Raw genomic sequence first — 57,671 nt, 5'->3', positions numbered from 1 at the left:
TCTGACCCTTGATTTTGCATCAACAGTCACAATCCTGCTATCAACGAGAGTTCCATCGACGTAGAGGCCGGCGGTGTATGTGTCAGGTAGATCACCGTAGTTAACAATGTCAGCAGTCACGTTAACCCGGAGGGGCTCTGTGCCGGCACGTGGTAGCACTGTAAGATTTTCAGGGATTATGAGGGGGCCGCTGAATGCCCTGACAGTGAATGGCTGGAAGTTGTTCACGGTAACAGAATATGTCCTGCTGTTCCTGAGAAGGTATTCGAAGCTGAAGTCCCTTGTTGTTTTTGATTCCACCTCTATCCACTGCCATAAGACCTCGTATCCGTTGACGTAGAGCCCCAGGCGGTACCATCCGCTGGCATCCCCCCAGTTGGTGATTTTACCATTCACCGTAATTGATAGGGGTGCTGTTCCATTCACCGGCATTATACTCATATTGCTTATGAAGAATGGTGTGAACCTTGTGAGGAAACCATCTGATAGTCCCGTGAGCTTCGCTTTCCTGGCATCTGATGTTACAGGGAAATTGTTTGACCAGGTCTTTCCGGCAACATAGATGTTCTGGTAGGGGTCAACAGCAACAGCATAACCCTGATCAGCTTCTATTCCACCTAGATAGGAGCTGTAGAGGACGCTTCGGGGGATGCTGAATTTTGTGATGAAGGCATCCACACCGTTAAGTGACCTGTCAAGTGCCCCCTCTGTGAGTGGGAAGTCAGATGAGGATGTTGTACCTGTCAGGTAAAGATTTCCATACCTGTCTGCTGCAATTCCATATACTGCATCATCACCGCTTCCACCGAGGTAGGTTGAGTATGTCACATTCTCACCATCGAATGCCAGGATGAATCCATCAGAAAGGCCCTTCTTTGTCCTCTGGTATGCTGTCACAGGGTTTATGGGGAAATCCGTGGAGTTGGTTTTACCCGCAATGTAGATGAGGCCACCATAGGATGTAATGGCGTGGCACATATCCTGTAATAAGCCTCCAAGGTAGGTTGAGTAGTCAAAGCTCATCTGTGGGGTGAATCTTGATATGAAGATATCATTCGTACCCTGCTTGTACTGTGAGACTGCATCGAAGGTTACCGGGAAATCATCAGAGTAGGTGTACCCTGCAATGTAGATGTTCCCGTTGTTATCAAGGGCAATTCCCTGACAGTAGTCGTCCCAGGACCCTCCAAGATAGCTCAGGTAAGTAACGGTGAGGTTCTTGTCAAGTTTGGCAATGAACGCATCATAACCGCCGTGATTGATTTTCTGGCAGGCGTCATCTGTCACCTGAAGGTTCTCTGAGATGGTGTATCCACTCACATAGAGGTTTCCCGATCCATCCATTACAAGACCCTTTGCAACGTCATATTTGGATCCACCAATATATGTGATCCTTTCGATTTTGCCTAGGGGGTCTATCCGTGCCACGAATGCATCCTTACCCTCAACACCAGCTCCACTTATTTCGCCTGCAACATAGGCGTATCCATCTGCATCTGCGATTACTCTGTGTCCCCAGTCGTCTCCAGCTCCGCCGAAGGTTGTGTTGTATATGACTTGTCTTGATGTGTTGAATTTTACCACGAAGACGTTCTTGGACCCGTTGACGTGCGTTGAACCGGTCACATAGATGTAGCCGGATTCATCAACGTAAACGTCACGTGCTTCATCAACCACATCACCACCAAGATAGGTTGAGTAGTCCATGGTGTAATTTGATTCAGCAAAGGCTGAGCCCTGAAGGACGACCATGAGAAGTAGTCCACAGATCAGAGCAGAAAACTTTTTATACGGATCAATGATCATCACCTCCCGAAAACATTACAGTTTATATTATAATTACAATGAATATACTTTACGATTTAATTTTAAAACTGAAAAAAGAGTTCTATATTGAAATACATTTATTCAGAACTGTTAGAATGTATTAAACATTGAAATAGGAGTTTAAAGGTGAGATTTTTGTTAAAAAATATTTAAATGTATCATCCGATTTAATCGTGAATAAAGAGGAATTCCTCTGTTTTTTTCAAGAATTTCAACTATACTATTGACCTTTAACTAGATTCATGACTGAAATCTGAATAAAATAGAGTTAGGTGTGATCTGACCTGCTGGAGTAACAGGGGGTGGATAGGGATCTAAACTGTGGCCCGCAGTTACAGTTATCCATGATCAGTAAGTTCAGAAATGGGGTCATTCTACACCAGTATCAGTGTTTATCAGCCAGCATCAGTTCATTAAAAACATGAAGCTTCAGTGTAGTTTTATCAGCTTAACATGGGAGAAATCCATCGGGCCCTTCAGAATACAACAATGACTGACATGTAACTGAATTCAGATACCACCAGTTCCCTGAGTTTCAGTTCAACAACCCTCTCATCAGGGTAGCTGAGCCTTTCACAGACAGCAACACATCTTTCCGGATCCATACCACTTTCAATAAGGAACCTGGCGGTCTCAGACGGAGTCCTTGATGGGAGAATTATTGTTGGTCTCCCGTTATCAAGGATATCCAGTATATTCTCCTCACCGCGGCCATGAAATGTGACCATGTCAGCATCATCCCAGGGAATAAGTAGCCTCGCAGCGCAGAGCTGGACGGAACTCACACCGGGTATAACCTGGATTTCAACATCAAGCTTATTTTTTGATATTATCCTCTTAACTGGTTTCAGAACACCTGAAAACCCCGGGTCACCTGTCGAGAGCACCGAAACCTTACCTGAAACTGCAAGCTCGACTGCCATTTCAAGCTTTTCATCCATATCCCCAGCACCCAGCACGACAGCTTCAGTCACATCAGGAAACAGTTCAAGGGCCCTTCGGCTCCCAAATACAGTATCAGAATCCCCCACAGCCACAGCTGCGGCAGGGGTTATGTAATCAGATGAACCGGGACCTATCCCCACTATATAGAGCACCATGACCATCCACAACCAGTGCATTCAGTTCAACGGAATCTTATTCAAGACAACATATATAATTGTTTCATGACCATTTATTAATGTGGTAACAATGATTCAGATTGCAGTCACAGGAAAACCCAACGTTGGAAAATCATCCTTCTTCAACGCAGCCACACTCTCCGAGGCAGAGGTGGCATCATACCCATTCACCACCATCGATGCCAATCATGCAGTTGCCTATGCATCCTGCAGTTGTCCATGTCAGGAGCTCGGGGTTCAGTGCAATCCCAAAAACTCAAGATGCATTGATGGAACCAGACTGATCCCTGTGGAACTCATCGATGTGGCTGGTCTTGTTCCGGGGGCCCATGAGGGCAGGGGTCTTGGAAATAAGTTCCTGGATGATCTCAGACAGGCCAGGGCATTCCTGCATGTCATAGATGCATCAGGTTCAACAGACGAGGAGGGGAGGCCTGTTGAGCCAGGGAGCCATGACCCTCTGGAGGATGTGCAGTTCCTTGAGGACGAAATAACCATGTGGCTCTACGGAATCCTTGAGAAGAACTGGGACCGCCTTTTAAGGAAGGCATCCTCAGAGAAACTTGACATGAATAGCATAATCCATGAACAGCTCTCAGGTACAGGTATAACCCCCGAGGATATCATCGAGGCATCAAGGAAGGTGGATGCAGATGTCTACTCATGGGGTAAGGATGAACTCCTGGAATTTCTCGAGGAACTCCTCAGGATAGCGAAGCCAATGCTGATAGTTGCAAACAAGGCCGACATTCCAGAAGCACGGAAAAACATTGAACGCCTCATGGATTCCTACCCACACGTGGTACCGGCATCTGCAGAGGCTGAACTTGCCCTCAGAAGGGCATCAGAGGCCGGGCTTATTAATTACACTCCTGGGGAAGGGGACTTTGAGATCATCGATGGCGCAGGGCTTACCGACAGGCAGATGTCAGCCCTTGAGTATATCCGTGAAAACGTCCTTGAGGTCTATGGAAGCACCGGTGTCCAGGAGGCGATCAACAGGGCGGTATTTGATCTTCTTGACATGATAGTTGTCTTCCCGGTTGAGGATGAACACCACTTCACGGATCAGAGGGGCAACGTTCTTCCTGATGCACTCCTGGTGCCCCGTGGTTCCGGTCCAAGGGACCTTGCCTACCTGATACACACTGAGATTGGAGACTCCTTCATGCACGCGGTGGATGCAAGGAGGGGAATGAGGGTTGCGGCGGACCATGAACTTGAGGACGGGGACATAATAAGCATAATATGTGGCAGATAGTATTAAATAAAGTTAATAACATGGGTGGTCAGTTTCAAGTGTAACCCTGTGGTCCATATGGGATGATATGCTGCAGGAAAATCATGATATTACTGAAAGCTGTTAAATTGAGTGGTACATTTCAAGTGTATTGATGGTGAGGGCAATGGGGAGTATACACGAGCTTCATGAGGAAGAGGTTTTCAGGAGGCTTGGGACTTCACCCTCTGGCCTTGACCCTCTGGAGGCTGAAAGACGCCTTAAGGAATATGGCCCCAATGAACTTGAGGAGGTCAGGGGTAAACCACACATACTTCTCTTTCTCTCCAACCTTTACAATGTCCTGGCGATCCTCCTCTGGGTATCAGCTGCACTGTCACTCCTCACAGGCAACAGTCAGCTTGCCGTTGCAATTATACTTGTAATAATCATAAATGCGGTTTTCAGTTTCTGGCAGGAATATGAGGCCGAGAAGGCTGCAGAGGCCTTAAGGGATATTCTGCCCATCATGGTCAAGGTTATTAGGGGGTCAGATGAAACTGTGATCCCGGCAGCCGAGGTGGTCCCCGGTGACCTCATCCTTCTGGAGGAGGGTGACACGGTCCCGGCAGACGCAAGACTTGTTGAATCCAGCCAGCTCAAAATTGACGCATCCACGCTCACAGGTGAATCAAAGCCGGTCAGAAAGGTATCCCATCCAGTTAAAAGATTTGATAATTATATAGATATCGATAACATCGTATTTGCAGGTACACAGGTGGTATCAGGGACAGGAAGGGCCATAGTATTCGCAACTGGGGGGGATACAGAATTCAGCAGGATAGCATCCCTAACACAGGAGGTAAGGGAGGAGCCAAGCCCCCTCCAGAGGCAGATATCCCGGGCTGCCAGTATCATAAGCATTCTAGCAGTTTCAATGGGACTTGTTCTCTTTGCAGTCAACCTCTACATTGTTAAACTCCCCCTTGAGACTGCACTGATCTTTGCAATAGGGCTCATGGTTGCAAATGTACCTGAGGGTCTTCTACCAAGTGTAACCCTGGCCCTTGCAGCGTCAGCAAGGAAGATGGCCAGGAAAAACGCCCTTGTGAAGAGACTTTCCAGTGTAGAGACCCTGGGATCCACAACAATAATCTGCACAGATAAGACAGGGACCCTAACGAGGGGTGAGATGACGGTAAGGAAGATATGGATACCCTACAGGGTCGTGGAGGTCACAGGTTCAGGCTACAGGCCAGAGGGTGAATTCCTCTGCAATGGAAAACCGGTAACCCACAGGGAGGTAAGGGAGATAAGGCTCCTCATGAGGGCGGCATCATTCTGCAACGATTCAAAACTTGTTAGAGACGAAAAGGGCTGGCACGTGATTGGAGACACAACAGAGGGCGCACTCCTTGTGGCCGCAGAGAAGATAGGCTTTGACCTTCATGGGGAACTTGAGAGGATGCCCCGGATAATTGAGCTCCCCTTTGATTCAAAACGAAAGTCAATGACCTCAATTCATGAAAAATCTGGTAAAAGGGTGGCCTACGTCAAGGGGGCCCCAAAGAAGATAATAGAGTTATCAGAGAGAATATCAGTGGATGGGAGACCCAGACCACTGGATGATGATGAAAAAAGGAGGATCATAGAGATACATGACAGAATGGCCTCCGAGGGACTCAGGGTACTTGCATTCGCTTACAGAGAACTCCCAGAGGATCTTGAGGATTACACGCCTGAAAATGTTGAAAGGGAACTGACACTGGTTGGAATGGCTGCAATGCATGATCCACCCAGGGAGGGTGTGAGGGAGGCTGTGAGGCAGTGCAGAACTGCAGGTATAAGGATAATAATGATAACCGGCGATTACGGACTCACCGCCGCAGCCATAGCAGGTGAACTTGGAATCATAGAGGGCGACAGCTACAGGGTGATAAAGGGAAAGGAAATGGATGAAATGGAGGACCATGAACTTCTAAGGATCCTGTCTGAGGAGGAGAACATAATATTTGCCAGGGCAGTCCCTGAACACAAGATGAGGATAGCATCGGTCCTTGAGGGTGCCGAGGAGATAGTTGCTATGACAGGGGACGGTGTCAACGACGCCCCAGCCCTCAGGAAGGCTGATATCGGGGTTGCGATGGGGAGCGGCACCGACGTTGCAAAGGAGGCTGCTGACATAGTACTCGCCGATGACAACTTTGCAAGCATTGTAACTGCGGTTAGGGAGGGCAGGACGGTATATGAGAACATAAGGAAATTCATAACCTACATATTTTCACATGAAACCGCAGAGATAGTCCCATTCATTCTCATGGTGATCTTTGGAATACCCCTCCCCATAACAATAATGCAGATACTTGCAATAGACCTTGGTACCGATACGCTGCCGGCCCTTGCCCTGGGAAGATCCCCACCTGAATCTGATGTGATGCAGAGGCCACCAAGATCAGTGAGGGAGAGGCTACTTAATCTTGAGGTTCTCCTGAGGGGGTACCTGTTCACGGGAGCCATTGAGGCATTCCTTGTGATGATGGCGTACTTCCTTGTGCTATCGGCTGGGGGATGGGTGCCAGGTCAGAGCCTCCCCGCAGACGACCCCCTCTACATGAGGGCCACCACGGTGGTCTTTGCAGGTATAGTGATGGCTCAGATTGGCAATCTCCTCTCATCACAGACCACCCGCTCCTCAGCTCTGAAGGTGGGGCTTCTGAGGAACAGATGGATAACCGCTGGTATGATATTCGCCATCACTGTGATGCTGATGGTCATATATCTGCCCCCACTGCAGCCGGTTTTTGGAACACAGCCATTGAAAGCACAGGAATGGCTGATGATCATCCTTTTCGCGCCACTGGTTTTTCTTACAGATGAAGCGCGGAAGTTAATTCAGAGGAGGCTTGGTTGATCAGATGTTTCTTCTCAGAGATGGAAGGAAACTTATCCTGGGCTGGAATATAAGGAATCTTTCAGAAATTTTTTAATAATACAAATTAGAAATGTGTTCCAGAGGAGGTGCCTGAATGAGATGGATTGCACTCATGCTTTTCATGGTATTTCTTGCCGGCGCCCTTGAAGCATGCGCTGCACACGACTCAGATGCCTTGAAACCCACAATCAAGGCTAAGGGCGGATTCAGCGGATTTAAGGGTTCATCAAAGAGGCTCAAAACGGATCTTGACGATGAAGACGATGAAGACGATGGGGGCTCTGGTGGCTTTTGGCTGCTTGCAGCTATTGTGATTGTTCTGATTGTTGCTGTGGTCCTGGCATACATATTTTTCACAAGGCGGGGAACCCCATAGAAGGCAGGGTAATTTAATGGTGCTAATAGTTGAGATAATAAGAAAACACCTCCCGCGGGTTATGAGGGTCCCTGCTGCACGGATCTTCCTCCTTGCAGTGGCGGTCATTGCCTACGGAACCCTCGGATTCCACTTCATTGAGGGGGAATCATGGACGGTCTCATTCTACTGGACCTTCGTGACCATAGGGACCGTAGGCTACGGGGACTACAGTCCATCAACACCACTGGGGATGTACTTCACCGTGACCCTCATAGTCATGGGTATAGGTACCTTTGCCATCGCAGTGGAGACACTCCTTGAATTCCTGATAAAGAGACAACAGATGAGGCTTATGGGGCTGATAGACGTGGTCAAATCAAAACATGTGGTTATATGCGGGTGGAGTGAGAGCACACTCGAGTGCCTAAAGGAACTTGGCGGAAACGAGGTCTTTGTGCTCGCTGAGGATGAGAGTGTCAGGAAGAAGGTCCTCAAGAATGGCGCCAGCTTTGTTCATGGAGATCCAACAAGGATATCTGACCTTGAAAAGGCCAATGTAAGGGGTGCAAGGGCTGTTATAGTGGACATGGAGTCTGATTCAGAGACCATACACTGCATACTGGGAATAAGGAAAATCGACTCCAGTGTGAGGATAATAGCCGAGGCAGAACGCTATGAAAACATTGATCAGATCCGGATGGCAGGGGCCGACCAGGTTATCTCACCATTCGTCATATCAGGACGGCTCATGTCAAGGAGCATCGATGATGGCTATGAGGCCATGTTTGTACAGGATGTCCTTGCAGAGGAATCAACAAGGAGGATGGTTGAAGTTCCAGTGCCCCCCAAAAGTCCCATTGAGGGCATCTCGGTCCTTGAAGCAGACATCCATGAGAGGACAGGTGTGATCGTAATTGGCGTGGGCCGGGGCGATGAACTCATAATAGACCCACCCAGGGATTACGTATTCCAGAAGGGTGATATAATTCTGGGAATAGGCAAAACCCATGAGATAGATCGCCTTATGGAATACATAGGCTCATGAGCACTGGAATTACGGCCATATAACAGGTATCCTCCTTAAGGGCTCAACACGCACAGAATCGTCAAGAACAGTCCGGAAGGAATATGCTATCACATTCATGCCTTTTTCATTGGCTTCTTTCAGTGCATACGAAAATTCAGGGTCCATTTCAATATTTGGAGAGAAGGAACGTGCATTTTCACCAAAAACCAGGAAAAGGACGCTGCTTTTATAGCCCATGGAGAGCGCAGATGCAAGCTCTCCAACATGCCTCCTTCCCCTCAGTGTGGGGGCATCAGGGAAGAGTGCCACCTCACCCTTTACAAGGGTACACCCCTTAACCTCAACAAGCATTTCTTCAGCCCCTGATGAGAGAAGGAAGTCAATTCTGCTTCTTCCAAATGGGTATTCCCTTTTTTTCACAGTGAAACCACGAAATTCGTCAACACGGTCTGATTCTATTATGCTGGCGGCGATGGCACTGTGAAAACCGGAGTTCACGAGGACCCACTCATCTCCCCTTCTTAGTGCTATGACATCAAACTCGGTTTTTCTTTCCTTTCCACTTGCTTTTCTAACTATAACCTGATTTCCAGGTATAAGGAGCTCCCTGAGCCTACCAGGATCCTTCAGGTGGGCCAGCCTCTTCTCACCACCCACATCAACAACCATGGTGAACCTGTTGGGTCTTTCAAGGTACATTCCCATCAGGGGTTTATCTATGATCATGGTAACCATCCTTATATACTAATTTGACTTAAATGAATATCAATCAGTCCATGGATATGAACTGTGGGGTGAGAGAACCCTCTTTGCTGATGGATATCCATCGGTCCATGGACATTAACTATGAGGTGAGAGAATTTGCATCCAAGACCCAGCCCGATAGCAGCATCACTCTACACACTCAGAGACCTGGATGCTGACGTTATAATTCTACACGGCCCCCATGGGTGCTGCTTCAGAACAGGAAGGCTCCTTGAAACCGATGGGGTCCGGGTTCTGACCACTGCAATGTCAGAGCAGGACTTCATATTCGGGGCCTCAGATAAACTGGCAGAGACACTCAGGGAGGCCTATGAGATGTTTTCACCCGACCTTGTGGGTGTTGTTGGAACCTGCGCCAGCATGATAATAGGTGAGGACCTCAGGGAGGCGGTCCAGAGGGCGGATATACCCGCAAGGGTTCTAACGGTTGAATCCCATGGGGGATTCGGTGAGGGTGACAACACGGAGGGGGCCATAATAGTCCTTGAGGCGGCTGCAGACCAGGGAATAATTCCCCGTGAGGAGGCAGAGAGACAGATAGAGATGTTAAAACTTGCAACTGAAATTGAGAAGACAAGGGGAATGGCACAGGGCGGTTACATACGCCCATCATATGGTGATGACAAGGATGAGGTGTCAATAAGGGTTCTTGAGGCCATAAAAAATGGTAAAAGAGTTGCATTTGTGCTTAATGCCAAGAAAGAGACATCATACCTATTTTCAGATCCTCTGAGACTTCCATTTGACTCAATAAACCCCGATAACCATCCTCTTATAATCGCAAATCTTGACAGGAACACCGGTCTTCCAAGGATACGCAGACACGCAGCTAACATACTTGAAGGAATAGAGGAGGCAGGAAACCGTGTTGATTACATAACGGGGGGCCTCGATGAATATCCTGTAACAGGTAAAAGAGCAGCGGAGATACTGAAGGATGAGAGAATAGAATTTGCAGTTGTATCGGGTGTTCCCCATGCCCTGCCGGTTGAGGAACTGGAACTGGAATCCGTCGCCATTACAGACGGGCCGAGGCTCGTGGAACCACTCAGGAAACTTGGATACATCCATGTGGTGGCTGAGCTGGATGCACATGCAAGGACCCTGGGACAGAGCACCATCGTATCATCAGACTTTGGAGATGCACTGAGGAGAAACATTGAGAAGGTGATTTAATTGGCTGAAACCGTTGGAATGATACTCTGCGGAGGATTTGGAAAGAGACTGAGACCCCTCACCGAGAAGATCCCGAAACCACTCATAGAAATAAAAGAGGGCTACACTATCCTGGATAAACAGCTCTTTGACCTTAAAAATGCCGGTATAAATAGGACCTACCTCCTCACAGGATTTCTAGGGGATAAGATAGAGGAGAGATATGGTGATGAGTACAAGGGCCTCAGACTGGAATATGTAAGGGAAGAGAAACCCCTTGGAACACTCAACGCAATAAGGCTTGGTATGGAGGCCATCGATGGAGATAAACAGTGCATAATACGTAACGGGGATGTGGTGGCAGACCTGAACATAAGGAAGATGATACACCTTGGGGAGATGTCCGATTATCCCCTGACCATCTTCATAACCAAGATGCAGTCACCCTACGGTATAGTGGAACTCAGCGGGGATAAGATAATCAGCTTCAGGGAGAAACCACTCCTTGACTATTACATAAATGCAGGTGTGTACTTCTCCAAGGGGCAGCTGGACTTCGGGGACTTCGAATCAGGCGACATTGAGAAAACGCTTTTCCCCCTCATGGCCAGCGAAAACAAGCTTGGCTACTACAGGGAGGATGGACTATTCTGGATGGCAATAGACACATCCAAGGAGCTGGAGGAGATACGCAAGGAGTACCGCAACAGGGAGGACAAGCCCTGGGGCTATGAGAAGGTACTCATAAACACAGAAAAGTACCTCACAAAGGAGCTATTCATAAGGGAGGGCTACAGGACATCCTTCCACTACCATGAGGAGAAGGATGAGACCATGTACATAATATCAGGGTCAGGGTACATTGAATTCCAGGACAGGAAGGAGTACTTCAGCAAGAACGACACCATCAGAATTGAGCCCGGTGAGAGACACTCCATTGTGGCAATGGAGAATACTGTACTCCATGAGGTATCAACGCCACACCTCGATGACACCGTAAGGGTGAAGGACTACTATGCCAGGTGATCCATTGATAGCCATCATAGACTATGGGAGCGGGAACCTCCGAAGCATCTCCAACGCCTTCAGGAAGATAGGGGCCGATGTTCAGGTAACATCAAGTCCTGAATTCCTCAATGAATCAGATGCCCTTGTACTTCCAGGGGTCGGGGCCTTTGGAAGTGCAATGGCTAAACTTGAGAACTTAAGGGACCCGATAATCAGGAACATAGATGATGGTAAACCCTTCCTGGGCATATGCCTGGGACTCCAGGTTCTCCTATCCGAGAGCCAGGAATCACCTGGTGTCAGGGGACTTGATGTCATAAAAGGGGAGGTGGTGAGGATACCCCCCGGAAACAAGGTGCCCCATATGGGCTGGAATCAGCTGGTCCCCAGGAGGGACTCCCCACTCCTTGAAGGCGTGGAGGAGGAGTACTTCTACTTCGTCCATTCATACCATGCGGAACCAGCAGACGACGTTGTTGTGGCAACAACCGAGTATGGCATTGAGATGACAGCTGCCATCGAGGCAGACAACGTATATGCAACCCAGTTCCACCCTGAAAAGAGCGGTGAGGCCGGGCTTGATATCCTGAGAAACTTCAGGGAAATAATCAGGAGGTAAATTTTAATGGACATAGAGGAATTTGTAAGGCGCAACATAGACCAAATGGATGGGGAGTCCCTGCGAAGAATCCTGGCAGATAGGATACGGGAATTCAAGGATATCGACACCGAGAGGTCCATGAGGATGGCCGATGCCGTGATATATGAGGTTAAAAATACACTCGAAACTGATGGCCTGGACGATGGGCTGCGGGAGATAATATCATATCCCATCGCTGGTGTTGGAATGGGCGAGATGGGTGTGGGATCCCGGGGAGAGGGGGACTTCTTTGTCCACAGGAAAATCGCTGATATAGTATCAAGCACAGAAACCGGCGCATTTATAAATCCAGATGCCCAGGACGATGGCGGTGTTGTAAGGACAGATACAGGTAATGGGGAGGTCTACATAACAACCGCCGTTGACGGAATCCACTCCAGACTCAGCGAGTACCCCTTCCTTGGGGGTTTCCATGTTACAAGGGCCGCCCTCCGGGATGTCTGTGTAATGGGTTCCAGGCCAGTCGCACTCATAAGCGACCTCCACCTTGCAGATGATGGGGATGTTGGCAAACTCTTTGACTTCACAGCAGGGGTCGCGGCGGTTTCTGAACTGGTTGATGTACCCGTGGTTGCAGGGAGCACATTGAGGGTTGGTGGCGACATGGTACTCGGCGACAGACTCGTGAGTGCGGTGGGTGCCATCGGGGTTTCAGGGACACAACCAACAGCAAGGAAGAGGGCCGAGCCAGGTGATGTTATACTCCTTACAGAGGGCTCAGGAGGGGGTACCATCACAACAGCCGCCATATACCATGGACTCTTTGATGTTGTATGGGAAACCCTTGATGTGAACTTCATAAGGGCATCGGGGGCCATAATGGAGGCGGGGCTCCTTGAGGGTATACATGCAATGACCGACGTCACAAATGGGGGGCTAAGGGGCGATGCCCATGAAATATCATCAACCACAGGTGTGGGTCTTGAATTCGATGCCGAGGCTGTGAGGTCAATGGTTAACCCAAGGGTACTTGAAATGCTCGAGGACCTTGAAATTGACCCCCTGGGGGTATCAATTGACTCCCTGATGATAATAGCACCTGAGGATCTCTCCCATGATATCATAAGGGCAGTTGAAAGTTCAGGTGTCCCCATAGCCGAGGTGGGGAGGGTCACAGATTCAGGTGTTCCCCTCCTCATGAGGGATGGTGAGATGGAGGAGCTCAGACCCCTCTTCCGTGAGGCCGCCTACACACAGATAAAGAAGATGGTTGGTGATGAAACACCCCAGGACTTTGAGGAGATGAAGAGGAAGGTTGAGAAGGCCGCAAGGAGGGCCATAGAGAAAAAGGACATGATCGTTAAACTCATAGGAAAGTGAATGGTGTCCGTATGGATGATGGGGGCTACATATCAACCCTGGATGCGATCCTTGGACTTGCAGTGATCTTCATACTGATGGCTTCAGTTCTCAACACCGGCACAGCTCCTGTGGATGACACCATGGAAGCTTCAGATGTCCTTGATGCAATGGCATCCTACCCTGCAGATAAACCGCTACTTGAGGAACTTTCAGAGTACCCCAATTCCACACTGGCATCAGGGTTCCTCAACGGGACACTTGAGGGGATGAACTACAATCTGACCATGGATAACGGTTCAGGAGAGGTTACAGTTGCCTCCCGCGGTTCCATGGGTGATGCAGAAAACATAGATACCTCTGTGGCCTGCCGGGGCACTGTGATCTTCAGGCTTTATGTGTGGAGGTGACTGCTGGCATGGAAAAATATTAATAGTTGATTGCTCCAACTCTTTATTGGTCTAATTTTGCCCTGATAGTGTAGCGGATATCACGTAGGACTGCGGATCCTATTACCCGGGTTCAAGTCCCGGTCAGGGCATTCATTTTCAGTTTAAAGGTATTTACGACCCTTAAAAATTTTTCATCATAAATTACAACGGTCCCTGACACTTTGACTGCAGAATGACTTTTTTCACAATTCATCAACATACACCCCATTAAAACTTTATCCCATGCACTCCAATCTATAACTGGAGGTGTGGTTGTCATGGGGAATTACTTCAACCCTGAAATAGAGACCATGGAACGGGAGGACCTTGACGCCCTCGTGGAGGAGAGGATAAGATATACCGTGAACTATGCCTATGAGAACTCCCCATTCTACAGTAAATGGTTCAGGAAAAACAAGATCAAAACCTCAGATATAAGGAGCCATGAGGACCTCAGGGAGCTCCCGATAATAACCGGTGAAACCGTGCGGCAGAACCAGCCCCCTGAAAGGGATGACTTCGAATTCAGATGTGCCCCATGGGAGGATATATACACCATACACGAAACCAGCGGTACAAGCGGAAGGCCTAAGTCATTCTTCCTAACATGGGGGGACTGGCAGAGGTACGCCGAGAAATATGCAAGGTCATTTGTATCCCAGGGATTTGAGGGGGGTGACAGGGTTGTGGTCTGCGCCTCATACGGCATGAATGTGGGTGCAAACACCATGACCCTTGCAGCACAGAAGATAGGGATGACCATAATCCCAGAGGGCAAATGCACATTTCCTGTGAGGATAATAGAGAGCTACCGTCCCACGGGTATAGTTGCAAGCATATTCAAACTGCTGAGGCTCGCAAGGCGCATGAAGGAACAGGGACTTGACCCCAGGGAGTCAAGTATAAGGAGACTGGTAGCAGGTGGTGAAAGCTTTGCACCTGAATCACGGGAATATGTGGAGGAAATATGGGGTGTGGAAGTCTACAACACCTATGGAAGCACCGAGGGGACCATGTGCGGGGAATGCCATATCAAGGAGGGCCTGCATGTCCCTGAGGACCTGGTGCACCTGGACGTTTATGATCCGACCATGAGGGACTTTGTTGAGGATGGAGAGTGCGGCAGAATAGTCCTCACAACACTCCTGCCTGTGGGTGAGAAAACAGGAACCCTCCTCCTCAACTATGACACCGAGGACACCACAGTTGTAATCTCAAGGGAGAGGTGCAAATGTGGAAGGACCCATATGAGGATAATGAACCCTGAAAGGGAGGCTGAGACATTCTGGGTGGCAGGGCACCCCTTCAACAGGGTCGATGTTGAGGCTGCAGTGTTCCAGAGGGAGAACATGGATTATCTAACAGGTGAATACGAGGCCTTCCTCTATGGCGATGAGGATGAGGGGCCAATAACAATGAGGGTATCGCTGGAGTGTGAGAACCCTGAGGACTGTGCCATGGATATAGTAAGGGAGAACTTTATAAGGGCATTCTTCAAATATAAGAGGGAACTCTACCAGGCATATACAGAGGGCCTTTTTGAGATACTGTTCAACTTCACAGGTCCAGGGGAGCTTGAATTCTACAGGGTCAAGGGAAGACCAAAACGCATAGTTGATAGAAGATAACGCTGGATACTGAGGCCAGTTTAAGCCTCCAGCTTCGGGGTAAAACCATGCTTAACGCAGAAACCTATGTCACATCAACAGAGGGGATCGGTGGAAGGATCCGGGTGCATAACAGGGACTTCCAGGTGGAGGAATTACCCCTCATGGAGCCAAGCGGGAGCGGACCCAACACATGGATATGGATTGAGAAGGAGGATAGAACAACCCTGGACGTCCTCCTGGACATAGCAAGGGAACTGCACCTGGACCGCAGGAGAATGGGATTTGCAGGGATGAAGGATAGGAACGCGGTCACCAGGCAGTGGATATGCGTCAGCAACACAGAACCTGAGGATGTTAAGAGAATAGAGGACCGAATCAGGAATGTAAGGTTCCTGAAGGTCACTTCAAATGAAAAAAAGCTCAGAATGGGCCAGCTAAGGGGTAACAGGTTTAAGATTCTCATAAGGGACCCTGAAGCTGACGAACCCCTTGATAAGGCCAGGGAGAACCTGGATGAGCTCCAGGAGAAGGGGGTTCCAAATTACTATGGATGGCAGCGATTCGGAAGCCCCAGGGCAATCACACACCTGGTTGGCAGGAAACTGGTGCATGGTGATGTGAAGGGTGCAGTGGACACCTACATTGGAAACCCGGTTGAGGGGGAATCAGAGCCTGTATCAGAGGCGAGAAGTGCATACGATCTGGGGGACCTTGAGGGGGCATATGAACTCATGCCCGCATCCCTCAGGTATGAGAGGATGATGCTCAGGGTCCTCATCAGGGATCTCAGAAAGGGAGAACTCTCTGAGAAATCCTATATAAATGCAGTGCATGCACTTCCAAAGCCCCTCAAGAGGATGTTTGTCCATGCATACCAGTCCTACCTGTTCAACCGGGCGGTCAGTGAGAGGGCGGCTCTTGGCATAAACAGATATCTGGAGGGTGACATCATCATAGACAATGAGCAGCACATAATCCATGACCCGGATCCCGGGGAGGTGGAGGAGATGATCCTCAACTTTGAGGCACACCCAACAGCGCCACTCTACGGTAGCAAGGTACCACTGGCAGATGGAAAACCCGGTGATATCGAAAGGAGGATACTGGAGGAGGAGGGTGTTTCACTCCCCGACTTCAACTCCATAGAGGTCCCTAAGCTTGGAAGTCACGGTATGAGGAGGGCCATAAGGTTCAGAATATGGGATGTTTCCGCCTCCAGGAGCCCTGAAGGAATCAAAGTTGAATTTTCAATACCCAAGGGATGCTATGCAACCTCTGTTTTAAGGGAGATAATGAAGAAGGACGTTGTCTGAACTGTTAGATCTTATGGAGATGGTTACTTTGGAGATCAGCTGCAGAATCATTTCAAGGGGAAGGGGAAAGGGTCCTGTGATAATGTCAGATAAGCCTCTGAGTTTCCTGGGGGGCGTTGATCCCCAGACAGGCACCGTTATTGACCCGAGGCACCCCCTGCACGGCAGAAGCATGAGCGGGAAGGTCCTTGTGATACCCGGAGGTAAGGGTTCAACGGTTGGATCCTATGTCATATTCCAGATGTCAAAGAATGGCACCGCACCAGAGGCCATAATATGTTCAAATGCGGAGCCAATAATCGCAACTGGAGCCATAATGGCAGGCATACCCATGGTTGACAGGCCAGAGGCTGATCTCTCTGACATGCTGGAGGATTCAGTGGAGGTTGAGGTGGACGCGGTGGAGGGGAAAATCAGGATCTAGGCTTTTTTATATAATTGGATTAATAGTGGCTGTGAATTATGGGGGGGATCAGGATCTGGGATTTTTTATATAATTGGATTAATAGTGGCTGTGAATTATGGGGGTTTCAGGATTTTCTTCCACTTACCAGACAGGGTCATGATTCAAGGGCGGATCTAAAAACGCCACCTGAAGCCCCGCCGAGTATCCCGAGGCTCACATCCCCTGCAAGGGCGTATAGGAGTATTGAGAGGATGGCTGCATTCATGAATCCAGTTTTAAGGTAAACAATCAGTATATTTATCAATCCCACGGCGGCCCCCATGATAGCCCCATTCAGGGCACCGCCTGGGTATTCACCATCTGCAATGTAACCGCACACCACTGCCGCCACGATTATGGATAGTATACCTGTGAATGAGGGAATCACAAATCTGAATACGGGTCCAAGGACTGCTGTGAGTACTATGCCTGCAGCAACTGCCTTCCAGCTGAATCTCAGTTCCATTACTGACCACCCAGAGATAATAAATTTGCAGCGATATATAATCTTTGGCATGGGGAGATGCAGATCCCCCCTTATTCCCGGATATGGAGACCATTAAATGGGCAGGAAATACTTCACAATTTTCATCGCGGTGTGGACGGCAGTATTCATGATTGCAGGTTCGGTGCCTTACCTTGGATTTAAACTCATAGCCGGCCTTATCATATTCCTCTTCATTTCAGGATTTGCTCAAAGATCCCCTAAAAAAGAAGCACTTTATCTTGTGGCGATACTCTACCCTCCAGCTGAACTTGCACTGAAGTTGTCAGCGACCCTCATTGACCCCTTAGCGGTTAACATGGCTGAACACTTCATTGCAGGGGCCCTGGCTGCCCTCGCAGCATCCACGGTTCTTGACGGTACACTTGAGAAACTGGATAGGTGGGAGGGACTTACATTTACAGTATCATCAGCGGTTCTATTCTGTCTCTTATATGAGATCATGGGCTATGCTATCTACTATGAACCATCCGCCATTCTGTACTCTGATACCATGAGGGATCTTTCCATGAACATTGCAGGGGCGGTGATGTCAGCATCAATCATCACAGTATATGGTGGCAGATCAGGGGACTGATGGCGGTACAGGCGGCTCTGAACTGTTGTTTACGGGAGGAGCACCACCCCCTCCACTTTCCCCGGTATGGGTATTATTTCGAACCTCAGCGGTATCCTGTGAAGAGTTCAGGGTGCTTCTCTGGAAGTATGACCTGTAGATCACAAGAGCAAGGATGGCAACCACTATTATAGCCCCAAATAGAAGGATGTATTCTGATGATGACTGTCCTGCTTCATCCTTAATCATATAATACACCTAATTGCTGGATTGGGTTCAACAGGCGGAACCACTGGGAGGATCTCGGGTTGCCCCGTCTTTCTGTGGATTTTGGTTCGGTCACAGGCCGGGATGAATTATTTGCACTCGAATTCTTAGCAGTATCTGAGACAGTAATATTTTTCTGCCGTCCTTTGCAGAGTTCAGGGTGCTTCTCTGGAGGTATGACCTGTAAATCAGTAGCCACATTGAAATAAACATCACACACCCAAAGAGAAGGATGTAATAGGCTGCTCCCCGCCCTTATCAGTAAGTGATGGGGCAAGACCCGCGATATCACCTCTCATATAATAATATGCTCCAATCAAAATATATAATTTTCTCGAGGTTCATATTATCCTAACAGGTGTTCCAATGAGGTTCGCGGTAAAGGGGGAACTTGTAGACCTTGAATCAGGAGATCATGAGAGAAGATACATTCTGATAGATAAAGGAAAAATAGAGTCCATTGAGAGACATATAACGGGTGTTGATGTGGTTGACGCCTCAGACAGATTCATTCTACCAGGCTTCATAGACCTCCATGTGCATATCATGGAGGATGGGTTCAGGGTGGAGAGCAAACTTGAGGATCCCCTCTCACTCTACTTCTACAGGGCACTTGAGAACATGAGGAAAACACTCCATGCGGGTGTTACAACGGTAAGGGATGCTGGACTGGCTGATATGGGTGTCAGAATGGCCTCCGAAGCCCACATGATCCACTCACCCCGCATGCAGATAAGTGTCACACCACTATCAGTGACAGGAGGACACTTTGACTTTCACACCCGATCCGGACTGAACATTGAGAGAACATACCCAGGTCTTCCCTCGGGTATCTGTGATGGCATCCCTGAGGTGAGAAGGAAGGCCAGGGAGGTCCTCAGGGCAGGTGCAGATGTTTTGAAGGTCATGGCGACGGGGGGTGTTATGAGCAGCACGGATTCCCCATCGGATACACAGTTCACGGTTAAAGAACTTGCTGCTGTGGTGGAGGAGGCTTCATTCAGAGGAAAAAGGGTGATGGTTCATGCACACGGACTCCAGGGGATAAGGAACTCCCTGAGGGCGGGTGTGCATTCTGTTGAACATGGCACATACATCGATGGAAGAACCGCATCTGAAATGTCTGAAAGGGGCGTCTACCTCGTACCAACATTCCTTGTGACCCGCCTTAACTGTAAAAAGGCAATGCGCGGTGAACTCCCGGAATACAGCAGAAAGGATGCCATTGAAGTCGCCAGGGTCCACCGGGACAACATGGAAATAGCCTGTGAGGAGGGGGTGAGGATGGTCATGGGAACCGATTCAGGGGTTATTGAACATGGCAGGAATCTCATGGAACTCTCTTATCTCACAGAAATCGGTATGGACCCACTGGAAGCATTGAGGGCTGGAACTGTGCATGCAGCAGAGTGCATGGGATGGGAAGACAGTATAGGAACTCTGGATAGGGGTAAGATCGCGGATATCATCATAACCGATGCCGATCCTGTTGAGGAGATTGAAAAACTTTCAGACCCCGAGAATATTCAGTGGGTTATACGGGATGGTGTGATATACAGGTCCCCTGACGGCTGATATTTATTTGGTGTGAAGAGACTTGAACAGGTATCAGGGAACATATGCTGTCGGCTGATATTTGCTTGGTGTGAGGGGGGTGCTTGGCCATCTCCGGGGTCACCAACTGGCGGCTGATATTTGCTTAAGCTGTTATGGAAGTAGTATATGTTGCCTGCCCCGTCACCAAGCGGCGGCTGATATTTGCTTACTGTGAAGGTGTCCTGGATGAAGAGGATAACAATACGGATAGGTGGAATGGGGTGCGCAGCATGCGCCCTCAAGATAGAGGAGTCACTTAAGAAGCTTGAGGGAGTATCTGATGCTATGGTTAACCTTGTGGAGGGCAGGGTTTCTGTTGAATATGACCCTGAAACTGTGGGGCTCCCATCAATGGAGGCAGCCATAGAGGAAGCGGGTTACAGTGTCCTAAATGAACACATGGCTGTTCTCATAGGGGGTATGAGCTGTGCAATGTGTGCACAGAGGATAGAATCAGCCCTGAAGGAACTTGAGGGTGTAAGTGATGCAACAGTCAACCTTGCAGCCGGAAAGGCATACATAGCCTACAACCCATCCCTTGCATCACCAGAGGATTTCAGGAGAATCATCGAGGACCTCGGCTATGAATTCATGGGAACCGAGGGTGATGAGGAGATTCAGGAGGATCAGAGCCCAGAGTTGAAAAGGATAGCTGTTGGTTTTGGTGTTTCACTGCCGCTCATGGCCATTATGTACCTGGGTATACATCCACCGGTAAATGAGGGCCTATTCATGCTCCTGGTCTCTGTGGTCCCATTTGCATATGTATCTGGACCGATATTCCGCGGTGCGCTGCGGTCCCTGAGATCAGGAACACTTGACATGGATGTTATGTACTCCATGGGTATAGGAGTGGCTTTTCTTTCAAGTTTACTTGGCACTGTGGGGGTTCTCCCATCGAGTTTCATGTTTTATGAAACAGCCCTGATGCTGGCATCCTTCCTGACACTTGGAAGATACCTTGAGGCAGGGGCCAGGGGAAGGACATCAGGTGCGATAAAGAGGCTAATGGAACTCCAGCCCGACACTGCCACCATCATTAGGGATGGAGAAGAGGTTGAGGTCAGGGCTGATGAACTGGTTGAAGGTGACGAGGTTGCTGTGAGGCCAGGAGACAGGATACCCGCGGATGGCAGGGTTCTGGATGGCGAATCATATGTTGATGAATCCATGATCACAGGAGAACCGCTCCCTGTACTTAAAACCAGGGGATCTGAGGTTATAGCAGGGACAATAAACACCGATGGGGTGCTTAAATTCAGGGTTGAACGAACAGGGGATGAGACATTCCTTTCAAGGATCATAGGACTGGTTGATGAGGCCCAGGCATCAAAGCCTCCGGTTCAGAGGATCGCCGACAGGGCAGTGTCCTATTTCATACCAGCAGTCCTCACGGTTGCGCTGGCAGCATTTCTATTCTGGTACCTTGTGGAGGGGGCCGGTCTTCTAATATCTGTCACGGTACTGATCTCGGTACTGGTTGTGGCCTGTCCCTGCGCCCTTGGACTTGCAACACCAACTGCGGTGACGGTTGGAATAGGAAGGGGTGCGGAACTTGGTATACTCATAAAGAAGGGCGAGGCACTTGAGGTTGCAGGCAGGATATCCTGCGTGCTCTTTGATAAGACAGGAACACTTACAGAGGGAAAACCAGAGGTTACAGACATCACCGGGGACGTGCTGGGGTATGCAGCTGCCCTTGAGGCCAGATCAAGGCACCCAATTGCAGTTGCAGTCACAGAGAGGGCCATGAGGGAGGGTCTGGAGATACCCGAGGTTGAGGAGTTCAGGGCCATCCCAGGAAAGGGCCTTGAGGGCAAAATCAACTCCCAACATGTGATTGCAGGTAACAGGACACTCATGCATGAATTCGGTGTGGAGATTCCAGGGGATGCTGAGAAATTGGAATCAGAGGGGAATACGGTTGTCATGGTTGCAGTTGATGGAGAATTTAGGGGGGTTATAGGGGTCTCTGACAGGATAAAACCCGGCGCAGCAGCCGCTGCAGGGGAACTCGAGAGGATGGGAATCAGAACAGCAATCATCACCGGGGATAACAGGAGGACGGCTGAGATGGTGGCACGGGAGGTGGGAATCAGCACTGTCATAGCTGAGGTCCTTCCTGAGGATAAGGCATCAAGGGTTTCGGAGCTCAGATCACGTGGTGTGGGAGTGGCCTTTGTGGGTGATGGTATAAATGACGCCCCCGCCCTCTCAGAGGCAGATCTTGGGATTGCCCTGGGAGGGGGAACGGATGTTGCAAAGGAGGCCGGTGAGGTGGTTCTTGTTGGTGATGACCCTCTTGATACCGCAGCAGCCCTTCAGCTTGCAGGTAAGGTCATCTCAAGGATAAAGCAGAACCTATTCTGGGCCTTCGCCTATAACGTTATACTGATCCCTGTGGCTGCCGGTGCACTGTACCCGCTGGGTGTGGTGTTCAGGCCAGAGTACGCCGGCCTTGCAATGGCCCTGAGCTCAGTCACTGTGGTTTCACTGTCACTTTCACTCAGAGGATACACTCCACCTGCAAGAAGGTTGAGGGAGATTTAAAAGAAATTAGAGGAATACGTCCAGGGAGCTCTGCTTTGACCTGTCACTCTCAAAGAGAGAGTTCACACCATATTCCAGTATCTCTATCCTCTGCATAAGGTAGGGGTCTATGGGGTATCTTGATGCAAGGTTCTTTGATATTTCAAGGTACTTTATAACCGAGCCCTTTGAGACGGTGAGGACAAGGTTACCACCGCATCTGCACTCCCCGCTTAGCGGTATGCGGCGGTACTTGCGGTTGCACTTGGTACACCTCACCTTCTGCCTGGAGAATGCCCTTATGTTACCCATCATATCAGGGAGGAAGTGGGACATGAGGACCCCCTCAACAACAGCCCTCTGGTCCACTGCCCTTATCTTCTCTGCAAGGCTTATCTGGGATTCCACCTTCTCCTTCATGGTTGGGAGTAATTTGTAGAGGCACACCTTGGGACCCGCATGTATGCTGGAGGTGTTATGGGAGAACATTAGTCCTCTGTACTGTTCAGGCTTCCCGAGGCGCTTTTCAACGTTATCTATAACATCAAGCACATCCGTTGGTTTCGCATGTTCGAAACTTCTCTCATAGACCTCAAGGGGTATCATCTCCATGGTGTCTATGTTGTGGGATTCATCATCGATCTCCTCTGGATCTATCCTGGTTGAGAGAACCAGGGGAGCATCCATGCTGCCACCACGGGTACTCGGGAGATAGGACTTTGAGAAGTTGAGGAGCGCGTCCAGGAGGAGCATGACCGAGTCCTCGTCGCTGTCACAGTTCCTCCTCTTGGCTGAATGGAAGTAGGGGTGGGCGTAGCATGCAGAGGCCTCTGTGAATCCTATTATCCTTCCAAGGACCGCCGCGGATGTATGGGGGGCGAGGCCAGCTATGAGGTGCCCCACAAGGTCATCCCTTGTTTTAACGTTGTAGAACCTTTCAAGTCCATAGAACCTTTCAAGGAGGTCATCAACGAAACCCGCAACCCTTACAAGGTAATCGGCGCAGTTCTCTGATATGACCACGTCCTGGACCTTGAGTTCAAGTATCTGGTCGCCCCTCTCAAGTTCCTCCCCGTAACAGTCATGGGTGTATCCGAGTTCACGCAGCTTGCTGACAGGCACACCAACCTCCTTGGGGGTGAAGTGTGTCAGGGGAAGATCGGTGGAGTCATGGCGGATTGTCGCATCCTTGAATGTGTATACATCGTTTTTGGCCCTCAGTATACCCTTCTCCAGGGGTTCAGGGAATTTATCAGCGGATATCATCCCCTCAACACCCTTTATCTCATCTATCTTACGGACAGATACATTTTCACCCGCCCTTTTAAGGAGGGATGCAAGGTTGATCTTCCTCTTTCCAGGTTCACCTATCACGGTCCTTGAACCACAGCTGGGGCATATGGACTGCATCGAACTGACCCTGCATGATGGACAGGTTGCCCTCCCTATCTCAACCACGATGGAGCCCCTCTTTGCTGCATCAGGTATGTTTCGCCGGCTTCCACCGTACTTTCCTATGGGGAAGAGCACATGTGGCGCGGGCCTCATCTTGCGCTCCTTGGTCTTCTCTGGGCGACCAACACGTGTACCTATATAGGTGGGGGCCTTCTTCATTATCCTGACACCTGAAACCCTGTTAAGCGCATCCATGGTGTCCTCTGAATCTTCAAGGGGCCCCCTGAGGGTTTTGAGGAGTGCGAAGGCGTCATCGTATCCAATGATAACACCTGACTTCTCCTGCCTGTGGGGCACACCGAGGATCTCCAGTATTCGCTTCTCTGGTTTAAGGTCCAGGAACAGTTCATCCTCCAATCTGCCGGTGTTTAACCATTCCCTGAGCCTGTTGAGTTCATCAACAGTCACGTCATGGTAGAAGTAGGTGTAGTGGGGATGGAGGGGCACACCATACTCCTCTGAAATCCTGAACGCCTCCTCAGCCCCCACCTTCAGGTCATTCCAGCTGTGCCTGTGGTGGGCGAGGTTCAGGGGGTCACTCTCAGGGTAATCATCTGATGACAGCAGGGTCTGGATCCACCATTCCTCGCACCAGCCTGCGGGCATGAGGACGTGGTTGTTCCTGAGGAACTCCCCGAAGGCAACCAGCATGTCCCCCAGGAAGAGTATCTCCTCAACATCTGATCGCACCCGCCTGGCGGTTTCAACATCCTCAACCCTGATGACGTCACCGTTCCTGAGTTTAACTATGGGGCCCTCTATTGTGTCCACCGGGACAACACAGTTTCCCTTACCCGGCCTCTCAATTTTCATCTGGGTCCCCACCGCCAGGAACTCCAGCAGCTCCATGGTGGCTGGGTGAACTCCCATGGCCGCAAGCCCGGTGTTCCGTGATCTCCCGTACCTTAGCCTGAATGCCCCCTTCCTTGATGGGTACGCCAGCACTGGCCTTCCGCCGATTATATCCTCTACGTATTTGCTGTCGGCCTTTACAACAACCTTATCATCACCCCCATCCTTCTTGGGGGCCTTTGAGAATTTTTCAAGCCAGTCCCAGCCCTCAAGTTTCAGCTGTCTGGCATACTTGAGGACCTTGGGGGCCTTCTGTATTACCCCCTCAACCATGGCCAGGAGGGCCCCTCCACGTATATTGTTCGTCTCAACCCTCTCAAGGTCCCTGTGGGATACCTCCACCTTGTCTGTCGGCTCCCCTGTAACCTCAACCGGGATGTTGCTGGCTGCGAGGCGCACCTCGTCGGGTTTGGGACTGTACTGGAGGTTTGTAACCTCTGATTCGTAGAGTTCAACCTCCTCCACATATCTTTCTATTTCCCTATCAACGGGTTTGTACCTGTCAAGGTTTATGGCGAGGCGTATGTAATCGGCTATGAGCACTGAAAGGGCTGCTGCGGTACCCCCTGCACTCCTTATGGGTCCTGCAAAGTAGACTGCAAGGTAACTTGAACGGTCGAAGTTCTCCTTTATCCTTACCTTCGCTATACCCTCAAGGGGGGCCGCCACCACACCCTCTGTGAGTATTGCAAGGGCGGTCCTGAGGGCCTGATCTGCAAGCCTCTCCCTTTCAGAGGGATCATCATCAGGGAGGGGCTGGGATGCTATCTCTGCAGCTATCTGGAACGCAACCTCTTCACGTCCCCTCTCCCTTTCAAGTTCCTTTATCCTTTCAGCTATACCATCAGGGCCCACAAGCCCCTCAACACGTTCAGCAAGGTCCTTGGCCAGGGGTATCTCAGGCTTTGTGCTCACATCAAGGCCCTTAGCCCTGGCTTTCCCTGCAATCTCATAGAGGCGTTCAGTCTCCCTTTCAAGTTCATTGAAGTAATCAATCATGGCTAATCACGCATCCACAGGGGTGCAGTTCCTCCTTGTTATCAGGTGGTAAACTTAAACTTATATTATATGGTACTGTCAGAGATATAATAGATTTATCTATCAGTAATCATGGTGATTTTTCATGGCAAAGAAGGATAAAAAGACACTTCCACCAAGTGGAGCAGGTCTTGTAAGGTACTTTGAAGAGGAAACGAAGGGACCGAAATTCACACCTGAACAGGTCGTTGTAATGAGCATAATACTGGCGGTATTCTGCCTGGTGCTCAGGTTCTCTGGTTGAGGAGTGTTAAAATGGCCATTCATCCTGTTGAGTTCAGGTACGGAACCCCTGAAATGAAGGCTATCTGGGAGGCCGAAAACAAGCTTCAGCGGATGCTCGATGTTGAGGCCGCCCTTGCAAGGGCAGAGGGTGAACTGGGGATCATACCAGAGGAGGCCGCAGTCGAGATCGCAAGAAAGGCCAGCACTGAATTCGTGACCCCTGAAAGGGTTAACGAGATCGAGAGGGAGACAAAACATGACATAGCATCCATTGTTAAGGCCCTGGCAGAGCAGTGCGATGGGGATGCAGGTGAATACGTGCACTTCGGTGCAACATCCAATGACATTGTTGACACATCCAACTCCCTCCTCCTAAGGGAATCCATGGGGGTTCTGAGGGATAAAATGGTTGAGGTTTTAAGGGTCCTTCTGAAACTGGCAGATGAGAACAGGGACCTGGTGTGCATGGGAAGAACCCATGGCCAGCATGCCCTCCCAACAACCTATGGCATGAAATTCGCACTTTGGGCAGATGAAATGCACAGACAGATTGAAAGACTTGACGCCTGCAGAAAAAGGCTCTGTGTTGGCATGATGACAGGTGCGGTTGGTACAACAGCCGCCCTGGGCGAGGATGGCCTTGAGGTCCATGAGAGGGTATCCGAGATCCTTGGACTTGAACCGGTCCTCATATCCAACCAGGTTGTCCAGAGGGACAACCATGCAGAGTTCATGATGGTCCTTGCAAACATAGCCACCACCCTCGATAAGATGGCCCTTGAGATAAGGAACCTCCAGAGGACAGAGATAATGGAGCTGGGTGAAAAATTCGACCCTGAGAAGCAGGTCGGAAGCAGTACAATGCCCCATAAGATGAACCCAATAACAGCTGAGAGGATCTGTGGCATAGCAAGGGTTATAAGGTCCTATGTTGTGGCTGCACTTGAGAACAACCCCCTCTGGCATGAAAGGGACCTCACAAACTCATCCTCTGAGAGGATAATCCTTCCGGAGGCCTGCATACTCACCGATTACATACTTAAACTGACACTGGACGTGCTCAATAACCTGGTGTTCTACCCTGAAAACATAAGGAGAAACCTTGAGCTCACAGGTGGTCTTATAATGGCTGAAAGGCTCATGGCGGAGCTCACAAGGAGGGGGATGGGTAGGCAGACAGCATACGCCGCTGTACGTGAATGCGCCATTGAGGCAAATAGGAAAGGAATTAACCTCAAGGATGTGGTCCTTGAGAGGCAGGATATCATGGAGCACCTTACAGAGGATGACCTTGAGGAGATAATGAACCCTGAAACCTACACCGGTTCAGCCTCAAGGATCGTCCAGAGGGTCCTTGAGGAGTCAGAGAACTGGCTCTGAACCATTTAATAGTTATGGGGAACCACGCAGGGTTTAATAAACCGGAATAAAGTTTTCATAAGTTTTACATGTTCCTAGCCACATAGATATTACCGGTGATAATATGCAGCCAAAGGAAATAAAATCTGTAAGGGTTGTCCCCTACACCATTATGAACTCATCGATAGGTGCGGTATGGGCATTCATATTCGCCCTCCTGATCCTGATATTCGCCGGCGCAATAGGATCAGTACTTCCAGCTGAAATGAAAGTATTTAAGGGGTTAATCACTGGAATATCAGTTGTTGGACTGGTTGTTTTACCTGTTGGAGCGTTTCTGCTTGGCATAGTCGAATCATTCCTGAGGGCATTCATTTACAACGGCCTCACGCCCCGCCTTGGAGGTATCAGGCTCAGCTTCATTGACATGGAGCAGATAGAATCGTTTGACATCGTGAACACAGCACTCATACTCTCAGCCGTCAGCGCCATCCTCACATTAATATACCAGCTCCTCGTATCCCCCCTTCAGTGGGTATTCTTCAACACAATCCTCAGCATTGCAAGGACCGTTGAACCATCAGCAGCATCAAGCATGGCGGCTGTCGGCTCTGCAACGGCACTTGGAACCGTGGTCAACATCATCATAACACCCATAATGACCTTCATAGTAGCGTTCATAGGAACAGCCATTGTACTACTCCTCTACAACTTCCTCTCAGGAAAGATCACAGCCATAAAACTGAAACTCACAGATGCCAGTGATGGCTTTATGAGCATAGACAGGATCGAGGCAATACCGCTGGGACTCATAACAGGGTCAATTTCTGCGGTTATAGGTCTCATCATAGGGGTCATAGCATTCATAGTTTCGGCCATCGGGGGAGAATACACTGCAGGACTCATTTTACTGGTGGCTGTAACCGTTGGGGCATTCATATATGCCTTCATAGTCTATGCACTGACAGCACTGTTCTACAATTTACTGGCACCAAGGATAGGGACTGTTCAGATAAGAATGGAGTAGAACCAACCCTTCCTTTTCTTTATACGAACAGTTTCAAAATACCGGAACTGACCGGAATCCTAATTTTTCGCATCTATTTTATAGGAGTTTGGACATAATATTATCTGTCCTGATTACTTTAAAAGGAGCTATATGGTGATCCTGTGATTGATGATTCACGTCTTCTGGCTGCCATACCAACAAAGGCAGAAACATGTGTCCTGAAAAATAATGGCATAAGGGAAAAATTCAGCCATGAAAAACTTGTAAAATCCCTCCTGAACCTGGGGGCCAGCCTATGGACCTCCGAAAATGTGGCCTCAGAGGTTGCAAGGTCAGTATACAATGGAATAACCACCAAGGAGATAAAGATACTCGTCTACGACGCCCTCAGGAAAGTCGATGAGGAACTTGCAGACAGGTACCTTGCAGCCAACAGAATGAGGGTGAGGACATCCAGGGACAGGATAGAGACATTTGACCAGAAAAAGATTGAGGATAACCTTGTAAGGGAGGCAGGGGCCTCTGAGGAAGTTGCAAGGAAAATCGCATCTGATGTCTGGAGGGAACTCAAGAAACTAAACGTCGAGTACCTCACAGCCCCAATGATAAGGGAGGTTGTGAACACCAAACTCATAGAACACGGGCTTGAAACCCTCCGGAGGAGGTACACACGTCTCGGTATCCCTGTATATAACATAACAAACCTCATAGAGAACGGTTCCAGGGACAACGCCAACATGATCCACAATCCCGAGACGGTGCACAAGTACGTGGCCGACGAGGCCCTCAAGCAGTACGCACTCCTCCATATACTTCCATCAAGACTTGCAGACGCCCACATGTCAGGGGACATCCACATACATGACCTTGAGTTCTTCGCTGCAAGGCCCCTCAACTGTCTCCAGCATGACCTCAGACTCTTCATAAGGCACGGCCTCCGGGTTGACGGTACAGGTGACCATACATCTGTGGCAGGACCACCAAAGCACCTGGAAACACTCATGAATCATGCAGGGGAGATAATGCTCGCATCCCAGCAGAACATGTCAGGAGGGCAGGCAATGAGCCTCTGGAACGTCTTCGTGGCACCCTTCGCCTCTGGTCTTCCCTATGAGAAGATCAAACAGGCGGTCCAGATGTTCATATTCAACCTCAACATGGCCTACGCTGCAAGGGGTAGCCAGGTGCCATTCACAAGCATAAACCTTGAGTTCGGGGTCCCTGAGTTCCTTGAGGACGAACCCGCCTACGGACCCAGGGGTGAGCACGTGGGTGTGTACGGTGACTTCGCAGAGGAGGCGAGGCTGCTGACAAGGGCCTTCACAGAGGTCCTCCTTGAGGGGGACGCAGACGGCAAACCCCACCTGTTCCCCAATACCATCTACACAATAAGGCGGGAGACACTGAAGGGTGAATTCGACGAGGAACTTGGACTGGTTCATGAACTGGCATCCAAGTACGGGACAGCCTACTTCATAAACATGCTGGCAGATTACAGGGGCGAGATGGCCAACTACATGGGCTGCAGGACAAGCCTTGCAGATAACTGGACAGGTAACTGGGAGGAGGACTGCCTGAGGACGGGTAATCTTGCCTACATAACCCTGAACCTCCCAAGGGTGGCATATCAGTCCAGGGATGACGATGAACTCTTCGAGTACCTTGATGAGTACATTGACATGGCGGTTGAGGTCCTGAGGATAAGGAGAAAACAGGCAATTCACTGTCTGGATGACTACCATCTCCTACCATTCCTCTCCCAGGAGATTGATGGGGAGCGCTACTACAGGATAGAGAATGCTACAATGAGCTTTGGATTCACAGGACTCAATGAAATGCTGGAGTACCACCTGGGCTCCGGTATAGAGGACCCTGAATCAAACCGATTCGGCATCAGGGTTGTGGAGCACATAAATGAACGCGCAGCCGAACTCAAGAAGGAGACAGGCTGGAGGTGGAGCGTGCTTCAGACACCAGCAGAGTCCACTGCCCACAGGTTCGCAATGCTCGACCATGAACACTACCCTGAGGAGGCGGTGCTCCAGGGCACCGGTGGTGCGTACTATTACACCAATTCAAGCCACACCCCCGTCAATGCAGAGGTGGATATTGTGGAGAAGATAAGGATCGAGGAGAAGTACCACCCCCTCACACCTGGAGGCCACATATTCAATGCATGGATCGGCGAGGCTAAACCCGACCCGACAGCACTTGAGGGCCTCACACGGAGCATCTGCAGGAGGAGTGACATAGGATTCTGGGCCTACAGCAACGCCCTTAGTTTCTGTCTCAGGTGCAAGACCCTCATGAGGGGGCTTCAGGATTCCTGCGCCCGCTGCGGTGAAAGGGATGATGTTGAATGGTATGACCGGATCACAGGTTACGTGCAGCAGGTCGGAAGGGCCAAGTCCTCAAGTGGTGGCTGGAACAGGGGTAAACAGCAGGAACTTCTGGATAGACGGAGAATAAACATCTGAGCCTAACGGATCAGTTCTCTATCCAGCAATTCTATTCTTTTAATTAATTCCTGCAGGGTTTAAAGGGGGCTTATTTTTTGAGCAAGCACCTAACTGAAGTCATTCCTGAAACTGCTCTTTGCACTGGGGTTCCATGTTCTGGAAGTCGTTTCTAGATGTGTTCTCAACTTTCCGGGTCTTTGATGCGGCAGAAATGGAAGCAGTAATTCCCTGATGATAGGCATTTTTAAGGCCAGAAAGTTGGTTGAGTGGCTCCTATCTGGAATTATATCATCAGTCCCCACTGAACCTCACAGGCACTGTCTGGGACTCTGATGATCCTCCAAAACCGTGGGCTATCATGGTGTGTCTTCCTGGTCCACCGGCAACCACCAGGATGACATCTTCGGGGCCTCTGGTTATATGGACCCTCCCATCGGATATGAGGTCTTCATCCAGCTTCCTGCCTCCACGATCAGCCAGGCGCACATCCACGGCTGCATTCTCATGGATATAATTTTTAACGTCCCCCCTGGACCATCCATGGGATGCAATGGTATCTGCATGCTCGGGGCTCATTATAACCAGGAGCTCCCCGGGTACGTGGCTGTTGTTGCAGCCGGCGGTCGATGCAGTTTGTACAATGGTGTCAAGGAGGTCCTGGGGGCTTCTGCTCCTGTGATCATTCACATTGTGCGGCGCTTCAACTCCAATCACAGTCACCGTGCTCTCATCAGCGCCGAAACCCCTCTCAACGTGTAAGGGCTCCCAGGGACTTTCATCCTCATTTTCTGCGAAGCAGTAGCTGTACTTTGCAGGTGAACCCATGGTGGCATGGTCACCCACCCCTGGCACAGCACCCGCGATGTTGATGAGGGATAGCCTCAGGGCACGTCCAAGGGTGGCACAGGCAAGGTTACCTGGTCCAAGGCACCCAGCACCTGAGTTGAAGCCAAGTTCATCTGCAGCAGGGCCGTTGACCAGCACCGCAACCGCCACGGGGTGTGTTGTGGCATTTATACCTGCAAGGTTGAATTCGTCCCGTCCGATACCCTCGATGCATGCCTCTATGAGCGGCATCATTGGGGGTATGCAGCCGGCCATCACCGCATTCACAGCCACCTTCTCAACGGTGGCGATCCCCATCCTAGGGGGGAGGGCGGCTATAACATCACCTGGTTTCCTGGAGGTGTATCTGTAGAATTTCTTGACACGGGCCTCTGTGGGTGGTATTATGGGGAGTCCATCGGTCATTCTCTTCTCATAGAACTCCAGGCTGATCCTCTCGGGGTCAGGGTCGACCATGACCTTCATATCCTCAGGGGAGGAACTGCGCAGCCTTTCATCCTCCAGGAGGTCCTCTATGAGGCATCCGCATGATTTATCGATTTTAACCAATCTATCACCTCAGATGGTCCAGTATGGATGGTATTATTTTCTCAGCCCTTCTCCTTACAGCTTCGGGTTCCAGACCCGCTATGGGGTGTTCCACCTCAACTATTCGAAGACCCGGCATCCCCTGGGCTGATGCCAGCCTCCTGGCGTATTCACTGAAGCGGTCTGAGCAGATGGAGATGGTTGGGACGCCCATACCCTCCAGACGAATTGCGTCGAGGATCACCCACGTGGTGCATGAGCCACAGTCACCCAGTGCAAGGATGCAGAGGTCACCCCCGGCAGCCCTAGCTATCTGCTCAGCCCTGGCCGGGGCACCTGCAGGTTTCTCTGACCAGATGAAGTTGAATCCTGTGAGGGCTGATTCCACAGTCCTCAGTATCAGGTCTGCACCCGGCTTTGTGTTGTCGAGGAGTGATATGGTTCCAGCATCACCTATACTGTTAACAGGGGTCTCCTCCATGATGGTGTCTGCCAGGGGATCCATAACGTCCCTTTCAATGATTTTCACCTTCATCTAACCATCCTCATTTCAGGCCTTTAAGCGGAGCCTTTTTACAACGAAGTCCCTTTCAAGTGAAAGAAGGAATGATGCGGCCCTTGGACCCATCTTCTTACCTATCAGAACCTTATATATAGCCTGGAATGCCTTTTGGGGTTTAAGCCCGTGCTTCCTCAGTATGCTGTACATTTCATCGTGGAGCTCCTCTGGGCTCATATCCCCTGACTCAAGGATGTCTGCAAGCTCCTCAAGGAACTTCCTCTGGGGCTCTGAGAGTTCAACCTGTGGAAGTTCATCCTGGACATGGAACTTCACGAAGTCCGGGCCATAGAGTCTGAGCCAGTTTTTAACATTTTCAACCCTTTCCTGTAGCTGATTTAACTGTTTGTCTGTTAAATCCTCAAGTTCTTTTTCCATGAACTCATCTGGAAGCTGTGAGTTCCTTTTCAGGATACTGTAGAGCCTTTCAAGGTCGTCCCCGGCGATCTGGTAGGCCACGGTCATGAAGCGGTAGGATGGCCTCAGAGGAAGATCGAGGTAGTCTATCATTGAGACCCGGTAGATCCTCTTGAGCTTCTGCTCCTCCTTCTCTGAGGCAGCATCCTCCATACCATAGTAGATCCTCTCTGTACGATCAAACTGGTCCATGAGATCCAGGAATGGCATGTCAGGGTTGAAGTCCTTATGTTTCATGGGCTTACTACGGAATATGAAGTAATTGAGGCTCTCAGGGGGTCCTATCTCAAGCCACTGGCCTGGTGTGAAGAATACGCCCCTGGACTTGGACATTGCCTCCCCCCTGAGGGTTATCCACTCATAGGGGACCGGGTAGGGGGCCGGGTAATCAAATATCTCCTCTGAGATTATGCTGCTCACGTCATATGAGCCGCCGCTTGCGGCATGGTCCTTACCGAAGGGTTCGCAGGTGACGCCAAGGATCTTCCACCTTGCGGCCCACTCAACCCTCCAGGTGAGTTTACCTAGCCCTGACTTTATGTCCATCTCCCCATCGAATCCACATTCACAGCGGTACCTCACTGTGTCCCCGCTGAAATCATATGCCTCGGTGGTGTTCACACGGCCGCACCTCTCACAGATGGGGTTGTATGGAAGCCAGTCATCCCTCAGGGGCCTTTCCCTGAACCTGTTGAATATCTCCCTTATCTCACCGGCCCTCCTTAGGGATGTTCTTATGTAGTCATTGTAGACTCCCTCGGTGTACATCCGGGCCCCTGAGTGGTGCTCAACCCTTATCCTGAACCTTTCAAGGGCATCCAGGAAGGGTCTCTGGAAGTGTTCAACGAAACTCTCGCAGCAGCCCTCAGGGCAGGGGATCATGGAATAGGGCACTCCCAGGTACTTCTCGTAACTTTTTGGGAGTGGATAGGGGACCTTTCTGAGGGGGTCATGGTCGTCTGCTATCCAGACGGTCCTTGATCTGAACCCATCCTCTTTAAGTGTCTTTGATATTGAGCTTGCTATGAAAACATCACAGGAGTTCCCTATGTGTATTGAGCCTGATATGGATGTTCCGCTTGCAACAACGTGCTCATCAACATCCCTCTCCTTAAGTTCATCGGCTATCCTTTCAATCCAGTGCTTCAAGCAGATCACCTGTAAAAAGCGTGATAGAATCAGTGCATTAAAAAAGTGTGTGAACTTCAAAATATATTAATTCTTCTCTAAAAAATGAGTGGGATTCAGTCGAAGATCCTGGTATCTGCACTGTCAAGCCACTCGTTGACAATCTTAACAGCGCAGTACTCACCGCACATGGTGCAGGTGTCTGGATCCTCAGGTGGACGCTCATCCCTTATACGCCTTGCCTCTGCAGGACACATGGCTGCATCGAACTGGGCCTCCCAGTTGAGCTTCTTACGGGCGTTGGCCATTTCAAGGTCCTTCTCCCCACTGTGGATTCCCTTGGCCATGTCACCCACGTAGGCCCCGATCCTTGTTGCAATGACCCCCTCCTTCACATCGTCAGGGTAGGGGAGTGCAAGGTGCTCTGCAGGTGTAACATAGCAGATGAAGTCTGCACCTGCTGCCGCAGATGCAGCGGCGCCTATTGATGAGACTATGTGGTCATAGCCGGCCCCTATATCAGTGACTATTGGTCCCAGCATGTAGAATGGGGCCCCACGGCAGAGTTTCTTCTGGAGTATTACGTTGGCCTTTATCTCATTGAGGGGTATGTGGCCCGGGCCCTCAACGATGGTCTGGACACCTGCCTCCCTGGCCCTGTCGATTAGTTCACCCAGCACTATGAGTTCCTGGACCTGTGCACGGTCGGTTGAGTCTGCAATGGCACCAGCCCTCATTGCGTTGGCCATTGACATGACAAAATCGTGTTCCTTGGCTATCTCAAGTATGTAATCAAAGTTCTCATAGAGGGGGTTCTCCAGCCCGTTTTCAACCATCCAGGCTGATACAAAGGCCCCTCCCCTACTCACAAGGCCACCCTCACGGCCCTGCCTCTTGAGCCTCCTCAGGGTTTCCCTGTTGACACTGCAGTGGATGGCCATGAAATCTATACCGTCCTTTGCCTGCTTCTCAATGGCCCTGAACATGACGTCCTCATCCATGTATATAGCAGCGCCCTCCTTCCTTATGGTCTCAATGGCCGCCTGATAAACCGGCACGCTTCCAACGGGTATGGGTGAGAGGTCCAGGATGCGCCTCCTTATCTCATCCAGGTCCCCTCCCACTGAGAGCTCCATGAGTGTGTCGGCCTTGTTTTCAATGGCAACACGGGCCTTTTCCTCCTCCATTTCAAAGTCCACGATGTCGGTGGATGTCCCTATGGTGGCGTTGACCTTGGTCCTTAAGCCCTCACCTATACCGACTGGGGCAACATCATCCCTGTTCAGGTTGCTTGGGATGGCTATTCTTCCACTGGCAACTCCTCTTCTTATGAATTCTGGGGTGACGTTCTCTGCCTCAGCCACCGCCTTCATTTCTTCTGTTATAACACCTTTTTTAGCTTCATCCATTTGAGTCATACAATCACCGTCTGGTTTGACCCTTTAACCCGTGAGGGTATGATCGGGATCAGCTGGAATGAGATTCATGCGCATCTTATATTGGTCCAATCCAGTTATAAAAACTATGGGGTTTTAATCTCCTTAATAAAAATTCATGGCCTCTGATGTCACGGGTCCTTCATTTTCCTGGATATGAGAACATTCATACTTTATCTGAACCAATGAGGGTCATGGTCTGCTAATTATATGGGGGGTTCATAGCCCCAGTGCCTTTCAAAGCGTCTCAAAGCAGTTTCAAGATCTGGAATGTTTGTCTGGGTCCCCTCCTCCTCGACTATGAACGATGCAACCGCCGATGCGAACCTTCCACAGTTCATGAGATCGGCACCGGCAAGATACGCCCTCATGAACCCTGCCCTGTAGGAGTCACCGGCCCCTGTGGGATCCACAGCCTCCCTGGGTATTGCATCGATTTCCATCACATCATCGGCATAGATAACACTTCCATCCCTGCCGTAGGTCTTAACCACAACATCCGGGCCAATGTCTCTGAGGCCCCCAATATCAACCTCCAGTCTGGAGCATATGCGGTCTATCTCGTGGTGGTTGCCGAAGAGGATGTCGCATACTCCCACAGCCCTCTTGAGCTGGCTCCTGGAGTACATGTGGAGATCCTGTCCCGGATCAAATGATATGATCTTTCCCAGCGACCTTGCGAATTCACCGCATCTGCAGTTAAAGGAGGGGTCTCCAGTTGCAAGGTGGACGGCCCTGGCGGATTCTATGGCCCTCTGGGGGATATCGCTTTCCCTGAAGTGCCCGGCTGCACCCCAGTAGAAGTAGCTTATCTGGTTGTGATCGGCATCCGTCATCACAAAGGCAGTGGGTGTTGTTTCCGAGGATACAACAATCATGGAGCTTATATCTATGCCGCTGGCCTCAAGGAGCCTCCTGTACTCTGATCCCTCAAAGTCGCCGCCAACGGCTGATACAAGTGATGTTCTAAGCCCCAGATTTGACCCCACCAGGGCGACGTTGGCGGCCGCTCCACCATGGAGGTTCCTCATCCTCCTTATGGCTGTTGATGAGTTGGGTTCGGGAAATTTGTCAAGCTGTATTATGTAGTCAAAGGCGGTATGTCCAACAGCAAGAAGGTCTCTGTCTTCATTCATGGCATCACCTGAATAAATTAACTCTGCCACGGCGACTTATAACATCATTGATTATTCGTTAAACAGATCAGTGAAGAGGTTCAAAACCCCCCTCCACAACGGCCTCCTGGCCCTCCCCCCTTATGAAATGCATGAATTCCTCAACTCCTTCACTCTGCCGGCAGACCACGGCACTTATAACATGCCGGGTCTCATTCTTGAGGATTTCAGAGCCACTGAACTGGCTTGCACTGAGGAATGTCATGAGTTCCGGGTCGCTCCTGACTATCCTGTGGGCATGGTATGGTGATCGGACCTCCCTTACAACTTCAAAGCTGACACCGGAATCTGAGAGCACCTCCCAGGCCAGCCTCTGGGCTGAACCTTCAACGCCAACGAATGATGAGCCATCAAGTTCTCTCATGGTCATTGCATCACCACCCACAAGCACCAGGTGGTCATATGCAACCGGGAGGAAATCGAGGTCCCTCTGGTAGGCCTGCAGGGGATCGTCAAGGAAGATCATATCCAGCATGCTTCCTTCTGCAAGGTGGAAGAGGTCATCACCACAGCATGAAAACAGGGATGCCTCCACTCCGGACCTATCAATGAGGACCTCGGCAAGGTTTGATGAGACATAACCCGCGGCAATCATGAGCCTGCCTGAACCACTGAGGACTTTCAGGTGGCGCATGTAGGTTCTGAGGATCTCCATACCCTCAGGTGTGAGTTCAGATCCTGCTCCACCGCTTTTTACGAGTTTAACCCCCAGGAGAGATTCTGCCCTTAGAATTCGCCTGTTTAATACTTGTGGCGAAACACCCAGTATACGGGCGGCCTTTCTCTGGGAGAAGGTTTCCCCGATTACCCGGAGGGTCTCAAGGAATCTGTTATCCATTTCATGGCCGTTGATCTTCATTCCAGGGAGGGGTTCAATATCCATGGGGACACCTTTCTCTGGGTCAGATTTATTTTTGCTATATGACTAAGTAATGGAATTATCAGATGGAGCTCAACATAGGATATTTTTACTCTTAGTCAACATAGGAATTTTTACTCTTATATCTCATGACCCGTATATTAGATTACAGGTGTTGCAATGATAATGAGAGAGGCCATCAGGGATATATTGGATAATCTGGAGAAGATGGAAAGGGAGATTGACGCTGAAACAGTTGACAGATTTATAGACACCATCACATCCGCAGGAAACGTCTTCTTGCTTGGACTGGGGAGGTCAGGGCTGGTTGCAAAGGCCTTCGCCATGAGACTCATGCACCTTGAGATAAATGTCTTCGTGGTGGGTGAGACAATAACACCCGCCATAAATGAGGGTGATGCGCTAATTGCAATATCAGGTTCAGGAAGGACAAGCTACATAGTCAACGCTGCCAGGATAGCCAGGGAAAGGGGGGCCAGGGTTGTTGCTGTAACCTCACATCCAGAATCAGAACTTGGAGGGATGGCTGACCTCACTGTAACCGTGAGGGGCAGGACAAAGATCGATGGTGAGAAAAATTACATGAAGAGGCAGATAAGGGGCAACCACCACTCAAGGACACCTCTAGGCACACTATTTGAGATATCGGCCCTCGTGTTCCTTGACGGCCTCATAGCTGAACTCATGCACCGGATGGATAAGAGGGAGGAGGACCTCAACGAGAGGCACAACGTTTTTGAATAAAAATCTGTGTTATGATGACCCACCTGAAATTCTCAGAATTAGCGACAATTAAAGTATTATCCTCTCAGGGTGGCTGTATATGTTGAACCTCCTGCCCCTGACAAATCCAAGCATTGTAAGACCGGTACTCCTTGCAGCTTCATACCCTGATGATGTTGGGGCTGCATTTGATGCTATGATGGGCACCCCCGCACGCACCACCTTTATCAGCATGTCCGCGGGCATCCTGCCACTGTAGACCATGAAGCTCCTGGAGAAATTAACACCGTCCATGGAACCGGAGCCCAGGGCCTTATCAACCGCCACGTGCCTGCTAACATCCTCAAAAACCCTGAATTCATCGCCGGTCACAAGGGCGGCAACATGTGTACCTCCAGTCATCCTCCACACGGTCGCTGACTTCACCATGCGCCTGAATGCATCGAATATATCCTCAGCCCTCACCCTGAAGTCTGAGTCAACTGGTTCCACCATCTCAACCCTCTGCCTCCATCCACCGAAACAATCAGAGCCCATAACAAGCTCACGCCTTATCTCAAGAGCCTCTGATTCCATCTCAACTTCGATGAGGTTATCTGTGATATCCATGGATACTATATCATCCACCGAGTCCACGAGTCCCTCCCCAAGAAGGTAGCCTGTTGCAAATTCCTTAAGTGCAGCGGGACTTGCAGTGAAGCGCTGCTCCAGGCCCCCATTTATCCTGATACGCACCTCAAGGTCATTCACAATTCTTTCAGGGACCCTCCGCATCTTATCATCCACACGGAATGCCTCAACCTCTCTGTAAAGTGACATTCATCCACCACCTCTCATCTAAAAACATATATTCTCCCTGGTTTAACAGTTAAACAGATGTTTAATCATTCATCCTAATTAATATGAATGTGACACCAAAATCTCACATTTAAGTGGAGGTTTCTGATGGATAAGAAATTGAAGAGGATATTTTCTGGTTACACTGGCCATGGCTCAGAGATAATACCCATCCTCCAGGATATCCAGGATGAATACGGCTATCTGCCGGAGCATGCACTGGAGGAGGTCGCTGGTTTCACAGGGGTCAGTAAAACGCATGTATATGGGGTTGCAACCTTTTATGCCCAGTTCAGGTTCAAACCAAGGGGAAGGAAGCACATAATGGTCTGCACAGGAACAGCATGCCATGTAAGTGGGGCTGAACAGGTTCTGGATGCCCTTGAAAGGCACCTGGGCATTGGTGAGGGAGACGTTACAGAGGATATGGAGTACTCCCTGGAATCGGTGGGATGCATCGGATGCTGCTCCCTGGCTCCATGCGCCATGGTGAACGATGAGGTTGTATCGCGCATAAAGCCGTCTAGGGTAAGTAAAATTTTCCCAAAAAAGTCTTAGAGTGTCTGGAATGTTTGAAGATATTGCAGGAAACGCACTGGATGAATACATGTCCCTCTTCCGGCACGGACCGGTGATATTCCTGGGTTCAGCAACCTGCGGAAGATCTGCGGGGGCTCATGAAATAGAGAAGGTATTGCTTGAGAGGGCTTCTGAACTCTCAGTTGAATGCCGCATTGTACACACCGGATGCATGGGCCTCTGCTACGCCGAACCCATGGTTACTGTATTCAAAGGGAATACCCATGGTGCCATCTACGGACCCGTGAACAGGAGACTCGCAAGGAGGATAATTCAGGAACTCGCTGATGGTGAGGAATCCTCAGCCATTGGTTCTGTTGATGTGGCCTTCAGTGGCGACTCATTTGAACCATCCTACAGCATTGACTTCATGGAGAAACAGTCAAGGAGGATACTCAGAAGATGTGGCCTCATAGACCCCGAGAACATCAGCCATTACCTGGCAACAGGGGGATACAGGGGGCTACTCAGGGCACTGGAGATGAAACCTGAGGATATCATTGAAGAGGTTAGGGTTTCAGGGCTCAGGGGTCGTGGGGGGGCAGGATTCCCCACCTGGCTCAAGTGGAGCCTCTGCCGACAGGAGGAATCCGATGTGAAGTACCTGGTATGCAACGCCGACGAGGGTGACCCGGGTGCCTTCATGAACCGTTCACTCATAGAGGGGGACCCCCACTCCCTCCTTGAAGGGATACTTATAGCATCATATGCTGTGGGTGCAGAGGAGGCCTACATCTACTGCAGGGCAGAGTACCCCCTTGCCCTTGAAAGACTCAGAACAGCAATATCTGATCTCCGGGATCTTGGACTCCTCGGGGAGGACATCCTTGACTCGGGGTTCAGCCTTAATATAAGGATAAAGGAGGGGGCAGGGGCATTTGTATGTGGAGAGGAAACAGCCCTCATAGCATCCATTGAGGGTAAAAGGGGGATGCCCCGTACCAGACCACCATTCCCAACAACAAGCGGCCTGTGGGGGAGGCCAACGGTTATAAACAATGTGGAGACACTTGCAGCTGTTTCAATGATAATACAGCATGGTCCGGAGTACTTCAACACCCTGGGGACGGAGGGGAGTCCAGGGACCAAGACGTTCTCCCTTGTGGGGGATGTGAGGAGAACTGGCCTCATAGAGGTTCCACTGGGCACAAGCCTGAGGGAGGTCATCCATGATATTGGTGGAGGTGTAAGGGACGGAGAGCTCAAGGCCGTCCAGATAGGAGGACCATCAGGGGGATGCCTCCCGGCCGAACTTGTTGACACAGGCATAGACTATGATTCACTGACATCTGCCGGTGCAATAATGGGTTCAGGGGGACTTGTGGTCCTATCTGACCATACATGCATGGTTGAGCTTGCAAGGTACTTCCTTGAGTTCACGCAGCGTGAATCATGTGGAAAGTGTGTCCCGTGCCGTGTGGGTACAAGGCAGATGCTCATGATACTCAATGATATAGTTGAGGGTTCAGGAAGAGAGGAGGATCCAGAGATTCTCAGGGATATTGCCGAAACCGTCAGGGCAGCCTCCCTCTGCGGTCTTGGCCAGACATCCCCAAACCCTGTTCTAACCACACTCAGGTACTTTGAAAACGAATACCGGGACCACATAAACGGAAAATGCACTGCAGCATCATGCAGCAAGCTCATGCACTACTTCATAGATCCAGAAAAATGTGACGGCTGCCTGGCCTGCCTGAAGACATGTCCGGCAGATGCCATTGAAGGTTCAAAGGATAGGGTGCATGTTATAGATCAGGAGAGGTGTCTCAAGTGCGGATCATGCCGGGACACATGTAAGAGAGAAGCTGTTCTCAGGGTTCCAGGGCCATATTCCCCCACCAATCAGGACTGATAGTAGGGAGACCTCCGTCTGATGGCCTCCAGAAAGAGTTCACGGAGACCTTCCATGTCACCGGAGCTGAGGGCTTTCTTCGTGTCCACCAGGTTGTCGTTGCGGAGGAGACATGGTTTCAGCTTCCCATCAGGGGTTACCCTCAGCCTTGTGCAGTTTGCACAGAACCTCGTATTATCCATGGGCCTCACAACCTCCACCTCCCCGTCCCCGATGAAGTACTTCTTACGGTCCTGCATGAACTTTCTTGTCATTATACGGTCAGCCATCTCTGCCAGTTCAGCCTCAATGGGGGTTATGTCGCAGTGGTACCTCTCCACTCCATTGTCAGGGCAGCTGTCGGTTTTCAGGAGTTCTATTATCTGCAGCACAGCACCCTGCTGACGGCAGAACTCAAACATGTCCCATATTTCCTGGTGATTGACGCCCCTCAGTATCACCATGTTTATCTTGACGGGATCGAGGCCGGCCATAACGGCAGCTTCTATTCCAGCCCTGACCCTCTGAAGGTAGTCCTTTCTGGTTATGAACCTGTATGTTTCAGGGTTTAGGGTGTCGAAACTGACATTGACCCGGTCAAGCCCGGCCTCCCTGAGGGGGATGCTGAGGTCCTCGAGGAGGGTCCCGTTGGTTGTTATGGAGATATCCCTGAATCCAATACCGTCTATCCTCTCAACTATCTCCACAATATCGTCCCTCAGGAGGGGCTCGCCACCCGAAAGCCTTATTTTCTTCACACCAAAGTCAGAGGCCACCCTGCATATGTTCTCTATATCCTCTGGGCTCATCTCCTCGTCTGAACGCACGATTCCGTCCCGGTGGCAGTAAATACAGCTGACATTGCAGCGCCCCGTTACAGATATTCTCAGTGATACCAGCGGTCTTCTGTGGTTATCATGGACCTGCATTCTCTACCCCTAATTGTCATGGTCTTTTTATGATGAGATCAACCTTTTGATGTTTAAGGCTTTCTGTATCAAGGGCATCCACCATACCGAGAACCGTACCAGCTATGAATTTCTGGACGAATGTGTTCAGGGGGACGGGCCTTCCATTTATCCTGAGGAGAACACTATCGGGCTGGCTCTTACAGTCTGTATCATCCGCCTCGCCCTGAACCTTTGCCCTTGCAAACTCTCTGCATGAATCAAAGCCGCACTTACCGCAGTTGAGGTTCTGAAGGAGACCGTAAGTTCTCCTTTCTATGAGTTCAATCAGGTCATGCAGATCATCGATTTTGAATGGATCAACAACCTTCAGGGTGAATTCTCCAGGGGTGGAGGTTGATATGTTAGCATACTCCATTGACTTGAAGCCCTCAACCACAAGGAAGTCGATTTCATCCAGCATCTCAAGGACACCCACAACCTCATCGAGATCCATTTTCCTGTCAATAAGGAAGAAGGTTTCCCTGCCGGTCCCTGCAACTATCTCTGCACCCGCCTTCCGGTGCCTATCGGTGTCCTTACCTGGGAAATCAAATCCCCCATGGGTATGCTTGAGGGTTGCGACCCTGTAACCTGCATCCACGAGTTTTCTGACGATTTTCTCAACCAGGGCGGTTTTGCCGGTGTCCTTGGTGCCTGTCACCCCAACTATCCTCATACTTTCACCTCTTCATAAACTTTATTTTACATGGGGATAAATTTTCACTATAAAAAATAGCTGAAGATAACATGAAGGGGACTGTAAGATTCAGGATCGATGGAAGGGAAGTTGAGGCAGCCAGGGGAATGACTGTCCTCGAGGCAGCCCTTGCAAACGGCATCTACATACCGAACCTCTGTTTCAGAGATGGCATTGAACCATTCGGGGGCTGCAGGCTGTGTCTGGTTGAAAACAGTGATGGAAGGCTGGTAACGGCATGCGAGACCCCTGCAGAGGATGGTGCTGAGTTCATATCAGAGTCTGAAAGGATAAACAGGATCAGAAGAACCACTCTGTCCCTGATAATAGCTGATCACAGCAGGGATTGCCTTTCTTGCCCTGCATCAGGTGACTGCAGGCTTCAGGAGGTCTCATCGTACCTCAACGTATCTGAAAAGGACCTTGAGAGGTTGAGACCTGAGTTTTCAGGGATTGAGGTGGATGAATCCAACCCATTTTTCCTGAGAGACCACGATAAGTGCATCCTCTGTGGCATATGTGTCCGTGTCTGCAGGGGAGTGGGTGCAGAGGCGGTTGATTTTGCATACAGGGGGCGTGACACAAGGATAGCCACCTTCATGGACAGGGATATACTTGATTCAAGCTGCGTCTCATGTGGTGAATGCGTCGAGGCATGCCCTGTGGGCGCCCTTTTACCCCGGACTGATAGGCCATCCACCGAGGTGAGGACTATATGCCCCTACTGCGGCGCTGGCTGCGAGATCTATATCGGGGTGAGGGGAAACCGTATTGTGAGTTCAAGGGGGGTCCCTGACAGCCCTGTTAACAGTGGCAGGCTATGTGTGAAGGGGAGGTTCGCCATTAAATTTGTAAACAGCCCCGAAAGACTCAAAAAACCTCTGATAAAGGTTGATGGAAGGTTTGTGGAGGCGGAATGGGATGAGGCCATCTCATTGGTGGCTGAAAGGCTCTCTGAATACGGTGGGGAAAATTTCGCGGCTGTGGCCTCTGCCAAGTGCACCAACGAGGAGAACTATCTGCTGCAGAAGTTCACAAGGGCCGTTATGGGGTCAGGAAACATTGATCACTGCGCAAGGCTCTGTCATGCCCCCTCACTCGCAGCACTTAGAATGAGTCTGGGCAGTGGTGCAATGACCAACTCCATATCTGAACTGGAGGGTGCCGGCTGTATACTGGCAGTGGGAACCAACCCACCGGAGACACACCCTGTAACCTCCTACAGTGTAATCAGGGCCGTGAGGTCAGGTGCAAAGCTCGTTGTAGTGGATCCAAGGAAAACCAGGTTATCCGAACTTGCAGATATCCATCTGCAGAACAGGCCCGGATCTGACATCCCACTCTTAATGGCGATGTGCCGTTTCATACTTGATGAGGGCCTGCATGACAGTGAATTCATAGATTCCCGCACAGAGAAATTTGAGGAGTTCAGGGACGCACTCATGGCCCTTGATCTTGATGAAGTGGAGAAGGTAACCGGGGTTAAAACTGAAGACATAAGGAGAGCCGCAGTAATGTACGCATCGAATTCTCCGGCATCCATAATATATTCAATGGGCATCACCCAGCACGTTAACGGGACGGGTAATGTGCTTGCACTGAGCAACCTGGCGCTTCTTACAGGCAACGTCGGTGTAAAATCAGCCGGTATCAACCCTTTGAGGGGTCAGAACAACGTTCAGGGGGCCTGTGATATGGGGGCACTCCCAGACCTCCTGCCGGGGTATCAGAGCATTGATGAGGCTGCAGGGAAATTCTCTGAGAAATGGGGTTCACCCATCCCCCCCGCAGGGATGACACTTCCTGAGATGTTTGATGCCGCAAGAGACGGAAAAATCAGGTGCATGTATATAATGGGTGAGAACCCCCTTCTGAGCGAACCTGACATTGAAAAGACAAGGGAGGCCATTGAGGGCCTCGAATTCCTTGTGGTACAGGATATATTCCTAACTGAGACTGCGGAACTTGCAGATGTGGTTCTGCCTGCAGCATCCTTTGCAGAGAAGGACGGTACATTCACCAACACCGAGAGAAGGGTTCAGCTTCTGAGAAAGGCACTGGATGCCCCGGGGGATGCGCTGCCTGACTGGCAGATAATCTCCATGATTGCAGAGAGGATGGGAAGAGAGGACTTTGATTATGGATCAGCCTCCAGGATATTCGATGAGATAAGGGAACTTGTATCCTCATATGCTGGCATCTCCCATGAAAGGCTAAAATTCGGCGGAATACAGTGGCCCTGCACATCAGAGAAGGATGCAGGAACAGATTACCTTCACTCTGAAGAGTTCCCAACACCCACAGGAAGAGCATCATTCCTGCTGCCTGATTACCACTTCAGGAAGGTCTCAGAGGAGTATCCGCTGGTCCTTGTAACAGGACGGAACCTCTACCAGTACCACACAAGGTCAATGACTTCAAGGGTGAGGGAACTGGAATCATTCTCAGACCATGAGCAGCTTCTCATGAACCCCTCTGACGCCGCCTCCATGGGTGTCAGAGATGGGGATACTGTTGAGGTCACATCAGAGAGGGGCTCCCTAAGGGTGAGGGCAAGGGTTACAGATGAGGTAATGGATGGCATGGTCTTCATGACATTCCACTTTGCAGATACCCCTGCAAATGTCCTCACAGGCGGAGAACGGGATCCTTTTTCAGGGATGCCTGAACTCAAGTTCACCCCGGTCCGGGTGTGTCGCGTCTAATCAAAGATAAGATGTGCGCTAACAACACCCTCATTTATATATTTTTCTATTTGTTTTTTGTAGAAAATTATTATATACAGGGCGGTTAAATGTGTGATTAACACACATGGTGACCCTATGCCGAAACATATAGTTTCTGGACTCAAATACATAGCAGCTGTAAACCTAACAAAACAGGGCCATTCACAGAGAGAGATAGCCGAAGCTCTGAAGATAAACAGATCCACTGTTTCTCACTACCTCAACGGGAGAAACCTCTCATGGAGGTCAATAGAGATTGCAACGGTAATAACAGAGATGTGTCCAAGGGATTTCCTTCTTCTCACCCACTCCCTTACACAGAACACAGAGATGACGAGGACGATAGTGAAGACATGCCAGCAGAGGAAATTTCAGGGAACCGTCAGGAACTCATGTATTGGGTGCGGGCTATGTGTGGACACATGCCTCATGAAGGCCATAACCCTCCGAGACCTCAAGGCACATGTGGATTCCGAATGGTGCTGCGGGTGTCTCATATGTGTTGATATGTGTCCAACTGATTCTATAGAAATAAAGGAGGTAGAAATTGATGGAAACGACCGAAGTAATTGAAGGTAAGAATATTACCGTGGAGCGGACCGGCGAAGAAAACAGAAAGTTGATCTTCCAGGATTGCCTCTGCGCTGTGTGTGGACTGTGCGGCGAGATATGCCCGGTCGGTGCAATCGAGGTTAACCCAACAGGTGCAATGGTCAGAACAGAACAGGATGAGTCAAAGATAGCTATCGATGAGAACAAATGTGTCCTCTGCGGTATGTGCAGTTCGATCTGCCCATTCCAGGCTCTTGACCTTCAGATTGACGGAACATCAATAAAGGAACTTGCAGAATATCCTAAAATCCTTAAATCAGCCGAGATAGATGATGAAACATGCATACAGTGCAAGGCATGTGAAACAGCATGTCCACAGGACGCCATAACCATAACAAGGGAACTCCCAGAAAGGAAGGACCTCATCACAGGCGAAATCCAGATAGACAAGGACACCTGCATATACTGTGGTATGTGCGAGGAAATGTGTCCTGTTGATGCCATAGAGATAGAACACCAGATACCAAGTTCAGCGAGCCCAACCGTTGCAACCGACATCAACGTGGACGAAGACAAATGTGTTCACTGCGGAATATGTAAGAGGATCTGCCCTGTTGACGCCATAATGCAGGTCTGCAGAATCTGCCCATACGGTGAATACGAGATAAAGGTCCCTGAGGTTACAGGAACATCCTACATCGACCCTGAGCTCTGTGTAAACTGTGGATGGTGCCAGGAGATCTGCCCGGTTGATGCCGCAACAGTGACGAAGCCATTCCAGGGCGAACTGATAATCGATGAGGACACATGCCAGGCCTGTGAGACCTGTGTGATGGCATGCCCATGCAATGTTCTCTCATTCCCGAAACCAGAGAAACCCGGTGAAAAGCCAACCAAACTCTACAAGGACGAAAGATTCTGCATATACTGTGGAGCATGTGAGAGATCATGCCCTGTTAACGCCATAGAGGTTAAGAGGAGCAAAATAAATACAACTCCAATCAAGTCAAAGGCATGGAAGAACGCCTTTGAATCATTACTCAAATAAAATGGAGGTAATCAGATGGCAATTGGACTTAAGGCATACCCTGAACTCTGCCATGGATGCGGAAACTGCGTGATCGCATGTCCCGTGAATGCCCTCAGAAGCCCCGAGGTTGCAGGTGGAAAGGGCCCAACAGATGATGTGGAAATCATAATGATGGTCGAGGACGGGGTTGTTAACATAAAGAACCCTGACCTGTGCGGAAAATGCGGTACATGTGTTGAAAGCTGCCCTGTGGATGCAATCAGACTGGAGGAATTAGAATGATGGTCATACTCAACACAGGAAGGACAATATGGCAGGGACAGGCCATAGAATCCGGTAAGGACCTTAAAATGTACGTGGATGCAGCTGCAATAATTCAGATGAACGCCGACATGATGAAACAGCTGGGGATAAACGAAGGAGACAACGTCAAGGTCATATCAGAATATGGAGATGTAGTTGTCAAGGCTGTTGAGGCAAAGGAACCACTACCAGATGGAATGGTCTACATACCAATGGGTCCATGGGCCAACAGGGTCATAAGACCGGATACAGATTCAACAGCAACACCCAGCTTTAAGAACATACCGGTGGAGATCATACCCACCGATGAAGAGGTTCCTGACATGCCCACCCTCATGAAGGTCTACGGTAAGGTAGGTCAGATTTAATTAGTTCAGCGGGAGGATTCAAATGGAATACATAATCAAAAACGGATTTGTTTACTGTCCTCTTAACAACGTCGATGGAGAGAAGATGGACATCTGCGTCAGGGATGGTAAAATAGTTGAGAGCGTCAGTGACAGTGCAAAGGTCATTGATGCATCTGGAAAGATGGTGATGCCTGGAGGTGTCGATCCACACTCCCACATAGCCGGTGCAAAGGTCAACGTGGGAAGGATGTACAGGCCAGAAGACAGCCGAAGGGACGCTGAAAAGTTCAAGGCAGGAAGGGCCGGAAGCGGTTTCTCAGTACCCTCAACCTTCATGACAGGTTACAGGTACGCCCAGATGGGTTACACCACCGCAATGGAGGCGGCCATGCCACCACTCCTTGCAAGGCACACCCATGAGGAGTTCCATGACACACCCATAATAGACCACGCAGCATACCCACTCTTCGGTAACAACTGGTTTGTGATGGAGTACCTCAAGGAGGGAGATGTGGATGCATGCGCAGCCTACGCCTCCTGGCTCCTCAGGGCAACCAAGGGTTACACAATAAAGATAGTTAACCCTGCCGGTACAGAGGCCTGGGGATGGGGTGGAAACGTCCATGGCATCTATGACCCTGCACCATACTTCGACATAACACCTGCAGAGATCATAAAGGGACTCGCAGAGGTCAACGAGAAACTCCAGCTACCACACTCAATACACCTTCACTGTAACGACCTTGGACACCCAGGAAACTATGAGACAACCCTCGCATCCTTCGACGTGCCAAAGAACATCAAACCAAACCCTGCAACCGGTGAAAGGGACACAGTTTTATACGCCACACACGTACAGTTCCACAGCTACGGTGGAACCACCTGGAGGGACTTCGTATCAGAGGCACCAAAGATCGCAGACTACGTCAACAAAAACGACCACATAGTCATAGACGTTGGTCAGATAACCCTCGATGAGACAACAACCATGACAGCCGACGGTCCAATGGAATATGACCTCCACTCACTCAACGGCCTCAAATGGGCAAACTGTGACGTGGAACTGGAAACCGGTTCAGGTGTCGTTCCATTCATATACTCAGCAAGGGCACCTGTCCCCGCTGTCCAGTGGGCAATCGGAATGGAACTCTTCCTCCTAATAGACGACCCGGCCAAGGTGTGCCTCACAACAGACAGCCCAAATGCAGGGCCATTCACACGGTATCCAAGGGTCATAGCATGGCTCATGAGCAACAAGTACAGGATGAACCTCATTGAGGGAGAACTCCACAAGTGGGCCCAGAGGAAGAGTACCATAGCAACAGTTGACAGGGAATACACATTCTCAGAGATAGCACAGATCACAAGGGCAACATCAGCAAAGGTCCTTGGTCTCAGTGAAACCAAGGGACACCTTGGTGTCGGTGCAGATGCAGACATCGCGGTATACGACATCAACCCTGAAACAGTCGACCCATCAGTCGATTACATGGCAATTGAGGAAGGATTCTCAAGGGCAGCATACGTCCTCAAGGATGGAGAAATAGTGGTTAAGGACGGAGAAGTTGTGGCCTCACCACACGGAAGAACCTTCTGGGTTGACACCCAGGTTGATGAGTCCCTCTACAACGAGGTCCTTGCCAACGTGGAGAGCAAATTCAAACAGTACTACTCTGTTAACTTTGCAAACTACCCTGTGCAGGACGATTACCTGCCAAAATCCGCTCCAGTTAAAGGGGTGATGTTATGAGTGAAATAATATTAACTCCAAAGGAACAGCCCGAAGTGCCACTGGAGGCACCAAACATCAAACCCGATGTATTCGCAGGAAAATCAATAGATGAGATCAAAAACATCCAGATAATGTACGGTAACGAGGTCGTTAAACTTGGAGACTTCTTTGAGGTCAGCGGAGAACCAGCAGACTCTGCAGCAGATATCAAAATTATCATCGACGGCGATGTATACAACACCAAGAGAATAGGTCAGGAGATGACAGCCGGGGAAATCCTGGTGAAGGGCAACGTGAACATGTACGTCGGAGCCGGCATGAAGGGCGGTAAGATCACAGTGGAAGGCAACGCAGCATCATGGGCCGGACAGGACATGAGGGGAGGAGAACTCGAAATCCTTGGAGACGCAGCTGACTACGTCGGATCATCCTACCGTGGGGACTGGAGAGGTATGAGTGGCGGTGTCATCACCGTCCATGGAAACGCCGGAAACGAGATCGGAGAGTACATGAACGGCGGCAAGATCATCATCAAGGGTGACGTCAACATAATGCCCGGAATACACATGAACAACGGCCTCATAATCATTGAGGGCAACGCCGTTGCAAGGGTAGGCGGCGAAATGGCCGGCGGAACAATAATCGTAAAGGGAATGATACAGGAATTCCTTCCAGGATTCAAGTACCTTGGTGTTGAAAAGGACATAGAGGTTAACGGGGAAACCTTCCCTGGAGCATTCTACAAGTTTGAAGGAGATCACGCAATTAAGGGAGCTAAGGGTATAGTCTATGCGGCTGTCGGATGCAACGGCCACATAGAACCCTAATTGGAGGTAATTATCATGGAATACGTGAAAAATGTGGTCTGCCCCTTCTGCGGAACCCTCTGTGACGACATCATATGTAAGGTTGAGGACAACGAGATTGTTGGGACCATCAACGCATGCAGGATAGGTCACAGCAAGTTCGTGCATGCAGAGGGTGCAGTGAGGTACACAAAACCACTCATAAGGAAGAATGGCGAATTCGTCGAGGTAAGCTACGATGAGGCCATAGACAAGGCTGCAAAGATTCTTGCAGAATCAAAGAGGCCCCTAATGTACGGATGGAGCTGTACAGAGTGTGAAGCACAGGCCGTCGGAGTTGAACTTGCAGAGGAGGCAGGTGCGGTAATAGACAACACAGCATCAGTCTGTCACGGACCCTCAGTGCTTGCACTCCAGGACGTGGGCTACCCCATATGTACCTTCGGTGAGGTGAAAAACAGGGCAGATGTCGTGGTCTACTGGGGATGCAACCCGATGCACGCCCACCCGAGACACATGTCAAGGAACGTTTTTGCCCGTGGATTCTTCAGGGAAAGGGGAAGATCAGACAGAACCCTAATAGTGGTTGACCCAAGGAAAACCGACAGTGCAAAGCTTGCAGACATACACCTTCAGCTTGACTTTGACCATGACTACGAACTCCTCGATGCAATGAGGGCATGCCTCCTTGGACATGAGATACTCTACGATGAGGTTGCAGGTGTACCCAGGGAGCAGATCGAAGAGGCTGTGGAGGTACTCAAAAACGCACAGTTCGGTATACTCTTCTTCGGTATGGGTATAACCCACAGCCGTGGTAAGCACAGGAACATTGACACAGCTATTATGCTGGTCGAGGACCTCAATGACTATGCCAAATGGACCCTCATACCCATGAGGGGACACTACAACGTTACAGGTTTCAACCAGGTCTGCACCTGGGAAAGCGGATACCCATACTGTGTTGACTTTTCAGGTGGAGAGCCCAGGTACAACCCTGGTGAGACCGGGGCAAACGACCTTCTCCAGAATAAGGAGGCCGATGCAATGATGGTCATAGCCTCTGACCCTGGTGCCCACTTCCCACAGAGGGCCCTCGAGAGGATGGCTGAAATACCTGTCATTGCAATAGAGCCCCACAGGACCCCCACAACCGAGATGGCTGACATCATAATTCCACCTGCCATCGTGGGTATGGAGGCAGAGGGAACAGCCTACCGTATGGAGGGTGTCCCCATAAGGATGAAGAAGGTTGTTGACTCAGACCTCCTCTCAGACAGGGAGATCCTGGAGAGACTCCTTGAAAAGGTGAGGGAATACAGGGCCTCAAAGTAGTCAGGCCCTCCATTTCTATTTATTTTAAAAACCTTTGATTGAGTTCTGTTTTATGGGTACTGGGTAATATTTCAGTGTCCTATTTTTGATCTGGTTACTGTTCCTTTATGTACCTGGTACATAATCAGTCACAATACTTGTGATTAGGATGGAAGGACAGGAGGGTCATGGAACATTTACCATGAGACCAGAATAAAAATTAAAAAGCGTCATTGAGGATGAACTCATGGAGTAATACAGTTCCACCATTAAAACAGAACAAAAATTAAAAAGGAGACCTCATGCAGGTTTTCTGTTGAGTAGATGGGCCATCAGACTCACAATTATAAATCCGGCCACTATTAGTGAAACTATTTCAACCACAGCCAACATCCAATCACCTCATTCATCAACAGCCTCAATTACGCATACCCCACCCTCACATTCGTGCTCCAGTTCGATGAGGTATTCCTTCAGCTTCTCAACGTCAATTGTTGTAAGGCCCTTTATGAGGTCGCTGTCTATCTTTATCTGTATTACACCCGCGTTGTTGGTGACAACCTTTCCAGGGATGTATACGCGACCGAGGGATAGCCTCACAGTATCTCCTGGTTTAACCTCTTCCCTTATGTACCTGCAGAGTTCATCGCAGGTCGCGATTCTGTTTTCCTTTTTCAAATAAATCACCTTGTCTCTGATTATATAATTTATGATCGTTATAAAAATAAGTTTTACACCTTTTCGTATACTAAGCTCTGGGGGGGTCATGATTTTTTAAACTGGGTTTATATCTCGTCAATGTACCTGAATTCCTTAAGCTCCATGAGCCCCTCAACGGCCTTCATCCTTATATCGATACCTGCCTCACGGACAGCTGCAAGGGGGTTCAGGCCTCCAGGGGTCACTATCCCTGCATGGTACTTCTCTACGCGGGCGTTATAGACTATCTCACTGGGTTTGCCGATTTTCAGTATGCTGAACCCTGCTTCTGATAGATCTTCAATGAGTTCTGTGGCATGATCCCTTGCAAGGTAGGGCACCTCACGGAGACTTGCAAGTACCCTGCCTGGACCATCAAGGGCTTCAAGAACTGCAGTCATATTCTTTGAAACGTATATCTCATGGGGGTCCAGGGATGAGCCGCTGTAGGCTGTTAGTTCGACAAAGCGGGGGTCCCTGACTCCAACCTCAAGGAGGCCACCATACTTTGGGGTGGACATGATACCATTCTTTATGAGTATCCCGTCCAGGGTGAGGCTGCAGACAGTTGCAATTCCGGCCATTCCACCCTCATCTGTGATTCCTATAAGGGGCAGGGTTGAAAATTCAGGGCGCTTCCCAAGAAGATCACGCATGATCTCGAGGGCTTCATCGAGATCTTCTCTTTTAACCAGGGATATATTTGCAATTACCCTCCCAGAAAAATCCCTGTGGTCGAAATCAACCCTGTTTATGAGGTTCCAGGCCTTTGAAAGCAGGAAACGTACCCTGACACCCCTTTCAGGTGCAGATGCCATTAACCTCTCCTCAGGTTTTACGAGGGGCTCCAGGCTTCTGAAGTCAATGAGGTTCTCTGCCAGTTTAATATCGGCCCTGTAACCTGCCTCCTGTATTGCGCAGAGTGGAGTTATACCTCCTATGATGGCAACCCCAACCATCCCATCAGCCACAGGGACACCCAGGACATCCTCACCTGGCTCACCCACCTTGAGGACACCTGATATATCAGCCCCCTCAAGTTTTCTGAAGAGTTTCATGGCGTCATCCCGCGCTGTTCCAGGTATAAGGCGGAGGTTTGCAGGTACGGTTCCCTCCCCATTTTCAATGACTTCAAGAACCGAGGTCATGTTCTCTGAGGTGAAGGCCTCCAGTGGGGTCATTGATGTTTTCTTGTATGCTATGAGTTCCCTGAAGTTCACGGGTCTGCTCCCCTCGAATCTCACAAGCCCCCCAAACTGGGGTATGACTGGTATCCCGTTCATCAGCAGAAACCCATCAACAGTTGTTCCGCATATGGTGCTTATCACAAACTCTCCATCATGTTTTTCCAGGCGGACACGGGGGCTCAAACAGAAACCGTTTTTCATGACATATTTCAGTGTTTCCATGGATTCAGGGGATATCCTTGATGTGTTTACAACCACCTTCCCCTCAAGGGTATCAGGATTGAAGCTTGTACGGTAGATCATACTTTCGAACTTTGAGAATATGAAGTCCACCTGGTCGTAGACGAGGCCGCGGTTTATCTCCTGCAGCCCCTTTTCTGTTATCCTCCTTCCGGCGTAACCAACCCTTTCTGTAAGACCCTTTTCATCAAGTATGCGCATGTGGTATCTGACGGCACGTTCTCCAAGATCGTAACCCTTCTTTTTAAGTTCTGATGCTATTATCTTTGCTCCAAGGACGTCGTCGTGCTCTGCAAGGATCCTTAAAATCTCCATCATCTTCTGGTTGGTCTCTTCAGCCATCAGCAAACACCATATAAAAAATAGGGAGGAGGGTTATTTAAAGTTTAATAAAAAATGGGGGTTAGATGTCAAGGTATCTTTCAAGTTCGTACTTGAAGACCCTCACCCGGTAGTCGTCCCATTCCTTGTGCTTTATCTCCATGAACTTCTCATAGACATGGTCCCCTAGGGCGCCCTTGATGACATCGTCCTCCTCAAGGGCATGGTATGCCTCCCAGAGACTTGAGGGGAGGGTTTCGATTCCCATTTCCCTGAGTTCAGGGATGGATTTTTCGAATACATCTATTTCAGTTGGCTCGCCCGGGTCAATCCTGTTCTGTATACCGTTCATACCTGCTTCCAGCATTGCTGCGAATGCAAGGTACGGGTTGCATGATGGGTCAGGCATCCTGAGCTCCACACGGGTTCCCTTACCACGGGATGCAGGGATCCTCACAAGGGTTGACCTGTTTTTGAGGCCGTATGCTATGTACACAGGGGCTTCATAACCAGGTACCAGCCTCTTGTAGGAGTTCACTGTTGGTGCACATACCGCTGATAGTGCGGGGGCATGCTTGAGGAGCCCTCCTATGAAGTACATGGCCTTCTCTGATAGCTGGGTCTCGGTGTCAGGGTCGTAGAATACATTTTCACCGTCCTTGAAGAGTGACTGGTGGCAGTGCATACCGCTACCGTTTTCACCGAAGAATGGTTTTGGCATGAAGGTTACCATGTAACCCATCTTGTCCACTATGGCCTTTATCGCCTGCTTGAAGGTTATGACGGCGTCTGCTGTTTTAAGTGCTTTGTCAAATTTGAAGTCTATCTCATGCTGCCCAGGGGCTACCTCGTGGTGGCTTACCTCAACATCGAAGTCAAGGGCCTCCAGGTCCATCACAAGTTTTCTCCTGAAGTCTGTACCCTGGTCCACTGGTTCCACATCGAAGTATGCACCGCAGTCGTGGGGTATTATGTTCCCATTTTCGTCCTGGTCCAGGATGAAGAATTCGGGTTCTGGTCCCACGTTGTATTCGTAGCCCAGGTGGGCGTATTTGTCAAGGGCCCTTTTGAGCACGTACCTTGGATCTCCTTCGAATGGTTTTCCATCTGGCCAGTATATGTCGCAGATGAATCTGCAGACACCCTTTTCCTCTGGCCTCCATGGGAGTGTTGAGAAGGTTTCCGGGTCTGGTTTGAGGACCAGGTCACTTTCGTTTATGTCGACGAATCCCTCAATTGAGGAGCCATCAAAGAGGAGACCGTCCTTTATTATGTCCTCTATCTGGTCCGGCCTTACCAGGGGTATTGCCATGTTTTTTGGTTTTCCGTGTATATCCACAAACTGAAGGCGGACAAATTTTACTCCGCATTCATCCATTTTAGCTATTATTTTTCCAATCTTATCTGACATGGGTTATGCCTCCGTGGCATGAGCTTAACTGTCACCGGAAGTAACTTTCCTTCTACTGGTTTATATATTTTTGGTCATTATAATTCAACAATTTTGAATGGTTCGCCAAGGAGCAGATCAAATTTAAGCATCCTTGGCGCGACTATTGGATCACCCCTCCCGGTTATCAGCTTAAAAACCTCCGCTGCCTGCAAACACCCGGTAACATTGGCCACGGGCCCTATGACTGGCGGGGTCTCAGAGGATAGTTCTTTAAGCTTGGCCTTAACCTCATCTGTAAGTTCAAGACCCTCAGATGGCAGATTGAAAAGTTCCTCATAGGGTGGGGAATCGGATGTGAAGACGCTCACCTGGCCCATGGATCCATGTATGGCTCCGTGTATGAATGGTATGCCCTGGCTGCTGCATCTTCTTGATGCCGTGACCCTTGAGGTTATGTTATCAAGGGCATCCACCACGGCGTCGCTTCCATCAATTATGGTTGAGGCATTTTTTTCTGTGAAAAGCCCATGAACTACCTGGACATCGGCGAAGGGGTTCACGTTTCTGATGCGTTCTGCTGCAACTTCAACCTTGGGGAGTTTAAGGGCGCTGAAACTGCTCATGAGCTGCCTGTTGATGTTTGAGACATCAAATACGTCGCTGTCTATTATCCTGATACTGCCTATACCCATTCTGGCAAGCATCTCAACTGCAGCCCCCCCTATACCCCCACATCCAATTACAGAAACAGTTGAATCCCTGAGCCTTAACTGTTCGGTCTTTGAAATGAGGCCCATCTGCCGGCTGACCATCTCCCAGTAGGCCATACCCTCATATCTCCTAGGCATTCCAACCCTCTTTAAAATCTGTCACAGTATAGATATTTCAGTGAATTATTATATTAATGATTCCACAGGTTTTAAGGGTCACCTCATGACCCAGCACTGCATTGATAGGGTTGGATTGAGGGTAGGTCCGCGATCTGGATTCCCTTGACGTCGGCTCCGAATTCATACTGTTGATAGGGTTGGATTGAGGGTAGGTCCGCCCCTCAGGAATATTAAAATTAAGTGGGTCAGGTAAATGACTTAATAATGCTGACTTAATAATGCTGTCATAACAGAAAAAGTGGTGTAAAAATGCCGGGGGCGGGATTCGAACCCGCGACCTCACGGTATCCCAGGAAAAAGTCAGAGCACTGCTTAATACCCTATGAGCCGTGCGCTCTAACCAGCTGAGCCACCCCGGCGTAGCTTATAAAAAATCAGTTTTCATCCAATTTAAACTTTTCTGTTAAACACCTCCGATGCATGACAGCCCCCAGGATGCAACCATTATTACCTGGTGCCATTACAGGAAGCTATTAGTAGCACAAGCGTAGCTAACCCCGGATGCAACCATTATTACCTGG

49 protein-coding genes and 2 tRNA genes (1 of these 51 running past the window's edge) are annotated in these 57,671 nt (G+C 49.9%); 31 read left to right on the top strand and 20 right to left on the bottom strand.

The genetic code is table 11. The annotated features are described in order from the left end of the window. Positions 1-1,806 carry the 5' portion of an SBBP repeat-containing protein gene (locus ACPLJI_RS00255; RefSeq protein WP_424730867.1) on the bottom strand. Its footprint begins 693 nt before the window's first position, so 1,806 of the gene's 2,499 nt are visible here — the first part of the coding sequence; it begins with the start codon at positions 1,804-1,806; its stop codon lies off the left edge, out of view. A gap of 497 nt (positions 1,807-2,303) precedes the next feature. Beyond that, positions 2,304-2,927 carry a cobalt-precorrin-7 (C(5))-methyltransferase gene (locus ACPLJI_RS00250; protein ID WP_424730866.1) on the bottom strand — a complete coding sequence of 208 codons (624 nt, stop codon included), beginning with the start codon at positions 2,925-2,927 and terminating at the stop codon, positions 2,304-2,306. A 91-nt stretch (positions 2,928-3,018) separates the two neighbouring features. On the opposite strand from ACPLJI_RS00250, the gene ACPLJI_RS00245 reads away from it, so the two are divergent. The 4 genes from ACPLJI_RS00245 (at position 3,019) to ACPLJI_RS00230 (ending at position 8,502) form a co-directional block, all read left to right on the top strand. Continuing rightward, a complete protein-coding gene (locus tag ACPLJI_RS00245) occupies positions 3,019-4,209 on the top strand; it encodes a redox-regulated ATPase YchF (RefSeq protein WP_424730865.1) in 1,191 nt (396 codons plus the stop codon). Positions 4,210-4,342: 133 nt separating this feature from the next. Further along, positions 4,343-7,078: a cation-translocating P-type ATPase gene (locus ACPLJI_RS00240; RefSeq protein WP_424730864.1), complete on the top strand. Its 2,736-nt coding sequence runs from the start codon at positions 4,343-4,345 to the stop codon at positions 7,076-7,078. A gap of 115 nt (positions 7,079-7,193) precedes the next feature. Beyond that, positions 7,194-7,475 carry a hypothetical protein gene (locus ACPLJI_RS00235; RefSeq protein WP_424730863.1) on the top strand — a complete coding sequence of 94 codons (282 nt, stop codon included), beginning with the start codon at positions 7,194-7,196 and terminating at the stop codon, positions 7,473-7,475. A 16-nt stretch (positions 7,476-7,491) separates the two neighbouring features. Then, entirely contained in the window at positions 7,492-8,502 is a 1,011-nt protein-coding gene (locus ACPLJI_RS00230) for a potassium channel family protein (protein WP_424741085.1), read from the top strand. A 9-nt stretch (positions 8,503-8,511) separates the two neighbouring features. Here the strand turns inward: ACPLJI_RS00230 and sfsA are convergent, their stop codons facing one another. Next, positions 8,512-9,210, bottom strand: coding sequence for a DNA/RNA nuclease SfsA (gene sfsA / locus ACPLJI_RS00225; protein ID WP_424731035.1), 699 nt, complete (start codon positions 9,208-9,210; stop codon positions 8,512-8,514). A gap of 135 nt (positions 9,211-9,345) precedes the next feature. Between sfsA and cfbD the strand changes: the two genes are divergently transcribed. The 9 genes from cfbD to ACPLJI_RS00180 all read left to right on the top strand — a co-directional run bounded on the left by cfbD (position 9,346) and on the right by ACPLJI_RS00180 (position 17,150). After that, positions 9,346-10,425, top strand: coding sequence for a Ni-sirohydrochlorin a,c-diamide reductive cyclase catalytic subunit (gene cfbD, locus ACPLJI_RS00220; RefSeq protein WP_424731036.1), 1,080 nt, complete (start codon positions 9,346-9,348; stop codon positions 10,423-10,425). Further along, on the top strand, positions 10,426-11,430 hold the full coding sequence (locus ACPLJI_RS00215; RefSeq protein ID WP_424731037.1) for a sugar phosphate nucleotidyltransferase: 1,005 nt from the start codon (positions 10,426-10,428) through the stop codon (positions 11,428-11,430). It abuts the gene before it with no gap. A gap of 4 nt (positions 11,431-11,434) precedes the next feature. After that, positions 11,435-12,031: an imidazole glycerol phosphate synthase subunit HisH gene (gene hisH, locus ACPLJI_RS00210; protein ID WP_424731038.1), complete on the top strand. Its 597-nt coding sequence runs from the start codon at positions 11,435-11,437 to the stop codon at positions 12,029-12,031. A gap of 6 nt (positions 12,032-12,037) precedes the next feature. Next, positions 12,038-13,393 (top strand): AIR synthase-related protein, encoded by a 1,356-nt coding sequence (locus tag ACPLJI_RS00205; RefSeq protein ID WP_424731039.1) that lies wholly within the window; start codon positions 12,038-12,040, stop codon positions 13,391-13,393. Between the two features lie 11 nt (positions 13,394-13,404). Further along, positions 13,405-13,782 (top strand): hypothetical protein, encoded by a 378-nt coding sequence (locus ACPLJI_RS00200; protein WP_424731040.1) that lies wholly within the window; start codon positions 13,405-13,407, stop codon positions 13,780-13,782. Positions 13,783-13,841: 59 nt separating this feature from the next. Next, positions 13,842-13,913: transfer RNA gene (locus tag ACPLJI_RS00195), tRNA-Arg, on the top strand. Between the two features lie 168 nt (positions 13,914-14,081). After that, the gene (gene ftsA, locus ACPLJI_RS00190) at positions 14,082-15,431 is read left to right on the top strand and encodes a coenzyme F390 synthetase (RefSeq protein WP_424731041.1); all 1,350 of its coding nucleotides are present in this window, start codon (positions 14,082-14,084) and stop codon (positions 15,429-15,431) included. A 47-nt stretch (positions 15,432-15,478) separates the two neighbouring features. Continuing rightward, on the top strand, positions 15,479-16,726 hold the full coding sequence (gene truD / locus ACPLJI_RS00185; RefSeq protein ID WP_424731042.1) for a tRNA pseudouridine(13) synthase TruD: 1,248 nt from the start codon (positions 15,479-15,481) through the stop codon (positions 16,724-16,726). 19 nt (positions 16,727-16,745) lie between these two features. Then, entirely contained in the window at positions 16,746-17,150 is a 405-nt protein-coding gene (locus ACPLJI_RS00180; protein ID WP_424731043.1) for a DUF126 domain-containing protein, read from the top strand. A 136-nt stretch (positions 17,151-17,286) separates the two neighbouring features. Here ACPLJI_RS00180 and ACPLJI_RS00175 read toward each other — a convergent pair whose 3' ends face one another. Then, positions 17,287-17,637 (bottom strand): DUF5518 domain-containing protein, encoded by a 351-nt coding sequence (locus ACPLJI_RS00175; protein WP_424731044.1) that lies wholly within the window; start codon positions 17,635-17,637, stop codon positions 17,287-17,289. 97 nt (positions 17,638-17,734) lie between these two features. Here ACPLJI_RS00175 and ACPLJI_RS00170 point away from each other — a divergent pair, with 97 nt between their 5' ends. Continuing rightward, on the top strand, positions 17,735-18,253 hold the full coding sequence (locus ACPLJI_RS00170; protein WP_424731045.1) for a hypothetical protein: 519 nt from the start codon (positions 17,735-17,737) through the stop codon (positions 18,251-18,253). Here the strand turns inward: ACPLJI_RS00170 and ACPLJI_RS00165 are convergent. Further along, complete coding sequence (locus tag ACPLJI_RS00165; protein ID WP_424731046.1) at positions 18,242-18,481, bottom strand: class III signal peptide-containing protein; 240 nt, start codon at positions 18,479-18,481, stop codon at positions 18,242-18,244. The two genes, ACPLJI_RS00170 and ACPLJI_RS00165, sit on opposite strands and share 12 nt — an antisense overlap. 384 nt (positions 18,482-18,865) lie before the next feature. On the opposite strand from ACPLJI_RS00165, the gene ACPLJI_RS00160 reads away from it, so the two are divergent. Together ACPLJI_RS00160 and ACPLJI_RS00155 are read left to right on the top strand one after the other, a co-directional pair. Continuing rightward, positions 18,866-20,074 (top strand): amidohydrolase family protein, encoded by a 1,209-nt coding sequence (locus tag ACPLJI_RS00160; RefSeq protein WP_424731047.1) that lies wholly within the window; start codon positions 18,866-18,868, stop codon positions 20,072-20,074. Between the two features lie 207 nt (positions 20,075-20,281). After that, positions 20,282-22,645 (top strand): heavy metal translocating P-type ATPase, encoded by a 2,364-nt coding sequence (locus tag ACPLJI_RS00155; RefSeq protein ID WP_424731048.1) that lies wholly within the window; start codon positions 20,282-20,284, stop codon positions 22,643-22,645. 6 nt (positions 22,646-22,651) lie between these two features. On the opposite strand, the gene polC is transcribed toward ACPLJI_RS00155, so the two are convergent. Further along, complete coding sequence (gene polC, locus ACPLJI_RS00150; RefSeq protein WP_424731049.1) at positions 22,652-25,930, bottom strand: DNA polymerase II large subunit; 3,279 nt, start codon at positions 25,928-25,930, stop codon at positions 22,652-22,654. Between the two features lie 124 nt (positions 25,931-26,054). On the opposite strand from polC, the gene ACPLJI_RS00145 reads away from it, so the two are divergent. The 4 genes from ACPLJI_RS00145 (at position 26,055) to nrdD (ending at position 31,039) form a co-directional block, all read left to right on the top strand. Further along, positions 26,055-26,213 (top strand): preprotein translocase subunit Sec61beta, encoded by a 159-nt coding sequence (locus tag ACPLJI_RS00145; RefSeq protein WP_424731050.1) that lies wholly within the window; start codon positions 26,055-26,057, stop codon positions 26,211-26,213. An 11-nt stretch (positions 26,214-26,224) separates the two neighbouring features. Next, entirely contained in the window at positions 26,225-27,574 is a 1,350-nt protein-coding gene (purB, locus tag ACPLJI_RS00140) for an adenylosuccinate lyase (protein WP_424731051.1), read from the top strand. A gap of 103 nt (positions 27,575-27,677) precedes the next feature. Next, positions 27,678-28,580 (top strand): hypothetical protein, encoded by a 903-nt coding sequence (locus ACPLJI_RS00135; RefSeq protein WP_424731052.1) that lies wholly within the window; start codon positions 27,678-27,680, stop codon positions 28,578-28,580. 143 nt (positions 28,581-28,723) lie between these two features. Continuing rightward, positions 28,724-31,039 (top strand): anaerobic ribonucleoside-triphosphate reductase, encoded by a 2,316-nt coding sequence (nrdD, locus tag ACPLJI_RS00130; RefSeq protein ID WP_424731053.1) that lies wholly within the window; start codon positions 28,724-28,726, stop codon positions 31,037-31,039. 273 nt (positions 31,040-31,312) lie between these two features. On the opposite strand, the gene ACPLJI_RS00125 is transcribed toward nrdD, so the two are convergent. The 6 genes from ACPLJI_RS00125 to ACPLJI_RS00100 all read right to left on the bottom strand — a co-directional run bounded on the left by ACPLJI_RS00125 (position 31,313) and on the right by ACPLJI_RS00100 (position 37,993). Next, positions 31,313-32,416, bottom strand: a complete 1,104-nt coding sequence (locus tag ACPLJI_RS00125; RefSeq protein ID WP_424731054.1) for a hypothetical protein — start codon at positions 32,414-32,416, stop codon at positions 31,313-31,315. A 4-nt stretch (positions 32,417-32,420) separates the two neighbouring features. Next, on the bottom strand, positions 32,421-32,930 hold the full coding sequence (locus ACPLJI_RS00120) for a UGSC family (seleno)protein (protein ID WP_424731055.1): 510 nt from the start codon (positions 32,928-32,930) through the stop codon (positions 32,421-32,423). Between the two features lie 15 nt (positions 32,931-32,945). Then, on the bottom strand, positions 32,946-34,520 hold the full coding sequence (lysS, locus tag ACPLJI_RS00115; RefSeq protein WP_424731056.1) for a lysine--tRNA ligase: 1,575 nt from the start codon (positions 34,518-34,520) through the stop codon (positions 32,946-32,948). Between the two features lie 95 nt (positions 34,521-34,615). Continuing rightward, positions 34,616-35,917 (bottom strand): phosphomethylpyrimidine synthase, encoded by a 1,302-nt coding sequence (gene thiC, locus ACPLJI_RS00110; protein WP_424731057.1) that lies wholly within the window; start codon positions 35,915-35,917, stop codon positions 34,616-34,618. A 224-nt stretch (positions 35,918-36,141) separates the two neighbouring features. Continuing rightward, positions 36,142-37,071 (bottom strand): carbohydrate kinase family protein, encoded by a 930-nt coding sequence (locus ACPLJI_RS00105; RefSeq protein WP_424731058.1) that lies wholly within the window; start codon positions 37,069-37,071, stop codon positions 36,142-36,144. A 67-nt stretch (positions 37,072-37,138) separates the two neighbouring features. Further along, complete coding sequence (locus ACPLJI_RS00100; protein ID WP_424731059.1) at positions 37,139-37,993, bottom strand: LysR family transcriptional regulator; 855 nt, start codon at positions 37,991-37,993, stop codon at positions 37,139-37,141. Between the two features lie 156 nt (positions 37,994-38,149). Between ACPLJI_RS00100 and hxlB the strand changes: the two genes are divergently transcribed. Further along, positions 38,150-38,734 (top strand): 6-phospho-3-hexuloisomerase, encoded by a 585-nt coding sequence (gene hxlB / locus ACPLJI_RS00095; protein ID WP_424731060.1) that lies wholly within the window; start codon positions 38,150-38,152, stop codon positions 38,732-38,734. 48 nt (positions 38,735-38,782) lie between these two features. Here the strand turns inward: hxlB and fdhD are convergent, their stop codons facing one another. Continuing rightward, entirely contained in the window at positions 38,783-39,532 is a 750-nt protein-coding gene (gene fdhD, locus ACPLJI_RS00090; protein ID WP_424731061.1) for a formate dehydrogenase accessory sulfurtransferase FdhD, read from the bottom strand. Between the two features lie 126 nt (positions 39,533-39,658). Between fdhD and nuoE the strand changes: the two genes are divergently transcribed. Together nuoE and ACPLJI_RS00080 are read left to right on the top strand one after the other, a co-directional pair. Beyond that, positions 39,659-40,108: an NADH-quinone oxidoreductase subunit NuoE gene (gene nuoE / locus ACPLJI_RS00085; RefSeq protein WP_424731062.1), complete on the top strand. Its 450-nt coding sequence runs from the start codon at positions 39,659-39,661 to the stop codon at positions 40,106-40,108. A gap of 10 nt (positions 40,109-40,118) precedes the next feature. Further along, positions 40,119-41,981, top strand: coding sequence for an NADH-ubiquinone oxidoreductase-F iron-sulfur binding region domain-containing protein (locus tag ACPLJI_RS00080; RefSeq protein ID WP_424731063.1), 1,863 nt, complete (start codon positions 40,119-40,121; stop codon positions 41,979-41,981). Here the strand turns inward: ACPLJI_RS00080 and moaA are convergent. Both moaA and mobB read right to left on the bottom strand, forming a co-directional pair. Next, positions 41,972-42,889 carry a GTP 3',8-cyclase MoaA gene (gene moaA, locus ACPLJI_RS00075; RefSeq protein ID WP_424731064.1) on the bottom strand — a complete coding sequence of 306 codons (918 nt, stop codon included), beginning with the start codon at positions 42,887-42,889 and terminating at the stop codon, positions 41,972-41,974. The genes ACPLJI_RS00080 and moaA overlap by 10 nt on opposite strands. A gap of 16 nt (positions 42,890-42,905) precedes the next feature. Next, the gene (gene mobB, locus ACPLJI_RS00070; protein WP_424731065.1) at positions 42,906-43,586 is read right to left on the bottom strand and encodes a molybdopterin-guanine dinucleotide biosynthesis protein B; all 681 of its coding nucleotides are present in this window, start codon (positions 43,584-43,586) and stop codon (positions 42,906-42,908) included. A 71-nt stretch (positions 43,587-43,657) separates the two neighbouring features. Here mobB and fdhF point away from each other — a divergent pair, with 71 nt between their 5' ends. From fdhF to ACPLJI_RS00030, 8 genes are all read left to right on the top strand, one after another. Continuing rightward, positions 43,658-46,312 (top strand): formate dehydrogenase subunit alpha, encoded by a 2,655-nt coding sequence (gene fdhF, locus ACPLJI_RS00065; protein ID WP_424731066.1) that lies wholly within the window; start codon positions 43,658-43,660, stop codon positions 46,310-46,312. Positions 46,313-46,429: 117 nt separating this feature from the next. Then, on the top strand, positions 46,430-46,906 hold the full coding sequence (locus tag ACPLJI_RS00060; RefSeq protein ID WP_424731067.1) for a 4Fe-4S binding protein: 477 nt from the start codon (positions 46,430-46,432) through the stop codon (positions 46,904-46,906). Further along, the gene (gene fwdF / locus ACPLJI_RS00055) at positions 46,884-47,933 is read left to right on the top strand and encodes a tungsten-dependent formylmethanofuran dehydrogenase subunit FwdF (protein WP_424731068.1); all 1,050 of its coding nucleotides are present in this window, start codon (positions 46,884-46,886) and stop codon (positions 47,931-47,933) included. Before ACPLJI_RS00060 ends, fwdF begins: the two co-directional genes overlap by 23 nt. A gap of 15 nt (positions 47,934-47,948) precedes the next feature. Continuing rightward, positions 47,949-48,197 carry a 4Fe-4S binding protein gene (locus tag ACPLJI_RS00050; RefSeq protein WP_424731069.1) on the top strand — a complete coding sequence of 83 codons (249 nt, stop codon included), beginning with the start codon at positions 47,949-47,951 and terminating at the stop codon, positions 48,195-48,197. Further along, positions 48,194-48,586 carry a tungsten-dependent formylmethanofuran dehydrogenase subunit FwdD gene (gene fwdD, locus ACPLJI_RS00045; RefSeq protein WP_160323144.1) on the top strand — a complete coding sequence of 131 codons (393 nt, stop codon included), beginning with the start codon at positions 48,194-48,196 and terminating at the stop codon, positions 48,584-48,586. Before ACPLJI_RS00050 ends, fwdD begins: the two co-directional genes overlap by 4 nt. A gap of 22 nt (positions 48,587-48,608) precedes the next feature. Next, positions 48,609-50,318, top strand: coding sequence for a tungsten-dependent formylmethanofuran dehydrogenase subunit FwdA (gene fwdA / locus ACPLJI_RS00040; protein ID WP_424731070.1), 1,710 nt, complete (start codon positions 48,609-48,611; stop codon positions 50,316-50,318). After that, positions 50,315-51,127 carry a tungsten-dependent formylmethanofuran dehydrogenase subunit FwdC gene (gene fwdC / locus ACPLJI_RS00035; RefSeq protein WP_424731071.1) on the top strand — a complete coding sequence of 271 codons (813 nt, stop codon included), beginning with the start codon at positions 50,315-50,317 and terminating at the stop codon, positions 51,125-51,127. Before fwdA ends, fwdC begins: the two co-directional genes overlap by 4 nt. A 12-nt stretch (positions 51,128-51,139) precedes the next feature. Continuing rightward, positions 51,140-52,441, top strand: coding sequence for a formylmethanofuran dehydrogenase subunit B (locus tag ACPLJI_RS00030; RefSeq protein ID WP_424731075.1), 1,302 nt, complete (start codon positions 51,140-51,142; stop codon positions 52,439-52,441). Between the two features lie 381 nt (positions 52,442-52,822). On the opposite strand, the gene ACPLJI_RS00025 is transcribed toward ACPLJI_RS00030, so the two are convergent. The 5 genes from ACPLJI_RS00025 to ACPLJI_RS00005 all read right to left on the bottom strand — a co-directional run bounded on the left by ACPLJI_RS00025 (position 52,823) and on the right by ACPLJI_RS00005 (position 57,509). Continuing rightward, a complete protein-coding gene (locus ACPLJI_RS00025) occupies positions 52,823-53,107 on the bottom strand; it encodes a DUF2097 domain-containing protein (protein WP_238523376.1) in 285 nt (94 codons plus the stop codon). Between the two features lie 98 nt (positions 53,108-53,205). After that, on the bottom strand, positions 53,206-54,888 hold the full coding sequence (locus ACPLJI_RS00020; RefSeq protein ID WP_424731072.1) for an NrpR regulatory domain-containing protein: 1,683 nt from the start codon (positions 54,886-54,888) through the stop codon (positions 53,206-53,208). 61 nt (positions 54,889-54,949) lie between these two features. Next, positions 54,950-56,278 carry a type I glutamate--ammonia ligase gene (gene glnA / locus ACPLJI_RS00015; protein WP_424731073.1) on the bottom strand — a complete coding sequence of 443 codons (1,329 nt, stop codon included), beginning with the start codon at positions 56,276-56,278 and terminating at the stop codon, positions 54,950-54,952. Between the two features lie 77 nt (positions 56,279-56,355). Then, complete coding sequence (locus ACPLJI_RS00010; RefSeq protein WP_424731074.1) at positions 56,356-57,108, bottom strand: HesA/MoeB/ThiF family protein; 753 nt, start codon at positions 57,106-57,108, stop codon at positions 56,356-56,358. 292 nt (positions 57,109-57,400) lie between these two features. Continuing rightward, positions 57,401-57,509: transfer RNA gene (locus tag ACPLJI_RS00005), tRNA-Met, on the bottom strand. Between the last annotated feature and the right edge of the window lie 162 nt (positions 57,510-57,671).

This window comes from Methanothermobacter sp., from assembly GCF_049720995.1.
Classification (GTDB): Archaea; Methanobacteriota; Methanobacteria; order Methanobacteriales; family Methanothermobacteraceae; genus Methanothermobacter.
This window is presented reverse-complemented; position numbering and strand designations above follow the sequence as displayed.

Excerpts from the sequence above, each read along its gene's own strand:
- ACPLJI_RS00250 (WP_424730866.1), bottom strand. The coding sequence starts at position 2,927 with ATGGTGCTCTATATAGTGGGGATAGGTCCCGGTTCATCTGATTACATA.
- ACPLJI_RS00245 (WP_424730865.1), top strand. The coding sequence starts at position 3,019 with ATGATTCAGATTGCAGTCACAGGAAAACCCAACGTTGGAAAATCATCC.
- ACPLJI_RS00240 (WP_424730864.1), top strand. The coding sequence starts at position 4,343 with ATGGTGAGGGCAATGGGGAGTATACACGAGCTTCATGAGGAAGAGGTT.
- ACPLJI_RS00235 (WP_424730863.1), top strand. The coding sequence starts at position 7,194 with ATGAGATGGATTGCACTCATGCTTTTCATGGTATTTCTTGCCGGCGCC.
- ACPLJI_RS00230 (WP_424741085.1), top strand. The coding sequence starts at position 7,492 with ATGGTGCTAATAGTTGAGATAATAAGAAAACACCTCCCGCGGGTTATG.
- sfsA (WP_424731035.1), bottom strand. The coding sequence starts at position 9,210 with ATGATCATAGATAAACCCCTGATGGGAATGTACCTTGAAAGACCCAAC.
- ACPLJI_RS00205 (WP_424731039.1), top strand. The coding sequence starts at position 12,038 with ATGGACATAGAGGAATTTGTAAGGCGCAACATAGACCAAATGGATGGG.
- ACPLJI_RS00200 (WP_424731040.1), top strand. The coding sequence starts at position 13,405 with ATGGATGATGGGGGCTACATATCAACCCTGGATGCGATCCTTGGACTT.
- ftsA (WP_424731041.1), top strand. The coding sequence starts at position 14,082 with ATGGGGAATTACTTCAACCCTGAAATAGAGACCATGGAACGGGAGGAC.
- truD (WP_424731042.1), top strand. The coding sequence starts at position 15,479 with ATGCTTAACGCAGAAACCTATGTCACATCAACAGAGGGGATCGGTGGA.
- ACPLJI_RS00180 (WP_424731043.1), top strand. The coding sequence starts at position 16,746 with ATGGTTACTTTGGAGATCAGCTGCAGAATCATTTCAAGGGGAAGGGGA.
- ACPLJI_RS00175 (WP_424731044.1), bottom strand. The coding sequence starts at position 17,637 with ATGGAACTGAGATTCAGCTGGAAGGCAGTTGCTGCAGGCATAGTACTC.
- ACPLJI_RS00170 (WP_424731045.1), top strand. The coding sequence starts at position 17,735 with ATGGGCAGGAAATACTTCACAATTTTCATCGCGGTGTGGACGGCAGTA.
- ACPLJI_RS00165 (WP_424731046.1), bottom strand. The coding sequence starts at position 18,481 with ATGATTAAGGATGAAGCAGGACAGTCATCATCAGAATACATCCTTCTA.
- ACPLJI_RS00160 (WP_424731047.1), top strand. The coding sequence starts at position 18,866 with ATGAGGTTCGCGGTAAAGGGGGAACTTGTAGACCTTGAATCAGGAGAT.
- ACPLJI_RS00155 (WP_424731048.1), top strand. The coding sequence starts at position 20,282 with ATGAAGAGGATAACAATACGGATAGGTGGAATGGGGTGCGCAGCATGC.
- polC (WP_424731049.1), bottom strand. The coding sequence starts at position 25,930 with ATGATTGATTACTTCAATGAACTTGAAAGGGAGACTGAACGCCTCTAT.
- ACPLJI_RS00145 (WP_424731050.1), top strand. The coding sequence starts at position 26,055 with ATGGCAAAGAAGGATAAAAAGACACTTCCACCAAGTGGAGCAGGTCTT.
- purB (WP_424731051.1), top strand. The coding sequence starts at position 26,225 with ATGGCCATTCATCCTGTTGAGTTCAGGTACGGAACCCCTGAAATGAAG.
- ACPLJI_RS00135 (WP_424731052.1), top strand. The coding sequence starts at position 27,678 with ATGCAGCCAAAGGAAATAAAATCTGTAAGGGTTGTCCCCTACACCATT.
- ACPLJI_RS00120 (WP_424731055.1), bottom strand. The coding sequence starts at position 32,930 with ATGAAGGTGAAAATCATTGAAAGGGACGTTATGGATCCCCTGGCAGAC.
- thiC (WP_424731057.1), bottom strand. The coding sequence starts at position 35,917 with ATGACTCAAATGGATGAAGCTAAAAAAGGTGTTATAACAGAAGAAATG.
- ACPLJI_RS00105 (WP_424731058.1), bottom strand. The coding sequence starts at position 37,071 with ATGAATGAAGACAGAGACCTTCTTGCTGTTGGACATACCGCCTTTGAC.
- ACPLJI_RS00100 (WP_424731059.1), bottom strand. The coding sequence starts at position 37,993 with ATGGATATTGAACCCCTCCCTGGAATGAAGATCAACGGCCATGAAATG.
- hxlB (WP_424731060.1), top strand. The coding sequence starts at position 38,150 with ATGATAATGAGAGAGGCCATCAGGGATATATTGGATAATCTGGAGAAG.
- fdhD (WP_424731061.1), bottom strand. The coding sequence starts at position 39,532 with ATGTCACTTTACAGAGAGGTTGAGGCATTCCGTGTGGATGATAAGATG.
- nuoE (WP_424731062.1), top strand. The coding sequence starts at position 39,659 with ATGGATAAGAAATTGAAGAGGATATTTTCTGGTTACACTGGCCATGGC.
- ACPLJI_RS00080 (WP_424731063.1), top strand. The coding sequence starts at position 40,119 with ATGTTTGAAGATATTGCAGGAAACGCACTGGATGAATACATGTCCCTC.
- moaA (WP_424731064.1), bottom strand. The coding sequence starts at position 42,889 with ATGCAGGTCCATGATAACCACAGAAGACCGCTGGTATCACTGAGAATA.
- mobB (WP_424731065.1), bottom strand. The coding sequence starts at position 43,586 with ATGAGGATAGTTGGGGTGACAGGCACCAAGGACACCGGCAAAACCGCC.
- fdhF (WP_424731066.1), top strand. The coding sequence starts at position 43,658 with ATGAAGGGGACTGTAAGATTCAGGATCGATGGAAGGGAAGTTGAGGCA.
- ACPLJI_RS00060 (WP_424731067.1), top strand. The coding sequence starts at position 46,430 with ATGCCGAAACATATAGTTTCTGGACTCAAATACATAGCAGCTGTAAAC.
- fwdF (WP_424731068.1), top strand. The coding sequence starts at position 46,884 with ATGGAAACGACCGAAGTAATTGAAGGTAAGAATATTACCGTGGAGCGG.
- ACPLJI_RS00050 (WP_424731069.1), top strand. The coding sequence starts at position 47,949 with ATGGCAATTGGACTTAAGGCATACCCTGAACTCTGCCATGGATGCGGA.
- fwdD (WP_160323144.1), top strand. The coding sequence starts at position 48,194 with ATGATGGTCATACTCAACACAGGAAGGACAATATGGCAGGGACAGGCC.
- fwdA (WP_424731070.1), top strand. The coding sequence starts at position 48,609 with ATGGAATACATAATCAAAAACGGATTTGTTTACTGTCCTCTTAACAAC.
- fwdC (WP_424731071.1), top strand. The coding sequence starts at position 50,315 with ATGAGTGAAATAATATTAACTCCAAAGGAACAGCCCGAAGTGCCACTG.
- ACPLJI_RS00020 (WP_424731072.1), bottom strand. The coding sequence starts at position 54,888 with ATGGCTGAAGAGACCAACCAGAAGATGATGGAGATTTTAAGGATCCTT.
- glnA (WP_424731073.1), bottom strand. The coding sequence starts at position 56,278 with ATGTCAGATAAGATTGGAAAAATAATAGCTAAAATGGATGAATGCGGA.
- ACPLJI_RS00010 (WP_424731074.1), bottom strand. The coding sequence starts at position 57,108 with ATGCCTAGGAGATATGAGGGTATGGCCTACTGGGAGATGGTCAGCCGG.